54 protein-coding genes and 1 riboswitch (1 of these 55 running past the window's edge) are annotated in these 57,671 nt (G+C 55.3%); of the genes, 22 read left to right on the top strand and 32 right to left on the bottom strand.

The genetic code is table 11. The features are described from left to right. Together moeA and moeB are read left to right on the top strand one after the other, a co-directional pair. Positions 1–644, top strand: partial view of a molybdopterin molybdotransferase MoeA gene (moeA, locus tag AQ981_RS22025; RefSeq protein ID WP_058913916.1) — the 3' portion only. The gene continues 589 nt to the left of window position 1, outside the view; the window shows 644 of its 1,233 coding nt (coding positions 590–1,233); the start codon falls outside the window, past its left edge; its stop codon occupies positions 642–644. A gap of 1 nt (position 645) precedes the next feature. After that, a complete protein-coding gene (gene moeB / locus AQ981_RS22020) occupies positions 646–1,398 on the top strand; it encodes a molybdopterin-synthase adenylyltransferase MoeB (protein ID WP_058913915.1) in 753 nt (250 codons plus the stop codon). Between the two features lie 47 nt (positions 1,399–1,445). On the opposite strand, the gene AQ981_RS22015 is transcribed toward moeB, so the two are convergent. Further along, positions 1,446–3,038: an ABC-F family ATPase gene (locus AQ981_RS22015; RefSeq protein ID WP_058913914.1), complete on the bottom strand. Its 1,593-nt coding sequence runs from the start codon at positions 3,036–3,038 to the stop codon at positions 1,446–1,448. Positions 3,039–3,265: 227 nt separating this feature from the next. Between AQ981_RS22015 and ldtB the strand changes: the two genes are divergently transcribed. Beyond that, positions 3,266–4,186, top strand: coding sequence for a L,D-transpeptidase (ldtB, locus tag AQ981_RS22010; protein WP_058913913.1), 921 nt, complete (start codon positions 3,266–3,268; stop codon positions 4,184–4,186). Positions 4,187–4,263: 77 nt separating this feature from the next. Here the strand turns inward: ldtB and AQ981_RS22005 are convergent, their stop codons facing one another. The 10 genes from AQ981_RS22005 to mntR all read right to left on the bottom strand — a co-directional run bounded on the left by AQ981_RS22005 (position 4,264) and on the right by mntR (position 14,316). After that, complete coding sequence (locus AQ981_RS22005; protein WP_058913912.1) at positions 4,264–5,211, bottom strand: fimbrial protein; 948 nt, start codon at positions 5,209–5,211, stop codon at positions 4,264–4,266. A 14-nt stretch (positions 5,212–5,225) separates the two neighbouring features. Then, positions 5,226–5,729: a type 1 fimbrial minor subunit FimG gene (gene fimG / locus AQ981_RS22000; RefSeq protein ID WP_058913911.1), complete on the bottom strand. Its 504-nt coding sequence runs from the start codon at positions 5,727–5,729 to the stop codon at positions 5,226–5,228. 11 nt (positions 5,730–5,740) lie between these two features. Beyond that, positions 5,741–6,268: a type 1 fimbrial adaptor subunit FimF gene (gene fimF / locus AQ981_RS21995; protein ID WP_058913910.1), complete on the bottom strand. Its 528-nt coding sequence runs from the start codon at positions 6,266–6,268 to the stop codon at positions 5,741–5,743. 13 nt (positions 6,269–6,281) lie between these two features. After that, positions 6,282–8,906 carry a fimbrial biogenesis usher protein gene (locus AQ981_RS21990; protein ID WP_058913909.1) on the bottom strand — a complete coding sequence of 875 codons (2,625 nt, stop codon included), beginning with the start codon at positions 8,904–8,906 and terminating at the stop codon, positions 6,282–6,284. An 80-nt stretch (positions 8,907–8,986) separates the two neighbouring features. Further along, positions 8,987–9,685, bottom strand: a complete 699-nt coding sequence (locus tag AQ981_RS21985) for a fimbria/pilus periplasmic chaperone (RefSeq protein ID WP_058913908.1) — start codon at positions 9,683–9,685, stop codon at positions 8,987–8,989. Between the two features lie 55 nt (positions 9,686–9,740). Next, positions 9,741–10,280, bottom strand: coding sequence for a type 1 fimbrial minor subunit FimI (gene fimI, locus AQ981_RS21980; RefSeq protein WP_058913907.1), 540 nt, complete (start codon positions 10,278–10,280; stop codon positions 9,741–9,743). Between the two features lie 71 nt (positions 10,281–10,351). Next, a complete protein-coding gene (gene fimA, locus AQ981_RS21975) occupies positions 10,352–10,900 on the bottom strand; it encodes a type 1 fimbrial major subunit FimA (protein ID WP_058913906.1) in 549 nt (182 codons plus the stop codon). A 407-nt stretch (positions 10,901–11,307) separates the two neighbouring features. Then, positions 11,308–11,856: a hypothetical protein gene (locus AQ981_RS21970; protein WP_058913905.1), complete on the bottom strand. Its 549-nt coding sequence runs from the start codon at positions 11,854–11,856 to the stop codon at positions 11,308–11,310. Positions 11,857–12,744: 888 nt separating this feature from the next. Beyond that, a complete protein-coding gene (locus AQ981_RS21965; RefSeq protein ID WP_058913904.1) occupies positions 12,745–13,845 on the bottom strand; it encodes an SLC13 family permease in 1,101 nt (366 codons plus the stop codon). After that, positions 13,846–14,316, bottom strand: a complete 471-nt coding sequence (gene mntR, locus AQ981_RS21960) for a manganese-binding transcriptional regulator MntR (RefSeq protein ID WP_058913903.1) — start codon at positions 14,314–14,316, stop codon at positions 13,846–13,848. A 190-nt stretch (positions 14,317–14,506) separates the two neighbouring features. Here mntR and mntS point away from each other — a divergent pair, with 190 nt between their 5' ends. Further along, complete coding sequence (gene mntS / locus AQ981_RS26975) at positions 14,507–14,632, top strand: manganase accumulation protein MntS (RefSeq protein WP_082683248.1); 126 nt, start codon at positions 14,507–14,509, stop codon at positions 14,630–14,632. A gap of 273 nt (positions 14,633–14,905) precedes the next feature. Beyond that, a complete protein-coding gene (locus AQ981_RS21955; RefSeq protein ID WP_058913902.1) occupies positions 14,906–16,510 on the top strand; it encodes a phosphoethanolamine transferase in 1,605 nt (534 codons plus the stop codon). Positions 16,511–16,535: 25 nt separating this feature from the next. Here AQ981_RS21955 and ompX read toward each other — a convergent pair whose 3' ends face one another. Next, positions 16,536–17,045: an outer membrane protein OmpX gene (ompX, locus tag AQ981_RS21950; protein ID WP_058913901.1), complete on the bottom strand. Its 510-nt coding sequence runs from the start codon at positions 17,043–17,045 to the stop codon at positions 16,536–16,538. Positions 17,046–17,400: 355 nt separating this feature from the next. Here ompX and rhtA point away from each other — a divergent pair, with 355 nt between their 5' ends. The 6 genes from rhtA to ybiO all read left to right on the top strand — a co-directional run bounded on the left by rhtA (position 17,401) and on the right by ybiO (position 24,137). Continuing rightward, the gene (gene rhtA, locus AQ981_RS21945) at positions 17,401–18,288 is read left to right on the top strand and encodes a threonine/homoserine exporter RhtA (RefSeq protein ID WP_058913900.1); all 888 of its coding nucleotides are present in this window, start codon (positions 17,401–17,403) and stop codon (positions 18,286–18,288) included. A gap of 297 nt (positions 18,289–18,585) precedes the next feature. Beyond that, entirely contained in the window at positions 18,586–19,089 is a 504-nt protein-coding gene (gene dps / locus AQ981_RS21940; protein ID WP_058913899.1) for a DNA starvation/stationary phase protection protein Dps, read from the top strand. Between the two features lie 348 nt (positions 19,090–19,437). Further along, complete coding sequence (gene glnH, locus AQ981_RS21935) at positions 19,438–20,184, top strand: glutamine ABC transporter substrate-binding protein GlnH (RefSeq protein WP_058913898.1); 747 nt, start codon at positions 19,438–19,440, stop codon at positions 20,182–20,184. An 84-nt stretch (positions 20,185–20,268) separates the two neighbouring features. After that, entirely contained in the window at positions 20,269–20,928 is a 660-nt protein-coding gene (gene glnP / locus AQ981_RS21930; protein ID WP_058913897.1) for a glutamine ABC transporter permease GlnP, read from the top strand. Then, complete coding sequence (gene glnQ, locus AQ981_RS21925; RefSeq protein WP_058913896.1) at positions 20,925–21,647, top strand: glutamine ABC transporter ATP-binding protein GlnQ; 723 nt, start codon at positions 20,925–20,927, stop codon at positions 21,645–21,647. The genes glnP and glnQ overlap by 4 nt, the downstream gene beginning before the upstream one ends. A gap of 258 nt (positions 21,648–21,905) precedes the next feature. Further along, the gene (gene ybiO / locus AQ981_RS21920) at positions 21,906–24,137 is read left to right on the top strand and encodes a mechanosensitive channel protein (RefSeq protein WP_071608983.1); all 2,232 of its coding nucleotides are present in this window, start codon (positions 21,906–21,908) and stop codon (positions 24,135–24,137) included. On the opposite strand, the gene rlmF is transcribed toward ybiO, so the two are convergent. Continuing rightward, complete coding sequence (gene rlmF, locus AQ981_RS21915) at positions 24,130–25,071, bottom strand: 23S rRNA (adenine(1618)-N(6))-methyltransferase RlmF (protein WP_058913895.1); 942 nt, start codon at positions 25,069–25,071, stop codon at positions 24,130–24,132. The two genes, ybiO and rlmF, sit on opposite strands and share 8 nt — an antisense overlap. Before the next feature lie 103 nt (positions 25,072–25,174). Here rlmF and AQ981_RS21910 point away from each other — a divergent pair, with 103 nt between their 5' ends. Both AQ981_RS21910 and bhsA read left to right on the top strand, forming a co-directional pair. Beyond that, a complete protein-coding gene (locus AQ981_RS21910) occupies positions 25,175–25,804 on the top strand; it encodes a flavin reductase family protein (protein ID WP_058913894.1) in 630 nt (209 codons plus the stop codon). 484 nt (positions 25,805–26,288) lie between these two features. After that, a complete protein-coding gene (gene bhsA, locus AQ981_RS21905) occupies positions 26,289–26,549 on the top strand; it encodes a multiple stress resistance protein BhsA (RefSeq protein ID WP_058913893.1) in 261 nt (86 codons plus the stop codon). Positions 26,550–26,764: 215 nt separating this feature from the next. On the opposite strand, the gene ybiB is transcribed toward bhsA, so the two are convergent. The 3 genes from ybiB to rhlE all read right to left on the bottom strand — a co-directional run bounded on the left by ybiB (position 26,765) and on the right by rhlE (position 31,529). Then, positions 26,765–27,733 carry a DNA-binding protein YbiB gene (gene ybiB, locus AQ981_RS21900; protein WP_058913892.1) on the bottom strand — a complete coding sequence of 323 codons (969 nt, stop codon included), beginning with the start codon at positions 27,731–27,733 and terminating at the stop codon, positions 26,765–26,767. Positions 27,734–27,762: 29 nt separating this feature from the next. Beyond that, positions 27,763–29,907: an ATP-dependent DNA helicase DinG gene (dinG, locus tag AQ981_RS21895; RefSeq protein ID WP_058913891.1), complete on the bottom strand. Its 2,145-nt coding sequence runs from the start codon at positions 29,905–29,907 to the stop codon at positions 27,763–27,765. A 266-nt stretch (positions 29,908–30,173) separates the two neighbouring features. Further along, complete coding sequence (gene rhlE, locus AQ981_RS21890; protein ID WP_058913890.1) at positions 30,174–31,529, bottom strand: ATP-dependent RNA helicase RhlE; 1,356 nt, start codon at positions 31,527–31,529, stop codon at positions 30,174–30,176. 248 nt (positions 31,530–31,777) lie between these two features. Between rhlE and cecR the strand changes: the two genes are divergently transcribed. Genes cecR through AQ981_RS21865 form a run of 5 tightly spaced genes read left to right on the top strand, consistent with a single transcriptional unit; the run spans position 31,778 to position 37,446 of the window. Next, a complete protein-coding gene (gene cecR, locus AQ981_RS21885) occupies positions 31,778–32,473 on the top strand; it encodes a transcriptional regulator CecR (RefSeq protein ID WP_058913889.1) in 696 nt (231 codons plus the stop codon). Further along, the gene (gene hlyD, locus AQ981_RS21880; RefSeq protein ID WP_058913888.1) at positions 32,463–33,467 is read left to right on the top strand and encodes a secretion protein HlyD; all 1,005 of its coding nucleotides are present in this window, start codon (positions 32,463–32,465) and stop codon (positions 33,465–33,467) included. Before cecR ends, hlyD begins: the two co-directional genes overlap by 11 nt. Further along, the gene (locus AQ981_RS21875; protein ID WP_058913887.1) at positions 33,454–35,199 is read left to right on the top strand and encodes an ATP-binding cassette domain-containing protein; all 1,746 of its coding nucleotides are present in this window, start codon (positions 33,454–33,456) and stop codon (positions 35,197–35,199) included. Before hlyD ends, AQ981_RS21875 begins: the two co-directional genes overlap by 14 nt. Beyond that, positions 35,189–36,328, top strand: coding sequence for an ABC transporter permease (locus tag AQ981_RS21870; RefSeq protein WP_058913886.1), 1,140 nt, complete (start codon positions 35,189–35,191; stop codon positions 36,326–36,328). The genes AQ981_RS21875 and AQ981_RS21870 overlap by 11 nt, the downstream gene beginning before the upstream one ends. 11 nt (positions 36,329–36,339) lie before the next feature. Beyond that, positions 36,340–37,446: an ABC transporter permease gene (locus AQ981_RS21865; RefSeq protein ID WP_058913885.1), complete on the top strand. Its 1,107-nt coding sequence runs from the start codon at positions 36,340–36,342 to the stop codon at positions 37,444–37,446. On the opposite strand, the gene AQ981_RS21860 is transcribed toward AQ981_RS21865, so the two are convergent. Beyond that, on the bottom strand, positions 37,408–37,824 hold the full coding sequence (locus AQ981_RS21860) for a YbhQ family protein (protein ID WP_058913884.1): 417 nt from the start codon (positions 37,822–37,824) through the stop codon (positions 37,408–37,410). The genes AQ981_RS21865 and AQ981_RS21860 overlap by 39 nt on opposite strands. A gap of 130 nt (positions 37,825–37,954) precedes the next feature. Here AQ981_RS21860 and AQ981_RS21855 point away from each other — a divergent pair, with 130 nt between their 5' ends. Genes AQ981_RS21855 through AQ981_RS21845 form a run of 3 tightly spaced genes read left to right on the top strand, consistent with a single transcriptional unit; the run spans position 37,955 to position 40,988 of the window. Next, positions 37,955–38,716 carry an endonuclease/exonuclease/phosphatase family protein gene (locus AQ981_RS21855; RefSeq protein WP_058913931.1) on the top strand — a complete coding sequence of 254 codons (762 nt, stop codon included), beginning with the start codon at positions 37,955–37,957 and terminating at the stop codon, positions 38,714–38,716. Next, complete coding sequence (gene clsB, locus AQ981_RS21850) at positions 38,713–39,954, top strand: cardiolipin synthase ClsB (RefSeq protein ID WP_058913883.1); 1,242 nt, start codon at positions 38,713–38,715, stop codon at positions 39,952–39,954. Before AQ981_RS21855 ends, clsB begins: the two co-directional genes overlap by 4 nt. Beyond that, positions 39,951–40,988, top strand: coding sequence for a lysylphosphatidylglycerol synthase transmembrane domain-containing protein (locus tag AQ981_RS21845; protein ID WP_420809784.1), 1,038 nt, complete (start codon positions 39,951–39,953; stop codon positions 40,986–40,988). The genes clsB and AQ981_RS21845 overlap by 4 nt, the downstream gene beginning before the upstream one ends. On the opposite strand, the gene AQ981_RS21840 is transcribed toward AQ981_RS21845, so the two are convergent. The 6 genes from AQ981_RS21840 to moaA form a co-directional block, all read right to left on the bottom strand. Further along, on the bottom strand, positions 40,920–41,627 hold the full coding sequence (locus AQ981_RS21840; protein WP_058913881.1) for a Bax inhibitor-1/YccA family protein: 708 nt from the start codon (positions 41,625–41,627) through the stop codon (positions 40,920–40,922). The two genes, AQ981_RS21845 and AQ981_RS21840, sit on opposite strands and share 69 nt — an antisense overlap. Before the next feature lie 64 nt (positions 41,628–41,691). Continuing rightward, positions 41,692–42,147 (bottom strand): molybdopterin synthase catalytic subunit MoaE, encoded by a 456-nt coding sequence (moaE, locus tag AQ981_RS21835; RefSeq protein WP_058913880.1) that lies wholly within the window; start codon positions 42,145–42,147, stop codon positions 41,692–41,694. A gap of 2 nt (positions 42,148–42,149) precedes the next feature. Beyond that, the gene (gene moaD, locus AQ981_RS21830; RefSeq protein WP_058913879.1) at positions 42,150–42,395 is read right to left on the bottom strand and encodes a molybdopterin synthase sulfur carrier subunit; all 246 of its coding nucleotides are present in this window, start codon (positions 42,393–42,395) and stop codon (positions 42,150–42,152) included. Then, positions 42,388–42,873: a cyclic pyranopterin monophosphate synthase MoaC gene (gene moaC, locus AQ981_RS21825; RefSeq protein WP_058913878.1), complete on the bottom strand. Its 486-nt coding sequence runs from the start codon at positions 42,871–42,873 to the stop codon at positions 42,388–42,390. Before moaC ends, moaD begins: the two co-directional genes overlap by 8 nt. A gap of 3 nt (positions 42,874–42,876) precedes the next feature. Next, complete coding sequence (moaB, locus tag AQ981_RS21820) at positions 42,877–43,386, bottom strand: molybdenum cofactor biosynthesis protein B (RefSeq protein WP_058913877.1); 510 nt, start codon at positions 43,384–43,386, stop codon at positions 42,877–42,879. A gap of 26 nt (positions 43,387–43,412) precedes the next feature. Then, a complete protein-coding gene (gene moaA, locus AQ981_RS21815; protein ID WP_121500711.1) occupies positions 43,413–44,402 on the bottom strand; it encodes a GTP 3',8-cyclase MoaA in 990 nt (329 codons plus the stop codon). Then, a riboswitch (molybdenum cofactor riboswitch) is annotated at positions 44,390–44,525 on the bottom strand. It overlaps the preceding gene by 13 nt. 224 nt (positions 44,526–44,749) lie before the next feature. Here moaA and AQ981_RS21810 point away from each other — a divergent pair. After that, positions 44,750–45,658, top strand: a complete 909-nt coding sequence (locus tag AQ981_RS21810) for a gluconeogenesis factor YvcK family protein (protein ID WP_058913876.1) — start codon at positions 44,750–44,752, stop codon at positions 45,656–45,658. A 268-nt stretch (positions 45,659–45,926) separates the two neighbouring features. Here the strand turns inward: AQ981_RS21810 and AQ981_RS21805 are convergent, their stop codons facing one another. The 9 genes from AQ981_RS21805 to AQ981_RS21765 all read right to left on the bottom strand — a co-directional run bounded on the left by AQ981_RS21805 (position 45,927) and on the right by AQ981_RS21765 (position 57,656). Beyond that, complete coding sequence (locus tag AQ981_RS21805) at positions 45,927–46,232, bottom strand: DUF6506 family protein (protein ID WP_058913875.1); 306 nt, start codon at positions 46,230–46,232, stop codon at positions 45,927–45,929. Between the two features lie 72 nt (positions 46,233–46,304). After that, positions 46,305–46,613, bottom strand: coding sequence for a helix-turn-helix domain-containing protein (locus tag AQ981_RS21800; protein WP_058913874.1), 309 nt, complete (start codon positions 46,611–46,613; stop codon positions 46,305–46,307). Positions 46,614–46,798: 185 nt separating this feature from the next. Next, positions 46,799–47,500, bottom strand: coding sequence for a hypothetical protein (locus AQ981_RS21795; RefSeq protein ID WP_058913873.1), 702 nt, complete (start codon positions 47,498–47,500; stop codon positions 46,799–46,801). Positions 47,501–47,631: 131 nt separating this feature from the next. Further along, entirely contained in the window at positions 47,632–48,513 is an 882-nt protein-coding gene (locus AQ981_RS21790) for a DMT family transporter (RefSeq protein WP_058913872.1), read from the bottom strand. 169 nt (positions 48,514–48,682) lie between these two features. Further along, the gene (locus AQ981_RS21785) at positions 48,683–51,766 is read right to left on the bottom strand and encodes an efflux RND transporter permease subunit (RefSeq protein WP_058913871.1); all 3,084 of its coding nucleotides are present in this window, start codon (positions 51,764–51,766) and stop codon (positions 48,683–48,685) included. Next, a complete protein-coding gene (locus AQ981_RS21780) occupies positions 51,767–52,918 on the bottom strand; it encodes an efflux RND transporter periplasmic adaptor subunit (RefSeq protein ID WP_058913870.1) in 1,152 nt (383 codons plus the stop codon). 136 nt (positions 52,919–53,054) lie between these two features. Beyond that, complete coding sequence (locus AQ981_RS21775; RefSeq protein ID WP_154675972.1) at positions 53,055–53,654, bottom strand: hypothetical protein; 600 nt, start codon at positions 53,652–53,654, stop codon at positions 53,055–53,057. Between the two features lie 21 nt (positions 53,655–53,675). Then, the gene (locus tag AQ981_RS21770; protein ID WP_154675971.1) at positions 53,676–54,152 is read right to left on the bottom strand and encodes a hypothetical protein; all 477 of its coding nucleotides are present in this window, start codon (positions 54,150–54,152) and stop codon (positions 53,676–53,678) included. Between the two features lie 600 nt (positions 54,153–54,752). Further along, the gene (locus tag AQ981_RS21765) at positions 54,753–57,656 is read right to left on the bottom strand and encodes an invasin domain 3-containing protein (RefSeq protein WP_249226369.1); all 2,904 of its coding nucleotides are present in this window, start codon (positions 57,654–57,656) and stop codon (positions 54,753–54,755) included. Between the last annotated feature and the right edge of the window lie 15 nt (positions 57,657–57,671).

The raw sequence follows: 57,671 nt of genomic DNA, 5'->3' as shown, positions 1-57,671 counted from the left end.
CGGAGGGGCAGATTTACGACACCAACCGGCTAACGGTCCATCTGATGCTGGAACAACTGGGCTGCGAGGTGATAAATCTCGGCATTATTCGCGACAATCCCGACGCCCTGCGCGCCGCTTTTGCCCAGGCGGACAGCCAGGCGGACGTGGTTATCAGTTCTGGCGGCGTTTCCGTCGGAGAAGCTGACTATACCAAACAGATCCTCGACGAAGTGGGTGAAATCGCCTTCTGGAAGCTGGCTATCAAACCGGGGAAACCCTTCGCCTTTGGTCGGCTGAAAAATAGCTGGTTCTGCGGCCTGCCCGGCAACCCGGTTTCCGCCGCTCTGACCTTTTATCAACTGGTGCAGCCGCTGCTGGCGAAACTCAGCGGCCAGCGCGCGCCGGCGCTGCCGCTCCGCCAGAAAGCCCGGGCCGCGGTGACGTTTAAAAAAACCCCGGGGCGCCTCGATTTTCAGCGCGGCATTCTGCGCACCGGTCACGACGGCGTGCCGGAAGTGATCAGCACCGGGCACCAGGGTTCGCATATTTTCAGTTCCTTCAGCCAGGGCAACTGCTTTGTAGTACTGGAGCGCGAACGCGGCAAAGTGGAAGCCGGCGAATGGGTGGATGTCGAGCCGTTTAATCATCTGTTTGGAGGTTAAGATGGCGGAAGCGCTGAGCGATGAAGAGATGATGCGCTACAACCGGCAGATCATTCTGCGCGGTTTTGACTTCGACGGCCAGGAGACGCTGAAAGCGTCACGGGTGCTGATCGTCGGGCTTGGCGGGCTGGGCTGCGCCGCCTCTCAGTATCTGGCCTCCGCCGGCGTCGGTTCGCTCACCCTGCTGGATTTCGATACCGTATCGCTGTCGAATCTTCAGCGCCAGACCCTGCACCGGGACGCCACCATCGGCCAGCCGAAAGTGGCATCAGCGCGCAGCGCACTGGCGGATATCAACCCGCATGTGGCGCTGCGGCCTATTGATGCGCGGCTCGACGACGAACAACTCGCCGCGCTGGTGCGCGAACACCATCTGGTGCTGGACTGTACCGATAACGTGGAGATCCGCAACCGGATTAATCGCGCCTGCTACGGGGCGCGCGTGCCGTGGGTGTCCGGCGCCGCCATCCGCATGGAGGGGCAAATCAGCGTCTTCACCTGGCAGCAGGATGAACCCTGCTACCGCTGCCTGAGCCGGCTGTTTGGCGAAAACGCCCTGACCTGCGTTGAGGCCGGGGTAATGGCGCCGCTGATTGGGGTGATTGGCGCTTTGCAGGCCATGGAAGCGATTAAATTGCTGACCCACTACGGCACCAGTTGCGCCGGGAAAATCGTCCTGTATGACGCGATGACCTGTCAGTTCCGGGAGATGAAACTGGCGCGCAATCCGCACTGCGAGGTGTGCGGCCAGTAATCGTTCGGGCCCACGCTGCGGGGGACGCTGCGCCCCCCGTCAGTGGGTTATTCCACGCCTTTGCTGCGCAGATAGTCCTCATAGCCGCCGCCGAAGTCGACAATCCCCTGGGCGGTGATTTCCACCAGTCGGGTAGCCAGCGAACTGACAAACTCCCGATCGTGGGAAACGAAGATCAGCGTCCCCTGGTACAATTCAAGGGCGATATTCAGGGCTTCGATAGATTCCATATCCAGATGGTTGGTCGGTTCATCCATGACCAGAATATTCGGGCGCTGCATCATTAACTTGCCGAATAGCATCCGCCCCTTCTCGCCCCCGGACAGCACCTTCGCCGGTTTCTTAATATCATCCTGGCTGAACAGCAGACGCCCCAGAATACTGCGTACCGCCTGCTCATCGTCCCCTTCCTGCTTCCACTGGCTCATCCAGTCAAAAACCGTCAGATCATTGTCAAAATCCGCCGCATGGTCCTGGGCGTAATAGCCGATACGGGCATTCTCTGACCACTTTACGCTACCGCTGTCGGGCGGCAGTTCGCCGACCAGGGTTTTCAGCAGTGTCGTTTTACCCACGCCGTTGGTCCCCAGCACCGCCAGCTTCTCGCCCACCTCCAGCAACATACCAAACCCTTTAAACAGCGGGCCGTTATCAAACCCCTTGCTGAGTTCCTGCACTTCCAGCGCGTTGCGGAACAGCTTCTTCTCCTGCTCGAAGCGGATAAACGGGTTCTGGCGGCTGGAAACTTTCACCTCTTCCAGCTTGATCTTGTCAATCTGCCGGGCGCGGGAAGTGGCCTGGCGCGATTTAGAGGCGTTGGCGCTGAAGCGGCTGACGAATGACTGCAGCTCGGCAATCTGCGCTTTCTTCTTCGCGTTGTCCGACAGCAGGCGCTCCCGGGCCTGGGTGGCGGCGGTCATGTATTCATCATAGTTGCCCGGATACACCCGCAGCTCGCCGTAGTCGAGATCCGCCATATGGGTGCACACCATATTCAGGAAGTGGCGGTCATGGGAGATGATGATCATGGTGCTGTCACGCTCGTTCAGCACCTGCTCCAGCCAGCGGATAGTATCGATATCGAGGTTGTTGGTCGGTTCATCAAGCAACAGGATATCCGGATTGGAAAATAGCGCCTGCGCCAGTAGCACACGCAATTTCCAGCCGGGCGCCACCTCGCTCATCGGGCCGTAGTGCTGCTCCAGCGGAATGCCGACCCCAAGCAGCAGTTCACCGGCCCGGGATTCGGCAGAGTAACCGTCCATCTCGCCATATTTGACCTCCAGGTCGGCCACTTTATAGCCATCCTCTTCGCTCATTTCCGGCAGGCCGTAGATGCGATCGCGCTCCTGCTTCACTTCCCACAGCTCGGTGTGACCCATAATCACCGTGTCGAGCACACTGAACTGTTCAAAGGCGAACTGATCCTGACGCAGCTTACCGATACGCTCATTGGGATCGAGCGACACATTACCGGCGGTCGGCTGCAAATCGCCGCCGAGAATTTTCATGAAAGTCGATTTGCCGCTGCCGTTGGCGCCAATCAGGCCGTAGCGGTTGCCGCCGCCAAACTTGACGGAAATGTTTTCAAACAGCGGCTTACTGCCGAACTGCATAGTGACGTTACTGGAAACTAACACAGGCTTTTCCTGAAAATAATGTGATAAACGCCGCATTATGCCATACTTGCCGGAGCTATTCGCGCCCGTTATTTGTCGTCGGCTGCCGGGGGGAGATGAAAAACGTGCATTTCATCCACATCTGAATTCCCAGCGCCGCCGAATGCACCTATAATGCGCTCCCGGCACTATCACCTGTTCCATCAACTAAAACGGCCTGTGTGGCACAAATACACAACACATCAATCATGACTATGAAATTACGTACACTTTTTCTGGCAGCTTTTGCTGTGGTGAGTTTTTGCAAAACCGCCTCTGCCGTGACCTACCCTTTGCCCACCGATGGCAGCCGTCTGGTAGGGCAAAACCAGGTCGTTGTTGTCCCGGAAGGCAACAAAGAACCGCTGGAATATTTCGCCGCGCAATATCAATTAGGGCTTTCCAACCTGATGGAAGCCAACCCGGGGGTCGATCCCTATCTGCCCAAAGGCGGTACGGTGCTGAACATCCCGCAGCAGTTAATCCTGCCGGATACGCCCCATGAAGGTATCGTGATTAACAGCGCCGAAATGCGCCTCTATTACTACCCGAAAGACAGCGGCACCGTGATTGTGCTGCCTATCGGCATCGGCCAGTTGGGCAAAGACACGCCGATCAACTGGGTCACCAAAGTCGAGCGTAAAAAGGCCGGTCCGACCTGGACGCCAACCGCGAAAATGCACGCTGAATACCGCGCCGCCGGCGAACCGCTGCCCGCCGTGGTACCGGCTGGCCCGGATAACCCGATGGGGCTGTACGCGCTGTATATCGGTCGCCTGTATGCCATTCACGGTACCAACGCCAACTTTGGGATCGGCCTGCGCGTCAGCCACGGCTGTGTGCGCCTGCGTAACGACGATATCAAGTTCCTGTTTGACAATGTACCGGTCGGCACCCGGGTGCAGTTTATCGACGAGCCGGTCAAAGCCTCTACTGAGCCGGACGGCAGCCGCTACATTGAAGTCCACAACCCGCTTTCCACTTCAGAAGCGCAGATTGAAAACAACGAAGTGGTGCCGATTAGCCTGACCCAGTCGCTGCGTCAGGTGACCGACGAAGCCGGTGTAGACCAGAATATTCTCGGCCAGGCGATTGAGTCCCGTTCCGGTATGCCGGTACGTCTGAACTAACGCGCTGAGACAACCAACAGAAACGGAGGGCAAATGCCCTCCGTTTTTATATGTCACCATCCACGTAGTACCCTGCGCTAGAGATACACAAACGTCACCCCAATGATTGACTGAACATTCCCCGCCGTAACCTGACCGGTCGTGCGCCCATATCCGGCGGTTAACCCCAGATCCACCGGCGATGTGCCCACAGTACCCAGCGATACATTATTGTTGGTCGCCACCGCGCTCCCACTGCGTGATAACTGGACGCCAATCCCCTGCGCCGGCGAATTGGTTGCCAGGTTAGCAAATACTGAATTGGCTGAATCCACTGTTGTGCCGGTCAGGTAAAAACCCAACCGCTGATCCTTGGCGCAATGAACCGTCAGCGGGACTGCCGCCGTGCCAGGGTAATCAGGGAGAGTGATCGTGACATCACGTGCCGAGACATCACAGCCGCCTGTCGGTATGACAACATCATTACTCGCGAATATATTCCATGTAAACGTGGCGGTATTGACATTTACCCCTGGCTGGCCTTTATCCTGCCCTAACTGGAACATGACAAGTGTAGCGATCAAATCACCCGTTTTTACCACCACACCAGAGGCCGCAGATACCGGTGTCAGATAGAGTTTGGTGTCCCATGCAGAATAATCTCCGGATGAGAATAATTGTGCACTCGTCGAGGTCGTTAGCGGGAAATTATAGGTAACACCATAATATTTTACTGAACCGGTAAAATTAGCCAGCACACCGGCGTATGAAGAGCCTGAAACCAAGCTAACGTAATCATCCCTACCGTTTGGCACAGTATTTTTACACTCAATTGATGTGGACAGATCCACAACCAGGTTTTGCCCCGGTAAAAGAGAGGGTTGCAAATTAACATATACGTTAGCTGTTTCTGTCACATTGGTACTGGTAACTTCATTTCCGGTATAGTCTTTACATCGAAAAGCATGACTACTGTTTGAATAAATAATCAATGATAAAAAAATAAATAATATATTTCTGATAGTTGTAAAATTACTGGATTTCATATTTCCCTCCTGATTCAGGACCAGGTATAGGTGATATTAATCACCGCCTGAATAGTTCCCTGGGTCGCTCCACCATTGACCGTCAGTGCTCTCACTTGCAGCGGAAAACTTGCGGCCTGAGTGGTATTATTTACCTGTACTGTTTTCACTGCGCCATTATTTAGCGTAGTGCCGATATTATCCTGTAGCTCCAGTTGAATATTGCCCGCAGTTCCCTGATTACTGTAGTAACCGGTACTGTCTGCCGTACCGCTGAATGTCGCAGTAACTTTTGATGTCCCGACCGGGCAATTACTCAGGTCGAGCGTGACGTTTTTCCAGGCTGAGGCAGATCCTGCGGAAACCAGATCAAACGTGTACAGGTCGCCAAGATCGACCGTGGCATTCGGGATCGAAATAGTGCAAGGCTTAGCCACCACTTTGCCATAGACCGTAATCGTCACGTCAGCGGCCTGCAAGAGCGGGGAAACCATTACCAGCAATGCCGCCACCACTCCCCGTGGGTAAATCCGTTTCATATCCACCTCCGTTACTGGAATTCAAGAGTGAATGTTGCTGTGGCGTTCACCTGCCCAACGGTAACCGGAACCCGGGTAGCCATCAGACGCGCATAAAAATTCAGGGTATTGCTCTGGCTACCGGTCAGACGGGTCCAGGCGATCGCTGAAGACGCTGCGTTAAGCGGCAACGCAGTCTGGTTACTATCGAGGATCTGCACACCCATACCCGCGGCGGCCGAAGTCGCGGTATCGAGCTTTAACAAACTGGTATTGATAGTATCGGCAGTACCGGTAAAACCGACTTTTACCGCGGTTACCGCGCTACCGCACGGCGACAGGATAATGCTGAACGGTACCAGCGTTGAGGTCGAGCCAACCGCCATAAACTGTTTAGCTCCGTGATTGAGTAAATCGACAGTAAAATTTTTTGATGACGTGGCCACGGTACAGGCGTTATCACGCACATTTCCGGTGATGGTAATGCTGCTGTCAGCCGCCATGGAGCTGGCGGAACCCAGCGCCAGCGCCAGGCCCGGCAAATAATGTATTTTTTTCATTAGCATTCTTTCCTTAGCGACACTCTGCTGACAGCTGCGTCATTGCCTGATTCAGGCTCTCCTCCGGCAGGCTGTAACTTGCCACACAGTTGGCATCGTCACCCTCCCCCCATTTCACCTGTACCTTACCCGCCAGCGGCATACCGCTCAGGTAAACCTGACCGTTATCAGCTACAATGCTGCCGCTTTGCTGATTATCAGAACTGGCCAGCGCGCCGAACGGTACCGATTTACCGTTATGGGTCAGGGTCATTAATACTTTCACCCCAACGTTGGCCTTAAACTCAGCCCGTACGATGGCGCCATGGGTCGGTACTACGCGCACCACGGTTTCTTCGAGATCCACATTATCCGCCAGGGTGTTGGTATCTAACGCAATACGGTTTTCCCGGTACTCCGTGGCGTATGGCAGTACCGCATAACCACGCCAGTCGGTTGTGACGCCAGTATGGTTTTCCACTTTCACATTGTCTGCGCCGGGCGCTTTTACCAGTACCACGGTATCGTTCAGCGGTTGGCTTAACGTGACGCCGTTGGCGTGGGCCAGAATGCCGCCGCTCAGGCCATAGTACAGTTGTTTACTGCCATCGGTGCGGCTATAGCCAATGTTGGCGTTGCCATACCCGCCGCGATAGCTGAGCGCCGTATAGCCGCTGGCGCTGCTGGTGCCATTACCGCCGCCCGCATAACCGCTTTGCACGCTGTAACTCAGGTTATTACCGTCGAGCAATGTTCCGTATACGCCGGCCATATTAGTCATTCGACCATCAAGGTCGTGGGACATGTTGTAGCTGGCGTTGGCGGTACGCCATACGGATTTGCTGTCTGAACGCAGCCAGTGGCTGAACGGAATGTTGACGTTGATTGCCAGCATCTGATCGCGTTTATCCTGCCAGGCGTTTTTGCTCAGGCTATAGCTCAGCGTCCAGTTGATATCACTAATCGCCGTGTTTAACCCCGCCTGGAGTTGCTCATCGACAGCGCTTGTTCCCCAGTACGACTGGCGACTGCCGCTGATATAGAATGTCGCTCTTTGCCCCAGTTGCTGAGTGACGCTAACCTGCGCTTTGCCGCGTTTGCTATGGGCCAGATTGTAGTAATCCGTATAGGTCGGCGTGACATTGAGCTCCCCCTCGTGGGTATCGATGCTATAACCGCTCATCCGGTTATAGGTGGTATCAGAAAAACTAAAGAAGCCGCGGGTTGAATAGCGGTAACCCACCAGTTGAATGTTGGTCCCGGTGTCAAGCAGCGATTTGTTATACAGCAAGCGTAGCGACTGCCCCTGATGATCGCTGTCATCCGCCAGCGTGGCATTAGCCTGGGTCACATCCAGCGAGAAAGCGCCCAAATACCCCATATTCTTGCCCAACCCCAGACTGAAAGCGCGATAGCGATCCGCCAGTTGGGTCCCGCCATATACGGTCCAGCCGGCCGGCAGGCCATGTAATGCTGTGCCCTGGAAAAACTTAGGATCGTTTTGCTGGTTATTACCGCTGCGATATTCACCTGCCGTCAGGGAATAGCGCGTATGGCCCTCACGCTGCAGGAACGGCACCGAAGAGTAAGGCACGCTGAACACCTGAGTGCTGCCGTCAGCCTCCTTGATACTCACCTGCAGATCGCCGCCGTTACCGGCGGCATAGAGATCGTTAATGGTGAACGGCCCCGGCGGTACCGTACTCTGGTAGATCTCATAACCATTTTGTTTAACAGATACCTGCGCCGTGCTGCGGGCAATACCATGGATCGCTGGCGCAAAGCCTTTCTGGCTATCCGGCAGCATGTTGTCGTCAGTGGCTAGCTGCGCCCCGCGGAAGTTCACACCATCAAAAATTTCACCGTTGGTATAGCCATCCCCCAGGGTTAAGCGCGATCTCAGCGCGGTAATATCCCGCTCAAGCCACGTATTAACATGCTGCCATTTATTGGCGTTAGCAGAGGAACTGCCATCGCTATTGTAGCTCCAGGTGGTATTGTCGCGCAGACGCCAGGCCCCCAGATTCAGCCCGCTCTGCAAATTCAGATAGGCGTAACTGCTGCTGCCTGACGTGTCACTATCCAGACTATTGCCGGTGAAACTGTAATTCAGCAGCCCAGCATTAATGCCATGATCCCAGAGTTCTGGCGGGATATAGCCGCGGGCGCGATGTCCCATCAGCGCCTGCGGGACTGTCAGATACAGTCGCTGCTGGCCGACATCAAAACTGCTGGTGGCATCTTTAATCATTTCGTTCATGGGGACGCAGGCATCAGAAGCCAACGCCTCCATTCCCGCCACCGCCGCGATATTCACCCCCATACTGGCCAGTTGTCCGCGCGTCAGGCACGGCATTAGCCCATAACCGTCACTACCAGCATTAAAGCTGACATCCCGGGTAGTCATATAACCATCGTTAAGATAAATATCGACACGATAGGTGCCAGGCGGAACTTCCTGCCCCTTTTCAAAGCTGGATAAGTCAGCCACTGCCGCCGGATCGTCAGCCAGAAAGCGTGGGTTAAAATAGAGTTCTGCCTGGGTGGATGCCGGATATATTGCCAGCCAAAGCGCCAGCGTCACCGGCGTTAGGGTAAAAGAAAATGGCGTATTGCGCCGGGAACCTGAATGGTCCATTTCATATTTTAGATGTGACATAGTCCCTCCGGTCTGAATTCACCCGGCCGTCAGTTCTTTTTATGATCAGGGAGGAGTATTACTGGTGAATATTCCGTTAGTTATTTCAGCAGGCCCTTCATTGGCGGCGTCAGCGCACCAAAGTCATTGATGGTCCGATAAGTGATATTGTTACCAGCATCGGACGGTATCCTGAGCGAAGTTTTTCCCATTGGCGGCACCAGCGCATTATCCAGCACCCGGTTACCGGCGCTCAAATCCGTCACAGTCAAATAGTAAGGCGTCGGGTTATTGAGCGTTAGCAAGTTGCCGCTGCGGCTGAACGTCAGCTTTTCTGCCGCCTGTTCCGGTGCTAATGGCAAATTGTTCGGGCGATAATAGAGTTTAATGCGACTGATAATGGCCAACTGTAATGTATTGTTATCGGCACTGGCCTGCGATTTATCCATGGAAGGAATCGCTTTCACGTTTACCCAGAACAGACTTTCCCGATCCTGCGGTAACTGGTTATTAGTTGCGTCAATAATGCGTAATGAATTTTCTTTTTTCCCCTGCATAGCAAATAGCGGCGGGGTAATAACAAAGCGACTATCTTTGGCGCCATCATTATTTTCTATCCATGACTGAATAAGATAAGCGCTTTTTTGATCATTATTGGTTACCTGCAACTGGACTTGTTTTTGCCCGGCCGGGTAAATAACCCGCGTGGTGCCCAGCGCCACGCTGGCTTGCGCGCCGGCGGCAGATATCATCAAGAGTCCAGCCAGTAAGCAGCGGGTAATATCCTGTATTTTTCTCATGTGTGCTCCTTTATTACACAATGGTTGCTGATTTCCGTTATGCCTGCTGACTAATTTATTGATAGGTTAAAGCAAACCAGGCATGGGCATTCGCCGCGCCTCCGGTAACCTGCTTTTCGGTTGCGCGATATTTCGCCACAAAGTGGAGAGTGGTCGGCCCCTGATACAAACGTGACCCGTTGCGGGGCGGGGTATTGACGGGGATCAGGCGATCCTGCGCATCGAACAGCGCAACGCTGACGCCGCTCGCAATTCCCGGCCCTTCCCCCACCGAAAGCACCTCGGGATTTTTGTCATCGGCAATGCCATAAAATGTTACGCCAACACGCTGGCTGACCGCTGTACTACAATCCTGGAGATGAACATCGAAAGGAACAGGATTCGCATCCTCCCCTGCAAAATGAAATCGATTACTACTGATTTGCCCCATATCCACCCTCATCTGCCGATCGCCAGCCTCAACGCGGCACGCTTCGGCGATAATGACCCCCTGGAAACGCATGTTACCTCCGGGTGCCGTCACGCTCAGGCTGGCTTCAGCCATAGCAATTGACGGTAGCAGTATGGTCAACAGAGCAGATTTCATTCCTTGCATAATGGTCCCCCGGTCCCGTTGTCGAAATGGGCCATCCCGGCCCAATATCGCATCCCTGCTTTCGCAGTCGATTACTGGTACTGAATTTTGAAGGTGGCGTCGGCATTCGCGGTACCCGCTGTCGCCGCGGCGATCGCGTAGTAACGCGCCTGGAACGGCAGAATGTTGGTACCATTAATCAGCGTGGTCTGTGCGCTGTAGGACGCGCCATCCAGGCCCAACGGAGTGCCGGTGTTGTCGAGGATCTGTACGCCAACATTGGTTGCGCCGCCGGCTGCAGAGCTCTGCAGCGCCAGTACGTTGCTGTTGGTACTGTTAACCGCAGTACCTGAGAACGCTACGGCGGCTTTAGACGCCACGCTGGTGTCGCAATCGTCCAGTTGGATGTTGAAGCCCACAGCCGTGCTGACATCGCCAGCCGCAGCAAGGTTCACAGTACGAACCTGACCCATCTGCACTGTCTGGTTGACAGAATTGGTATTTACCGCACAGGCTGCGTTAACAACGGTACCGACGAAATGCACATCCCCGCCCTGCACGGAAACGGTCGCTGCGTGAGCCGCAACGGAGCTTAAGGACAGCGCTGCTAAGGTCATGATTGCCAGATTTTTGATTTTCATTTACTACTCCCTTTGATAAATAGAGCAGTGGAAGTCATATCCACTGTGGTGTTGATTGAGTTGTGTAAATCCAGGCGATAAACAGCATCCTGTTTTCACGGTTACTACATTTCCACGCCAGGCGTAGAGGGTCTTATGCTTGATTCCCGGCGTGATAACCAGTGACTGATGGCTAATTCCATCGAGAAACAAACAAAATACTTTCCTGTGGTGTTAAATTCCTCTTCTTGTGATAAGTAACCTGATTGTCACATCAATAAAAAAGAAGTCCGCTCGAGAGAATGGCTATTTCGGTAATTCCTTGCACGTGCAAACCTGCAATAAAATATCTCACAGGGAAAATTTGTTAATATATCGCAAAACGAGCTCTACTATTTCTGTAATAACAATACCTGCGACATGAATAATTATACCGGCATTTTCATTCTCAACATATCGCGACACAATAGAATCCCCACGGAGTTACAGCCGGTTAGCCCGTATTCCTGAAAAACATTACGTTTAACCCGGTAAATATATTTCAGCGACAGTCGGGAATAAGCGGACAAACCATGTACCGTATCACCATGGCTGAGCTGATTAAAAATGGTCATCACCTGGCGGGAAACCGTACCCTGACTAACCGGGATATTCGCCGCCCGCTCAAGCAACCTCAAGAATCCTTTGACTGTAACCCCTTTTGACATCAGGCAGGGAAAAACCTGACGTTCAGTCCTTATCCCTGGAATATCCGCCATAATCACCAGTCGGGCAGCCATAATACCCGGGGTTTTCAACAGATGAGTGCGCAACGAGTTATCGTTGACCGCCAGCACAACCAGATCGCCTGGCTGCGGGTAGAAAATAGTGTTATCGTCGCCGGGATGAATAAAGGAGCAGGTGATATCGCGCGATTTTATGACGTCCTGTATTCCATAAAGAAAAAAGGTATCGTCAGAGATAAAATAGTAATTCATACAATAACGCTCCTGATCCGCGAAAGTCTAAAAATAACTAACAGCTACTTTCATTCGGTAAAATAAATTCCGTTTTGATGCCGGGAATTTTAATCAGGGTTATCGTTGAAGATATAATCGTTTAAACCGATCAACAATACAAAAATCAATAGTCAATAGCTATTGATTAGATCATATTGATCGGAATGTCCTATTTCAAATGCGCTTCATAATTTTTGAATATTGCACTCCCGTGATTATCCGTAAATGGCCATTGAGAGGAGAACGGATGCCATAACCAATAACGCGCTTACAAAATCTGACATTATATAAAACAGGATAAAAATCGAGCATCGGTTATTTTCCCTGCCCGGACAAACCATTGCCGGTCTGAAAACACACAACTTTGACTATGAAAATTCCTGGAGACTGCTGTATGTAAAGAAATCATCGAATTATATCAAGAATAATAAACTTAATGTGAATAATGAATATTCCTGGAGAAAAAAATCCTGGGGAAGAGAAAATATTCCTGGAAAGAAAGCAGATACAGGTCAGAGAAAGAGAGAAATAGAGGTATTAAAATCTCTATAAAATGTGACTCATGTCACATAAATTCAATAAGTCACACTCTCTGGTTATCGAATAATTAACTCTCCCAGGGAAAAATCCTGCTTTATGCTTCAGAAAAATCAGTCCGTGATAGCGCAGTTTTCTGATTTGAGTGGTAAATAGCCAGGAAATCACAACAGCCAACAGGGAGGACTTTGCTAACGCGATGAGAGCGAGGAAGGCAAACGTGTAAAGAGAAAACAAAGCGAGGCTACAGGGGATTCAACGCTGGAGCATTGCCGTGCAGCGACAGACCCGCCAGTGGCCTGGCGGGCAGAAACAACATCGGGATTTACCTCACAACAGCACATACCCTGCCAGCGCCGCCCACAGCAGCATCGGTATCGACCATAAATGGAAACGCCACCAGATGCGCCGATCGCCAGCCAGGCGTAGCGCAATCAGGTTTGCCAGCGATCCGGGCAATAAGCCGAAGCCGCCAATATTCACTGCCCATGCCAGCAACTTGTCCGGCGGCAGATAATTCACCAGCAAAATCGTCGCCGGAACATTACTGATAAACTGCGAGAGTCCTATCCCCAGCCCATACACGCCGATTCCGGAAAGCGAACCGATGCCGTGCAGGGCACTCTGCAATACCGGCAGTTGCGTCAGCAGATAGACATCAATAAACATCACGATGAATACCAGCAACAGGCACCAGTCAATGGTCACAATCACCCGCCGCGCCAGTAGCATAAACCCACAGGCAATGATCGCCAGCCCGGCCAGCGCATAGCCGGTTTCCAGAGCCGCCAGAAAAATCCCGTACATGACCAGGCTGGCAATCAGCAGACGCGGCTGCCACTCCCGTAGCCGATCCCCGCTCTGGTAAGTCAGGCGCTTAGCCGGAAAAGCAAACCAGCCGATAACAATCAGGCTCGCCACCAGCAACGCCGCCAGCGGCGCCATCTGAACAATAAAGGCGCCAAACGAGAGGCCTGACTTCCCCCACAGCAAAATGTTCTGCGGATTACCTATCGGCGTCAGCAGCGAACCGGCATTCACCGCCAGCGCCTCGAAAATAATGATCCGGCTGACCGGTATCGCGCACAATTTGCGCAGCGTTATCGTCAACGGCACCACGATAAACAGCGCCACATCATTGGTCAGAAAGGTCGCCAGCAGCGCCGCGGCGCAGATCAGAAACAGCGCCAGCGCGCGTTCGCTGGCAAAGCGCTTCACCATACGGCGGCCCAGCACCTCAAAATAGCCGCTCAGTTCCACGCCTTTGGTTAACATCAGCAAACCGCTGAGCGTCACAATGGTGTGCCAGTCCACCGCCCCCGGCCATTCAGCCGGACGCAGGGGAACCAGAAAACTCAGGATGATGGCGATAATTAACAGTAAATGAAGAAAACGATCGTGCAGAAAGGCATGGGCCAGCTGTTTGAGCATTTAGCGGTTCTGCTCCTGCTGCTCAGTAAAGCGCCGGAAAACCTCCAGCGTCTCTTCACTGACATGATGTTCGATCCCTTCCGCATCGCGGCGGGCAATGTCGGTACTGACCCCAAGAGCCAGTAAAAACTGTTCGACAATCTGGTGGCGCTCCCGGCTTTGACGCGCCAGCTCTTCGCCTTCGGCGGTGAGCGTCACGCCGCGCCACGGGATCTGGGCAATCAAACCCATTGAGGCCAGGCGTTTAAGCATTTTCGCCACTGTCGGCTGAGACACTCCCAGGCGTGCCGCCATATCCACCTGCCGCGCCTCCCCCAGTTCCTGAAGCAGATCGGCAATCAGTTCCACATAGTCGTCGATCAACTCGCGACGATGCGCCTCGCGGACCTGGCGGAACCCTTCGACATGCTCTTCAACATTGATCAACTGGGTCTTCTTTTTGGCGGATGGCATACCTGCCCGACGGGTCATTCTTCTTCTCCTGGCGCGGCGCGCATGGTTTTCAGTGCAAACTGGCCGCTCATTGTAAACCACGACACGCCAACAACAAAAAAATAACGAAATAGCCATAGCTATATTTTATAGCCCGTGCTATATCTGTATGTAATCCAGACACCATTCAGGGATCGATTGCCAGGCAATCATCGCGAGGAGGTGTGGTATGACTGAGCTGAAGAGGTGCTTACGCGTGTTTACTCAATCTCCCTTTAAGGTCAGGCTGCAATTGCTGAACATGCTGTGCGATATGTTCAACAAGCCACAGTCCGAACCCAAAAAACCATCCTGATCCCGGCCCGATGCCTTCGGGCCGTCATTAATTTGTAAAAATTAGTGTCTATACTGTGGCGTAAGCCATTTCACATCCCCTATTTCCTGCTTATTTTCGTGGTTTTGTAGTCCGCCTCGCAAAACAGTGCGTTATCTCCTGTTGATATTCTTTACGCCGCGCTCTATCTTCTTGCAGCCTCGTCGGTAAAGCACTGGTAATCGCTTTTTTCCCCCAGACAGGTCAGGCCCTTAACGCCAGGGTAAGCGCATGGCGTGCATCAGACAGTAATCTATGAATTCGACCGTAAAAGAAGCCCAGGCAATTCGCGGTAATCTCCTCGATCCGTGGCTGGGGTTCTATTTCCTGCAATCGTTACTGATTAATTACGCGCTGGGTTATCCATTCAGCCTGCTTTACGCTATTGCATTCACCTGCGTACTGCTTCTGCTGTGGCGCGTCGCCCCGCGGTTACAGAAAACGGTGCAGGCTTTCAGCAGCCTGGCGGCAGGCGGTTATTTCCCGTTCGGCCAGGCTTACGGCGCGCCGAATTTCAATACCCTGCTGGCCCTGCACTCCACCAATATGGAGGAATCCGCCGAGATCCTGACCATCTTCCCGTGGTACAGCTACCTGATCGGGCTATTTATTATTGGCCTGGGCGTGGTGGCGCTGCGCCGCCGCCCATCGCCTGAACGCGGTTGGGGGTATGCGCAAAGCCTGTGTCTGGTGGTTGCCACGGTGGCGCTATTGTACGCGCCAGTCCACAACTACCTTACCGGCTGGGGTTTCCGGCTACAGGAAACCGGCTATCCGGTGGCGCGCTTTGTTAAAGACATCATCGTGAATAACAATGACGTTCTGGAAGAGCAGGCGCGTATGCAGGCTCTCGCCAGTAAGAAAGATACCTGGCATGTGCTTTCCGTGGCGCCGCGCTACCAGATCTATATGGTGGTGATTGGCGAAAGCGCGCGCCGCGATGCGCTCGGCGCTTTCGGCGGCCACTGGGATAACACCCCTTTCGCCAGCCAGGTCAAAGGCACGCTGTTTATGGACTATATCTCCGCCAGCGCCTCCACCCAGAAATCGCTGGGGCTAACCCTTAATCGGGTGATAAGCGGCAAACCGCAATATCAGGATAACTTTGTTACCCTCGCCAACCGGGCCGGTTTTCAGAGCTGGTGGTTTTCCAATCAGGGGCAAATCGGCGAATATGACACGGCGATCGCCAGTATCGCCCGGCGCGCCGATGAGGTGCAGTTTCTGAAGAGCGGCGATTTTGAAGCTGACAAAAACACTCAGGATGACGAACTACTGAAGATGACCGCCCAGGTCTTCGCCGCGCCGCGCAGCCAGCCGCAACTGATTGTGTTGCATCTGATGGGTTCGCATCCGCAGGCCTGTGATCGCACCCGGGGGAAATACCAGGTTTTCGTTCAGTCCCGGGAGACCTCCTGCTACCTGCATACTATGACACAAACCGACACGCTGTTGAGCAAGCTATATCAGCAGTTACAGGGCACCGGCCAGCGCTTTTCGCTGGTCTATTTCTCCGACCACGGCCTGGCATTTAAGGAACGCGGTAAAGAGGTGCAATACCTGGCCCATGATGACACCGTCCAGCAAAGCTTCCAGGTGCCGTTTATGGTGCTCTCCAGCGATGACACTGCCCACAGGAAGATCAAAGCGCGCCGTTCGGCCAATGATTTCCTGAACTTTTTCAGTCAGTGGACAGGGATTAAAGCCCGGGAGTTGCAACCAACCTACCCGTTTATGTCTAAGCAATCAGCGGGGCCGATTTACGTTACCAACTTTAAACTGCAGCGGGTGGACTATACTCATCTGGGCAGCGATCCTTTTGTTACCAGCGCCAGTCAGGCAAAAAAAATCCGCCCGTAGGCGGATTTTTTGCTTCCCGAAGGAATCAGAAACGGTAACCAACACCGGCGATCCAGGTGCCAACGTCTACGTTGCGAATGCGGCTCTGCTCATAAGAGAAGTCCAGCGCGACGTTTTCGATCGGGTTGAACTGCAGACCAGCACCGTAGGAGAAGCCAACATCGCTGGTGTCCTGGTGGCGCGGGAAGCTGTTCTGCTGGAATTTACCGTAGCCGATACCTACCACACCATAGATGCTGGCCCAGTCATTCAGACGATATGCCGGGCCGGCGGTGATACCGTAGTACTGGCCTTTTTTATACACGCCGTTCTCGCTACGATCTTTTTCAGTGTAGGTAAAGGAGCCGATCACGCCGAGGGGGTCGTTATCAAATTCATAACGGTATTTCAGGTTAAAGCCGTTTGCTTTGTTCGCCACGCCGGCCATATCGCTCTGCGCATAGCCGCCGGAAACAGTGCTGGTACCCGCCATTGCGGAACCTGCGGAAACGGCCAGAACACAGGCCAGTGCTGAAAGACATGCAATTTTTTTCATAACCACCTCAAATGTGCTTCAAATAAGTCCTAAGTTTTAAATATATCAAAATACGGTAAGAAACTCTGCGACGATTATGTTGTCTAAGCGCTCCTTCATGTAACATTTCATTTCAATGACTGAAGAAAACTTTCATAAGTAGCGAATTTTAAACCATATTGCGGAATTATCTGCGGTAAAAACGCTTCTGAACATCCAGATTAGTCCGAAACATAAACGCACAAAATGCTATCCGTTCTTCTTATTATACCCGCTCTGGCGAGAGTTTTTTTTCAACCAACCCTCAACCATGACGCAGACATCCATTACACTGGTCGGCCCTGACATTTACCTATAACCATTAACAGGATGCCGGATGTCCACGTTACCCCGTAAAACCCCCGCCTGGCTGCCGATAGTCGTACTACTGATCGCCATGGCGTCTATTCAGGGCGGTGCGTCTCTCGCCAAATCACTGTTCCCGCTGATAGGCGCCCCCGGGGTCACCGCTCTGCGCCTGGCACTCGGCACATTAATTCTGGTGCTGTTCTTTAAACCCTGGCGCCTGCGTTTTGCTCCTGAACAACGGATGCCGCTGTTGCTGTACGGCCTGTCGCTCGGCGGCATGAACTATCTTTTCTACTTGTCTATCCAGACGGTGCCGCTGGGCATCGCCGTCGCGCTGGAGTTCACCGGGCCGCTGGCGGTCGCGCTATTTTCCTCGCGCCGTGCGGTGGATTTCGTCTGGGTGATTCTGGCGGTACTGGGGCTGTGGCTGTTGCTGCCGATCGGTCAGGATGTCTCGCAGGTGGATTTGGTCGGCGCCGGATTAGCGCTGGGGGCCGGCGCCTGCTGGGCGCTATACATTATCACCGGGCAGCGCGCCGGCGCGGATCACGGCCCGGCGACGGTAGCGATAGGTTCGCTGATCGCCGCCATCATCTTTGTCCCGATCGGAACCTGGCAGGCCATTGCGCCGGTATGGACCTGGTCGCTACTGCCGCTCGGTCTCGGGGTCGCGATTCTGTCTACCGCGCTCCCCTACTCGCTGGAAATGATTGCCCTGACCCGCCTGCCGACCCGAACCTTCGGGACGCTGATGAGTATGGAGCCAGCCATGGCGGCGGTCTCCGGCATGATATTTCTCAGCGAACGTCTGAGCCTGGTACAGTGCGCCGGTCTGCTGGCGATCATTGCCGCCTCTATGGGCTCAACGCTCACATTGAAACGCGAAACGAAAATAGAGCGCGTCGATATCAATTAACCCCCCATAACCATATTTCGCACGCTTAACCGAAGCCGTGCGAAATATTATCCGCAATCAATCAGTTATATATCCACCACTGGCAGTGGTGTTGCCAGCGTGCCGCGTATATTTGTTGCGAGGTCGGCGATTCGCCACCCGCTGTCATTAATAAACTGATATTCAACAAGTTTTATATTTACAGCAGCTCTGCGCTATTTGTCTGATAGGTATTAACCTCCCCGGCAAAATGCAAATCCGGTGCTATACTTAATTCCGCAAATTAATGGGACATTCACTTCAAGAGGATATGAGTTTATGAGTACCGCTAAACTGGTAAAAACAAAATCTTCGAGCCTGCTTTATACCCGCAATGATGTTGCGGACAGCGAGAAAAAAGCCACCGTAGAATTACTCAATCGCCAGGTTATCCAGTTTATCGACCTGTCTCTGATTACCAAACAGGCGCACTGGAACATGCGCGGCGCGAACTTTATCGCCGTTCACGAAATGCTTGACGGTTTCCGTACCGCCCTGACCGACCACCTCGATACCATGGCGGAACGTGCCGTACAGCTCGGTGGCGTAGCGCTGGGAACCACTCAGGTAGTGAACAGCAAAACCACGCTGAAAAGCTATCCGCTGGATATCCACACCGTGCAGGAACACCTGAAAGAGCTGGCTGACCGTTACGCGATTGTCGCTAACGATGTTCGTAAAGCCATCTCCGAAGCCAAAGATGAAGATACCGCCGATATCTTTACCGCTGCTTCCCGCGATCTGGATAAATTCCTGTGGTTTATCGAAGCTAACCTCGAATAAATCCGTTCTCCCCTCCCACAGGAGGAGCCCTGCACCATAACAGGGCATCCTCCTGTGTATATTCCCGTCAAAAATTATTCAAATGTAATAATCACGTCGCATAATCGTTAATGAACGATTGTTTTCACGGCGATTTTCGCGGTAAAAGAGTCTCTGCTTCTCAGGTCGCGTCCTGCGCACTCTTTTGGTGATCCATAATGGTGCAACAGACGTGCGCTGCACTATCGACCGTGCAAAGTATCTGAAACACACCTAAAGAAATCAGTGTGTTGTAAAACTGGCATGATTTTTTCATGTCGGCAGATGATTACGCAGGGGATCGCCCCGTGGATATTAAAAGGAAAAGCTATGAAGTCGATTTTCAAAGTTTCACTGGCTGCACTGACCCTGGCATTTGCGGTTTCGTCCCAGGCGGCGGATAAGAAACTGGTCGTGGCGACCGATACCGCCTTCGTGCCCTTCGAGTTTAAGCAAGGCGATAAATATGTGGGATTCGATGTCGATCTGTGGGACGCCATCGCCAAAGAGCTGAAGCTGGATTACACCCTGAAACCGATGGATTTCAGCGGCATCATCCCGGCGCTACAGACTAAAAACATCGATCTGGCGCTGGCCGGCATCACCATCACTGAAGAGCGTAAAAAAGCCATTGATTTCTCTGACGGCTACTACAAAAGCGGTCTGCTGGTGATGGTTAAAGCCAACAACGACGCTATCAAGAGCGTTGACGATCTGAACGGTAAGATTCTGGCGGTGAAAAGCGGCACCGGTTCGGTGGATTACGCGAAAGCGCACATCAAAACCAAAGACCTGCGCCAGTTCCCGAATATCGACAATGCCTATATGGAACTCGGTACCAACCGCGCCGACGCGGTACTTCACGACACGCCCAATATCCTCTACTTTATCAAGACAGCCGGCAACGGTCAGTTCAAAGCGGTAGGCGAGTCTCTGGAAGCCCAGCAGTATGGCGTCGCGTTCCCGAAAGGCAGCGATGAGCTGCGTGAAAAAGTGAACGGCGCCCTGAAAACGCTGCGCGAAAACGGTACTTACAACGAAATCTATAAAAAATGGTTCGGCACTGAACCGAAATAATCCTTTCTGGTTGTTTTAACCAGAAACCTCAGGGGCGGCATTTCGCCCCTGCTATTTTTGAACCACGGTTTACAGGAAATCATCATGCAGTTTGACTGGAGCGCCATCTGGCCCGCCATCCCCCTGTTACTTGAAGGCGCCAAAATGACTCTGTGGATTTCGGTCCTCGGTCTGCTTGGCGGTCTGATTATCGGCCTGGTGGCCGGCTTTGCCCGCACCTACGGCGGCTGGATTGCCAACCATGTCGCGCTGGTATTTATCGAAGTGATTCGCGGCACGCCGATTGTCGTACAGGTGATGTTCATCTACTTCGCCTTGCCGATGGCATTCAACGATCTGCGCATCGACCCGTTCAGCGCGGCGGTGGTCACTATCATGATTAACTCCGGCGCCTACATTGCGGAAATCACTCGCGGCGCGGTGTTATCGATTCACAAAGGTTTTCGCGAAGCGGGGCTGGCGCTGGGGCTGTCGCGCCGGGAAACGATTCGCTATGTGATTATGCCGCTGGCGCTGCGCCGTATGCTGCCGCCGCTGGGCAACCAGTGGATTATCAGCATTAAAGATACCTCGCTGTTTATTGTTATCGGCGTGGCGGAACTGACCCGCCAGGGTCAGGAAATCATCGCCGGCAACTTCCGCGCTCTGGAGATCTGGAGCGCCGTGGCGGTTATCTACCTGATAATCACCCTGGTGTTGAGCTTTATTCTGCGTCGTCTTGAAAGAAGGATGAAAATCCTGTGATTGAATTTAAAAACGTATCCAAGCACTTTGGCCAGACCCAGGTGCTGCACAATATCGATTTGCATATCCGCCAGGGTGAAGTGGTGGTGATTATCGGTCCTTCCGGTTCGGGGAAATCGACCCTGCTGCGCTGCATTAACAAGCTGGAAGAGATAACCTCCGGCGATCTGGTTGTCGATGGTCTGAAGGTTAACGACCCGAAGGTTGACGAACGGTTGATTCGCCAGGAAGCGGGAATGGTATTCCAGCAATTCTATCTGTTCCCCCACCTGACCGCGCTGGAAAACGTGATGTTCGGCCCGCAGCGGGTGCGCGGGGCGAAGAAAGAAGAGGCGGAGAAACTGGCGAAATCGCTGCTCGCCAAAGTAGGCCTTGCCGAGCGCGGCCACCACTACCCGTCCGAACTTTCCGGCGGCCAGCAGCAGCGGGTGGCGATTGCCCGGGCGCTGGCGGTAAAACCGAAAATGATGCTGTTCGACGAGCCGACCTCAGCCCTCGACCCGGAACTGCGCCATGAAGTCCTGAAAGTGATGCAGGATCTGGCGGAAGAAGGCATGACAATGGTGATCGTCACTCACGAAATCGGTTTTGCCGAAAAAGTGGCTTCACGGTTGATCTTCATCGACAAAGGGCGAATTGCCGAAGATGGCTGTCCGCAGCAGTTGATCGAAAATCCGCCCAGCCAGCGCCTGCAGGAGTTCCTGCAGCACGTTTCCTGAATCTCCACAGCCCCTTACGAGGGGCCTGGACTGTTGGCCGTGCGCCTTTGCGGTGATCCGCCAAAAATCAATAAATTGATTTTCCTGATTTTTTTCTGCTGATACCTACGGGTTCAGTAATCAAATAAGGTGTATCATCTCTCCCAGCCCCTTGCCAGGGGCTTTTCTTTAATAGTCTCAGACCTTTCCCGCTTTTCCGGCCCCTGACGACAACCATCTATACTTATCTCCGGGTATCTGAATCAACCGGAGGAAACCGTGCCGTGGATCGTCCTGCTGTTTTGCAGTCTGTTTAGCCTGTCGTTACCGATCTACGCCGCCGATGCGGCAAGCGCCAGCGGCCAGCCGGCCAGCGCCGCGCAACCGTCGCCCACTCTGGAGGAGAAAAAAGCCGCCTGGGGCGCGCTGGCCGATGTGCTGGATAATGAGCAATCGCGTAACGAGCTGATTGGGCAATTGCGCAAAGCCGCCGCGACGCCGCCCCCGGAACAGCGCCTGACCCTCACCCCGCCGCAGCCGGAAGACGAAGAGAAAACGGTGCTGGAAAACGTCAGCGATGTGAGCCGCCAGTACGGCGGCGCCCTGGCGCAGCGTTTTGCCCAGTTACACCGCAATATCACCAGCGCGCCGCACAAGGCCTTTAATGAAAAGACCTTTTTCAACGCGCTGAGCCACTTCGCGATGCTGGCGGTTGCGGTATTCGCCTGTTATCTGGCGCTGCGGGCCGCTGCCGGCCCGCTATACAAACGGATGGGGGAATGGGGGCGGCGCAAGAACCGCGATCGTTCCAGTTGGCTACATTTGCCGGCAATGATTGTCGGCGCTTTTATCATTGATATCTTGCTGTTGGCGCTGACGCTGTTTATCGGCCAGATCCTCAGCGACTCGCTTAACGCCGGTAGCCGCACTATTGCCCGCCAGCAGGGGCTGTTCCTGAATGCCTTCGCGCTGATTGAATTCTTTAAAGCTATCCTGCGCCTGATTTTCTGCCCCCGTTACCCGTCGCTGCGCCCTTTTAACATCTCCGATACCCGCGCCCGCTACTGGAACCGGCGACTCAATGGGCTGAGCAGCCTCACCGGCTACGGCCTGCTGGTCGCCGTACCGATTATCTCTAATCAGGTGAATGTCCAGGTCGGCGCCCTGAGTAATGTGCTGATCATGTCCTGCATCACCGTCTGGGCGCTATACCTGATTTTTCATAATAAGCGCGAAATCCAGCATAACCTGATCCAGCTCGCCGAACGGTCAATGGCGTTTTTCAGCCTGTTTATCCGCGCGTTTGCGCTGATCTGGCACTGGGTCGCCAGCCTCTATTTCATTGTTCTGTTTTTCCTGTCGCTGTTCGATCCCGGCAACAGTCTGAAGTTTATGATGGGCGCCTCTCTGCACAGCCTGGCGATCGTCGGCATTGCCGCGTTTATCTCCGGACTGCTGTCGCGCTGGATAGATAAAAAAATCACCCTTTCAGCGCAGGTGCAGCATAACTACCCGGAACTACAGAAGCGGCTGAACGGCTGGATTTCCGCCGGCCTGAAGCTGGCGCGTATTCTGACGGTGTGCGTCGCCGTCATGCTGCTGCTCAACGCCTGGCATTTGTTCGACTTCTGGCAATGGCTGACCAATGATACCGGCAAAAAAACGATCGATATTATTATCCGCATTGTTCTGATTCTGCTGTTCTCCGCCGTCGGCTGGACGCTACTCGCCAGCCTGATCGAAAACCGTCTGTCCTCCGATATTCACGGCCGACCGCTGCCCAGCGCCCGCACCCGTACGCTGCTGACCCTGTTTCGCAACGCGCTGGCGGTGGTTATCAGCACCATTACCGTGATGATCCTGTTATCGGAAATCGGCGTAAATATCGCCCCGCTGCTGGCCGGGGCGGGGGCGCTGGGTCTGGCGGTGTCGTTCGGCTCCCAGACCCTGGTGAAGGATATTATTACCGGGGTGTTTATCCAGTTCGAAAATGGCATGAATACCGGCGACCTGGTGACTATCGGCCCGATTACCGGCACCGTGGAGCGGATGTCGATTCGCTCAGTCGGGGTGCGCCAGGATACCGGCGCTTACCACATTATCCCCTGGTCATCGATCACCACGTTCGCCAACTTTGTGCGCGGTATCGGCTCGTTTGTCGCCAATTATGATGTTGACCGCGGCGAGGATGTTGAAAGAGCCAATCAGGCGCTGAAAGAGGCGGTCGACGCCCTGATGCGGCAAGAAGAGACCCGGATGCTGGTCATTGGCGAGCCCGCTTTCTCAGGGCTGGTAGGACTGACCAATACTGCCTTTACGTTACGGGTATCGTTCACTACCCAGCCCCTGAAACAGTGGGCGGTACGCTTCGCCCTCGACGCGATGGTGAAGAAATATTTCGATCTGGCGGGGATACGCGCGCCGGTACAAACGGTGCAGGTTATCGACAGCGGCGGCGGTCACGCCGCCAGCACCGTCGCTACCCTGCCCTCCAGCGATCCAACTATTTAGCGTTGCGCGACGCGGCCTGGTGCTGGCGCCGGGCTGCATTCATAAACGTCCAGCCAATGATACGGCTCTGCTTCTGCCCCTGGGACATATCCATACGCACCACCTTTTCCACCCCAGCCTGCTGGAGGGCGCGATAGATAACCGGCAGGTTTTCCCCCCGTGAAACCAGGGTAGTAAACCACTGAACCTGGCGGGCAAACTGGCGGCTTTCATCGATCATGCGCGTAATGAATGCCACTTCTCCGCCCTCGCACCACAACTCCTGCTGCTGGCCGCCAAAGTTGAGCGGCGCAGCGCGCTCCTGACCCAGGTTGCGCCGTTTGCGTTCGCTGTGGCTACGCGCGGCGGCGGCGGAATCATGAAACGGCGGGTTGCACAGCGTGGCATCGTAATGCTCGGTGGCGTGAATAATACCGCTGAAGATAGCCTGCGGATCCTTCTGGCGACGCAGACGAATCGCCTTCCCCAGTCCGTTAGCCTCCACAATCTGGCCGGCATTTTTTAGCGCCAGGTCATTAATGTCGCTACCGGTAAAACGCCAGCCGTATTCGCTGTGGCCGATCAGCGGGTAAATGCAGTTCGCCCCCACGCCGACATCCAGGATGTTTGCCTGGCGGGGGATCTGCCCGCCATGACTTTCCGCCAGTAGATCCGCCAGATAGTGGAGATAATCCGCCCGTCCCGGCACCGGCGGACACAGGAAGTCCTGCGGTAGCATCCAGTGCTTCACCCCATAATGATGGGCGAGCAGCGCCTGATTGAGCGCCCTGACCGCCTGCGGATCGGCAAAATCGATGGTCTGGTCGCCGGCGGGAGAAGCGCGCAAATAGCTCTCCAGCGCCGGGCTGGCAGAGCAAAGCGCCTTAAAATCATAACGCTGCTGATGACGGTTTCTCGGGTGCAGACCGGACTTGCGGGGCGTGGCTGTTTTCATCGTCTTTCTCCTGTCAGGGCGCGTAAGATACCCTCTGCAGATAGCGTGGTAAATATTTCCTGCTAAATTAATCGCTGAATACCGACATCATCACAGGCGCTCTATGACAGAAAAACGTTATTACTATGAACCGGTACTGGGCCACGGCCTGCCGCACGACCCGCTGAATGCAATTGTCGGCCCGCGCCCTATCGGCTGGATATCGTCGCTGGACACACACGGGAGGCGCAATCTGGCGCCCTACAGTTTTTTTAACTGCTTCAACTACCGGCCGCCGATTATTGGTTTTGCCAGCAGCGGCTGGAAAGACAGCGTCCGGAACATTGTCGCCACCCGGGAGTTTGTCTGGAATCTCACCACCCGCGCGCTGGCTGAACGCATGAATGAAACCTCCGCCAGTCTGGCCCACGGCGAAGATGAATTTGTCCGCGCCGGACTGACGCCGCTACCAGGCCGCCAGGTTCGCGCCTGCCGGGTACTGGAAAGCCCGGTTAACTTTGAGTGTCGACTGACCCAGTGTATTCAGCTTGAGGCCGCCGACGGCACGCCGATCGAAAGCTGGTTAGTGCTGGGGGAAGTTGTCGGCGTACATATCGATGAAACGCTGCTGGAAGATGGTATTTACCAGACCGCGCGGGCGCAGCCGGTGCTGCGCGCTGGCGGCCCTTCCGCCTATTACACTATTGACGAAGCCCAGCGCTTTGACTTAGTGCGGCCAGATGCGCGTCGCTGATACTGAGTGCCGCCAGGATAGCGTTTATAACCGCGCTAGCCTGGCGGATGAACGAATAACCACCGTTTTCCCACCCTCGCCGCAACATTACATCTCCCGCTGGCGCGCGCCGGCCCGGGGCATTGACAATACTCTGGCCCGCGCCGTCATGGACTCCGGCCAGCACCGGCGAAGGCAGCACAACCACTCTGCCGTCAGGCAGCTTCGGATACTCAACCACCTGCAATCGCTTGCCTCAGGGAAGCCGGTTTATGATGAAAAGTGTGGCATAACGTGCCATTTACCCACTATGACGAAACTATCACTCACGAAATCATCAGCGCGATTTATATTTACCATATAAATCATACCATTAAAGAACGTTCAAATTTTTAGAACAAGGCCATCAATTCTCTTCAGTTTAATTATCCACTCGAAAGCGTGATACTTATCACATCAACGGTGCAGACCGCTATTTTACAGAATAACCTGCGAGAATTTAGCCATGAAAACCATTAAATATGCTGTTGCCGCTATTGTGCTTTCCACTCTGTCATTTGGTGCTTTCGCAGCACAGGAAGTAACCGCGACTAACCCGCAACACGGCGAAAAAATCGGTGTTGTGTCCGCTTCCGGCGCTTACACACTGAGCGAACTGGAAAGCGAACTGGCCAGCAAAGCCGACGCTGCCGGCGCTAAATCATTCAAAATCACTTCTGCATCTGGCTATAACATGCTGAGTGGTACCGCGGTGATTTATAACTGATCGCCGTGAAGATTTAATCTCTGATCATTGTTGTGTACTTTCCGTTGTAAATGCCTGTTTAACCCTGAAATATCCCTTTTGCCCGCGGCCACTCACGCGGGCTTTTTTTGGTGCATCGCGGATTAGCGTGAACCAATAGAAAACGGCGGTAAAAAAGCAGCGTTCCCCCGGTAAAGCGCGATGAACCTTTTTTTGCCCGCGCGATGATCGGCATCTCAAAACGCAGCATCCACTTTTTGCCGGGCCGCAGACATCTCCTGCGCTTCGCCGGTCGCCACCAGACAGCAGGCCAGCTGATTCTTAATCGATTCCGGCACTGGCTCCACCCCGGCGACACAGCGCTCCGTCCAGCGAGCGGTAATTTCCGCGTTTTTATCCGCCGGTAGCGCTATCTCTTCCACTACCACGCTGTTCTGACGCTCATACAGCACCGTAGTACCCTGAGCGTCGATCAGACTTATCTGCGGGCAGCGCTGCGGATTGGCGTAGACCTCTCCTTCAGTACCGTGCATCAGCAGAGCGCGCCCGCCGATATCGGTGAAAAATTTGCCGACTTTGGGCACATATTCCGGGTGGGAAACGCTGGACAAGCGCAGCGCCGCATTCTCGGCAAACGGAGTCATCAGCTTAGCCAGCGTATGCGCGCTGTTGCGCACCCCCATGCGCCAGCGCAGAGCCAATTGTTTTTCCAGCGGCGCACACAGCGCGCCAACCGGGATCCATACCGGATGATGCGCCTCCAGTTGCGCCTGCGCCTGTCCGGCGTGCAGCGCCGGCGCTATGCCCAGCAGTTCAAAAACGCTGGCGGAGATCACCCGGGTAGGGTCCTCGCTGACGCCGTGAACCACCACCGGAAATCCCAGTTTGCTGAGCAACAGCGCCAGCAGCGGCGTCAGGTTAGCCTGGCGGCGGGCGCCATTATAGGTGGGGATGACTACCGGCATCGGCCTGCCGACCGGCGGGGTAAGCTGTAAGCTGTGCTGGCGCACCGCTTCATAGAACCCTCTCAGCTCAGCTTCCCCCTCGCCTTTGATACGCAGCGCAATCAGTACGCCGCCCAGTTCAAGCTCCGGCACATCGCCGCTCAGCATATGATGATACAGGCCGCGCGCGGTGTCGAAATCCAGATCCCGGGCATGATTTTTACCCCGACCAATTTCTTTGATAATACTGCGGTAATCCATGATCACTCCTTGTTGCGTGATGCTCACCATCAACGCCGTTTACGGCGGCGCGGCGAAGGCGTTTTTTTCATTTTTACCTCCGGTATTTCCGGCTGGATCACCGGAAATACCGGCAGGGCCTCCAGCAGTCGCCGGCCATAGCTTTTCGTCAGCAAACGACGATCGTAGATAACAATCTCCCCCCAGCAGCCGTGGCTGCGAATCAATCTCCCTACCTGCTGGATCAGATTGAACGACGCGCTGGGCAGGCTTTGCACTTCAAACGGGTAACGATTCAGGCTTTTCAACCATTCGCCCTCCGTGACCACCACCGGGCTGTCCACTGGCGGGAAGGCGATTTTATGAATATGTACCTGGCTGAGTAATTCCCCTTTTAAATCTAGTCCTTCGGCAAAAGATTGCAGGCCCACCAGCACACTGGTTCCCCCTTTCTCTACCCGCTGGCGATGTAACTCCACCAGCCGGTAGCGCGGCTGATCGCCCTGCACCAGCAGCGCCAGGCGCAGATCGGTCACATAGCCGAGGAAACACTGCATAGCGCGTTGGCTGGCGAACAATATCAGCATCCCTTTATGCTCGCCCTTCGCCAGTTCGCTACGGAAAAAGGCCGCCATTTCCGCCAGGTGTTCGGTCTCATGCTCGATCCGCGGTTCATAGCGCATTTGCGGAATCAGTAACCTGCCCTGATCGACATGGTGGAACGGTGAATCCAGGGTAACAAAGCGATCCCCGGCTTTCTCGCGCAGGCCGGTCAGCTCCTGGAGTCTGTCGAAGCGATTCAGGGAGCGCAGCGTGGCGGAGGTGACGACAACGTGGGGAACCGTGCGCCAGAGCAGCTTTTCCAGTTGATCGCTGACCCGAATCCCGACGCAGTGCATCCACAGGTGCGGCTGGCCATCGCGCAGCTCGCGGGTAACCCATTTGGAAACCGGCGCGCCGGAAGCCTGGGCCAGCGACGCCAGCTTCCACAGTTTGCTCTGGGCCTCAAACTGGCCGAGCGCCCGGTTCATTGACAGCAGCGCCCGATGGAGGCGCACAATATCCTGCTGAGCGGTCTTCTCGCTCAAATCATTAAGCAGCGCTTCGCTTAAACCACGCAGCGATTCGGTCAGTTTGGCCAACCGTTGTACCTGAACAAGAAGTTCTTCGGGCAACTCGCCCATCGGAAAGCGGTACTCGCCTTCCCCGTCGCCGGGAATAAACAGATTCACGATGCCGGTGAATACGGCATACAGCTCCAGCGTCTCTTCGCAGTGGGCGTCGAGCCGCTCCGCAATAGCCAGCGGCGGCAGGGTTTTCGGGCGGAACTGTTCGCGGCAGGTCGCCACCAGTTTAATAAACAGATCGAGCTGCAGGCGCATCCAGCTGAGGGTGATTTCGGCGCTCATTTCCAGCGCATCGCGGGCGACATCAGGCAGATGGTGGCCCTCATCCAGCACCAGCAACAGGTTCTTCGGCTCCGGCAGCACCGATTCGTTTTCCATCGCCGCCATCACCAGCGCATGGTTCGCCACCACCACTTCCGCTTCATTGATTTCGCGCCGCGCCACAAAGAATGGACACTCTCGATACCAGAAGCAGTTACGCCCGAGGCAGCTGGCTTTGTCGGTACTGAGCCGCGACCAGAGACGATCGTCAATGGCTTTGTCCGTATGGTCGCGCAACCCGTCCCAGCGATAGCTGTCCAGATCGGCCTTCAGACTGGCGCAGAACTGCTGCTCCGCCCCACTGGAGGGCGTGAGTTCATCTTCCAGCAGCGCCAGCAAATCCCCCTGGGCGGCGTTGTCCGTCGCCAGCGCCGACAGATTTCGCGGGCATACATAGCGCCCACGGCCAAATGCCGCAGTAAATTTCAGTTCCGGAATGATTTTACGCAGCAGCGGCAGATCTTTACTGTAGATTTGGTCCTGCAAAGCGACGTTAGCAGTGCTGACCACCAGCGTTTTTTGTTCATCCCGGGCAAGTGCGATACCGGGTATCAGATAGGAGAGGGTTTTCCCCACGCCGGTCGGTGCTTCAATGGCCAGATGGCGCCCCTCATCACCGGCCAGGGTTTTCGCCACTTCAGCAATCATCTGCCGCTGCGGCGCGCGCGGGATAAAATCAGGGATCTGCTGCTGTAATGCCTTATACCAGGCAGCAATTTGCGCTTTTTGCGCCGCGGACAATGCCATGAAGAGACCACATATACTGTACAGATAACCACTATTGTCCCACGTTTCCCGATGTGGCTGTACCTTTTTCTGATCATCCCGGCTACTGCCGCGAGCGAGGACACAACGTACGGCAATTCGACAAGTCAATTCAGGTTAATATGCGACAGCGCTCGCAGCGTGGATTTTTCCGCTGAGGAGTAAAAGGAAGGGTAAAGAACGAAAGAAACGGGCGCTACAGCGCCCGTAAATATTCAACACATTTGAGCTCACACCAAAGGAGCCAATTAGCGCGGTGACTGGGCCGGTTTACGTGGCGGACGGCGACGACGCGCCCTGTCGCCTGACGGCGCCCCGGCATTGGCTGACGCGCGGTTTTCCCCGGAACGCGGCGCAGACTGACGGCGCTCTCCCTGACCCTGTCCCTGAGGCGTGCTGCGTCCGCGACCACTGCCGCTGCCGCGCTGCTGGCGACCATTCTGAATCGGCTCTGCTTTAATCGACGGATCCGGCTCATAGCCGGGAACCGCGATACGCGGAATTTCCCGCTTCAACAAACGTTCAATATCGCGCAGCAGCTTGTGCTCATCGACACAGACCAGCGACAGCGCCTGGCCGGTCGCCGCCGCACGTCCGGTACGCCCGATGCGGTGAACATAATCTTCCGGCACATTGGGCAGTTCGTAGTTCACCACATAGGGTAACTCTTCGATATCAAGGCCGCGGGCGGCGATATCGGTCGCCACCAGCACGCGGATAGCGCCAGCTTTGAAATCCGCCAGCGCCCGGGTGCGTGCCCCCTGGCTTTTATTACCGTGGATCGCCGCCGCGGTGATACCGTCTTTATTCAGTTGTTCCGCCAGGTGATTGGCGCCGTGCTTGGTGCGGGTAAATACCAGCACCTGTTGCCAGTTATCTTTGCCGATCAGATAAGAGAGCAGTTCGCGCTTGCGCTTTTTATCCACGAAATGCACATGCTGGGTCACCTGTTCAGACGGCGCATTACGTCGCGCCACTTCCACTTCCTGCGGGTTATGCAGCAATTTTTCCGCCAGCGCTTTAATCTCGTCAGAGAAGGTAGCCGAAAACAGCAGATTCTGGCGGCGCGCCGGTAATTTCGCCAGCACCCGACGGATATCATGAATGAAGCCCATATCCAGCATCCGGTCCGCTTCATCAAGCACCAGAATCTCTACGTGATCGAGCTTCACGGCATTCTGATGTTCCAGATCCAGCAGACGCCCCGGCGTCGCCACCAGCACATCCACGCCGCCGCGCAGTTTCATCATTTGCGGGTTAATACTGACGCCGCCGAACACCACCAGCGAGCGAATATTCAGATACTTGCTGTAATCACGCACGTTTTCCCCGACCTGGGCCGCCAGTTCGCGGGTGGGGGTAAGGATCAGAGCGCGCACCGGGCGACGCCCCTTGAGGTGCGGCGCATCCTGCGACAGTCGCTGCAATAGCGGCAGCGTAAAACCGGCGGTCTTACCGGTACCGGTCTGGGCGCTGGCCATCAGATCGCGCCCGGCGAGCACCACAGGAATAGCCTGACGCTGAACCGGCGTCGGCTCGCGATATCCCTGCTCCGCTACCGCGCGCAGAATATCGTCACTTAACCCAAGAGAATCAAAAGACATAACAACTCCAGACCCGCCCTGACCGCCAGTGTGCGGTGTAGTTTCCAGGGGGATATCGACGGCCGTCAGAAAGGCCGTAATGCGGGGCACAAACCACGGTGCCGTGAAGCCACGGAGTGTAGCAGCTTTTGCGGGTAGCGCCTAATATTGTGTTTCTGGTCACACTTCTGACGGTATGACCTTGCTGGACAGATTGTATTTTTCCATCTAGAGTTAATCAATCGATTGATTAATTTTTCAGAGGCGCGATGAACAGCGGTTCAACCCCCACTACCTCCCGCGGCGAACAGGCGAAAAACCAACTGATTCGCGCTGCGCTGGCGCAATTTGGCGAATACGGACTCCATGCCACCACCCGCGATATCGCCGCCGAAGCCGGCCAGAATATTGCCGCCATCACCTACTATTTTGGCTCTAAAGAGGAGCTGTATATGGCCTGCGCCGACTGGATCGGCGACTTTATCGACGGCAATCTGAAGCCGCACCTTGAGGGCGCCGTGGCGCTGCTCGCCGCTGCACAACCCGATAAAGCGGCGATCCGCGAACGCATTCTCGCCGCCTGTTGCGATATGATCCACCTGTTGACCGCCGATGAAACCCTGAACCTGAGCAAATTTATCTCCCGGGAGCAGCTCTCTCCGACCTCAGCCTACCAGCAGTTACATCAGCGGGTGATCGCCCCGATGCACAGCCACCTGACATCGCTGGTCGCCTGCTATACCGGGCGCGACGCGCAGGATACCGAAACCATTCTGCACACCCACGCCATGATGGGTGAAATCCTCACTTTCCGTCTGCTGCGGGAAACCCTGTTGCTGCGCACCGGCTGGAGCCAGTTTGATGAATCCAGCACCCGGCAGATCTGCGCGGTGGTAACCCAACATATTGATTTCGTCCTGCAGGGGCTTTGCATACACAGAGGTGGCGCAAGCGATGAAAAGTAAAAAATGGCCGATCGTGGTGATTATTGCGCTGCTGGCGCTGGTCGCTGTCGGCGGAGGGTTATGGTATGAAAATGGTCGTGATAAAGCGTTAACTCTGTACGGTAATGTCGATATCCGTACTGTCGATATGAGCTTCCGGGTCGGCGGCAGGCTGGCCGCGCTCCAGGTGGATGAAGGGGATCGCATCCGCAAGGGGGATATCCTCGGCGAGCTCGATAAAGCGCCTTACGAAAACGCGCTGCGCCAGGCGCAGGCGAATGTCGCCGCCGCTCGCGCTAAATATTCGCTGATCGCCGCCGGTTACCGGGATGAAGAGATAGCCCAGGCGACCGCCGCCGTAAATCAGGCCCGGGCGGCTTATGACTATGCGCGAAACTTTTACCAGCGCCAGCAGGGACTGTGGTCCAGCCGGACTATTTCAGCCAACGATCTGGAAAATGCCCGCTCCTCCCGGGACCAGGCGCAAGCTAACCTGAAAGCGGCGGAAGATAAACTCAGTCAGTATCGTGCCGGTAACCGGCCGCAGGAAATCGCTCAGGCTCAGGCCAGTCTGCAACAAGCCGAGGCTCAACTGGCCCAGTCGCAGCTCGACCTTTCCGACGCCACGCTGGCGGCGCCCGCCGATGGCACTCTGATGACCCGCGCCGTGGAGCCGGGCAGTATGCTGAACGCCGGCAGTACGGTACTGACCCTGTCGCTGACCCGCCCGGTATGGGTGCGGGCGTACGTCGATGAAGTAAACCTCAGCGCCGCTCAGCCGGGCCGCGAACTACTGATATACACCGATGGCCGGCCCGACAGGCCATATCACGGTAAAATCGGCTTTGTCTCGCCAACCGCCGAGTTTACCCCGAAAACCGTCGAAACCCCGGACCTGCGCACCGACCTGGTCTACCGCCTGCGCATTATCGTCACCGATCCCGACGACGCCCTGCGCCAGGGGATGCCGGTCACCATCACTTTCGCCAGCGGAGCCGGGCATGACCAGCAGTGAACAGGCGATTCACCTGCGCGGGCTGGTGAAAAGCTTTCCTGATATGGCGAAACCGGCGGTGGCCAGTCTTGACGCTGATATCCGCGCCGGCGCGGTTACCGGCCTGGTGGGGCCGGACGGCGCCGGCAAGACCACCCTGATGCGTATGCTGGCCGGATTGATAAAGCCTACCAGCGGCGAGCTGCAGGTCGCCGGGCTCGATCCAGTGCGCGAGGATCGGGTGCTACATGCGATCCTTGGCTATATGCCGCAAAAATTCGGGCTGTACGAAGATCTCACGGTTCAGGAAAACCTCAATCTTTATGCTGACCTGCGCAGCGTCACTGGCGAGCAGCGTCGCCAGACCTTTGCCCGGCTGCTGGAGTTTACCGCCCTCGGCCCGTTTACCGGGCGGCTGGCCGGCAAACTTTCCGGCGGCATGAAGCAAAAGCTGGGCCTCGCCTGTACGCTGGTCGGCCAGCCGAAGGTGCTACTACTCGACGAACCCGGCGTCGGCGTGGATCCGATTTCGCGTCGCGAGTTGTGGCAGATGGTGCATGAACTGGCGGGCGAAGGGATGCTGATCCTGTGGAGCACCTCGTATCTCGACGAAGCCGAACAGTGCCGCGATGTGCTGCTGATGAACGAAGGCGAACTGCTCTACCACGGCGCCCCCACCGATCTGACCCGGCAGATGGCCGGCCGTAGCTGGCTGATGACCAGCGCGCAGGAAAATAACCGCCAGCTGTTACAACGGGTGCTGAAACTGCCCCAGATCAGCGACGGGATGATTCAGGGCAAGTCGGTGCGTATCATCGCCAGCCGGGATGCCAGCCATGACGATTTAGCCCAAGCGACATCGCTGCCCGCAGAGAGTATCGTCGCCACGGCGCCGCGCTTCGAGGACGCGTTTATCGATCTGCTGGGCGGCGCCGGCACTGCGGAATCGCCGCTGGGCGAGATCCTGCATCATGTGGCAGGCAATAGCGAAGAAACGGTGATTGAAGCCCGTGAACTGACGAAAAAATTCGGTGACTTCGCCGCCACCGACCGCGTTAACTTTGCGGTGAAACGCGGGGAGATCTTTGGTCTGCTCGGCCCCAACGGCGCCGGCAAATCCACTACCTTTAAAATGATGTGCGGCCTGCTGGTGCCGACTTCCGGCCAGGCGCTGGTGCTGGGGATGGACCTCAAAGTCAGCTCAGGCAAAGCGCGCCAGCATCTCGGCTATATGGCCCAGAAATTTTCGCTGTACGGTAACCTCACCGTGGCGCAGAACCTGCGCTTCTTCTCCGGGGTCTACGGACTGCGCGGCAAAGCGCAGGATGAGAAGATAGCCAGGATGAGTGAGGCGTTCAGTCTGCAGCCCATTTTCAACCACGCTACCGATTCCCTGCCGCTGGGTTTTAAACAACGGCTGGCGCTGGCCTGCTCGCTGATGCACGAGCCGGATATTCTGTTTCTCGACGAACCGACCTCCGGTGTGGATCCCCTGACCCGCCGCGAATTCTGGCTCCACATCAATAGTATGGTCGAGAGAGGGGTTACGGTGATGGTCACCACCCATTTTATGGATGAGGCGGAATACTGCGACCGTATTGGACTGGTGTACCACGGTCAGCTTATCGCCAGCGGTACGCCGGACGACCTGAAACAGATGGCGGCGGACGCACAACACCCTGACCCGACCATGGAACAGGCGTTCATCTCGCTGATCCACGCATGGGATAAGGAGCACGCGCATGAGTCATGACGCTACGCGCTTTTCCTGGCGCCGGGTACGGGCGCTGTGCGTTAAAGAGACGCGCCAGATTGTCCGCGACCCCAGCAGTTGGCTGATTGCGGTAGTCATTCCGCTGTTGCTGCTGTTTATCTTTGGCTACGGAATTAACCTCGACTCCAGCCGCCTGCGGGTCGGGGTGCTACTGGAGCAACAGAGCAGCGAGGCGCTGGATTTCGCGCACGCCGTCAGCGCTTCGCCGTTTATGGCGCCGACGATCAGCGATAACCGCCAGCAACTGGTGCAACTGATGCAGGCCGGAAAAATTCGCGGCATCCTGGTGGTGCCGGTGGATTTCGCAGACCGTATGGCGACCCCCGGAGATCGCGCGCCGATTCAGGTGATCACCGACGGCAGTGAGCCGAATACCGCCAATTTCGTTCAGGGATACGCTCAGGGGGTCTGGCAGGTGTGGCAGGCCCAGCGGGCGCAGGATCGTGGGGAAAGCTTCGAACCGCTGATTGACATACAAACCCGCTACTGGTTCAACCCGGCGGCCATCAGCCAGCATTTTATTATTCCCGGGGCGATCACCATCATCATGACGGTGATTGGTGCGATTCTCACCTCGCTGGTAGTGGCCAGAGAGTGGGAGCGCGGCACCATGGAAGCGCTGCTGTCCACCGAAGTCACCCGCGCCGAACTGTTGCTGTGTAAGCTGATCCCTTACTACTTCCTCGGTATGCTGGCGATGCTGCTGTGTATGGTGGTGTCGGTATTTATCCTCGGCGTGCCTTACCGCGGCTCGCTGGCGATTTTATTTCTGATAACCAGCCTGTTTCTGCTCAGCACCCTCGGCATGGGGCTGCTGATCTCCACCATTACCCGCAATCAGTTTAATGCCGCCCAGGTGGCCCTGAACGCCGCCTTTTTGCCGTCAATCATGCTGTCCGGCTTTATCTTCCAGATCGACAGTATGCCGGCGGCCATTCGCATCGTGACCTATATTATTCCGGCGCGTTATTTCGTCAGCACCCTACAAAGCCTGTTCCTCGCCGGGAATATCGCCAGCGTCCTGGTGGTCAACGTACTGTTTTTGATCGCCTCGGCTCTCCTGTTTATTGGACTGACGGCGTTGAAAACCAAACGCCGCCTTGACTGAGGACGCCCGCCATGTTGCATCGTCTGTGGACCCTGATTCGCAAAGAGCTGCAGTCCCTGCTGCGGGAACCGCAAACCCGCGCGATTTTGATTCTGCCGGTAGTGATTCAGGTGGTGCTGTTTCCGTTCGCCGCCACCCTGGAAGTGACTAACGCCACCATCGCCATCTATAACGAAGACAACGGTAAGCATTCCGTGGAGCTGACCCAGCGCTTTGCCCGGGCGCAGGCCTTTACCCATATTCTGCTGCTGAACAGTCCTCAACAGATTCAGCCCACCCTTGATGCCCAGAAGGCGCTGCTGCTGGTGCGCTTTCCGGCCAATTTTTCCCGGGATCTGGCGCAGTTTCACCCTACGTCGCTACAGTTGATTCTCGACGGGCGCAACTCCAACAGCGCCCAGATTGCCGCCCGCTATCTACAACAAATCGTCAATGACTACCAGCAGGAGCTGCTGGCCGGGAAACCCAAACCGAATAACAGCGAGCTGGTGATCCGCAACTGGTACAACCCCAACCTCGACTACAAATGGTTCGTGGTGCCGTCGCTGATTGCCATGATCACCACGATTGGCGTGATGATTGTTACCTCGCTATCCGTGGCCCGGGAACGGGAGCAGGGAACCCTCGATCAACTGCTGGTCTCCCCGCTGGCCACCTGGCAGATTTTTGTTGGCAAGGCGGTACCGGCGCTGATTGTCGCTACCTTTCAGGCATCGATCGTGCTGGGGGTCGGTATCTGGGGTTATGACATTCCCTTCTCCGGCTCGCTAGCGCTGTTCTACTTCACCATGTTGATTTACGGGCTGTCGCTGGTGGGGTTCGGCCTGCTGATCTCGTCGCTGTGCTCCACGCAACAGCAGGCCTTTATCGGGGTATTTGTCTTTATGATGCCGGCGATTCTGCTGTCCGGATATGTCTCCCCGGTGGAGAATATGCCGGTCTGGTTACAAAACCTGACCTGGGTAAACCCGATCCGCCACTTTACGGATATCACCAAGCAGATCTATTTGAAGGATGCGAGTCTGACGATTGTCTGGCAAAGCCTGTGGCCGCTGTTGTTTATCGCGGCCACGACCGGCTCAGCGGCGTATGCCATGTTTCGACGCAAAATTGCCTGATCTGGCGCGACGGTCTTTCGCCAGCAGAGAGACCAGCGCCGGACCGGCCAGCAGCCCCAGCCCCGCCAGAGCCAGCAGGAACGGATTGTGCACAAAACGGGAGATCAACCATAACGCAATCATCGCAGTACCGAAGTACCAGGTGGTGGTTAATTCTTCCAGAAAATCACCGATATCGCGCATCCTTTGTTCCTGATGGCGCTGAAACAGCAGCATCAGCACGACGGTGACGGCGTAAAGTACGCATAAACCAAGCCCGACCCGCACCAGCGTGCCGGTCTGCCAGCCCACGACCAGAATAGCCACCACCAGCAAATGCAGCATAATCTGCCAACAGCTGAGGCCGGTTGCCACCCGGATACGTTGTTGCCACTTCATGGTTTTTCTCCTGAAGCATTTTTACCTGTATTACAGACTACCGATATTTCAGGATAATTCCGTAACCCACCCTCTTTCTGTGACAGAGACTACACTTTATTTTCATGTTTATGTCAAAAAAGAGGGCGATATGGCGCAAACGGCGGCCGTCCGAGCCCTGAAATTGCTCACCATTAATACACATAAAGGGTTCACGACCTTCAACCGACGCTTTATTTTGCCGGAGTTGCGCAATGCGGTTCGCCAGGTCGGGGCCGACATTGTCTGCCTGCAGGAGGTGATGGGCGCACACCAGGTGCATGCGTTGCGCATCAGCGGCTGGCCGCAGACATCGCACTATGAGTACCTGGCCGATACGGTGTGGCGCAGTTATGTCTACGGCCGCAACGCCGTCTATCCGGAAGGCCATCACGGTAACGCCGTACTGTCCCGCTACCCGATACGCCAGTTTAAAAATATCGATGTGTCGATTAACGGTCACGAACAGCGCGGACTGCTGTGGTGCCAGATCCCGCTGCCGGAGACCGACAAATGTCTGCACGTGGTCTGTGTGCATCTCGGTCTGCAGGAGAAACATCGCCAGCGTCAGCTCCACCAGTTGGCGCATCTGATCAATCACCTGCCGCAGCGGGATCCGGTGGTAGTGGCCGGGGATTTCAATGACTGGCGCGGCCGCGCCAACCACGTTCTGCGCGACGCCTGTGGTCTGGATGAAGTGTTTACCCGGGCGCGCGGGCGACCGGCGCGCACCTTCCCGGCGGCATTCCCCCTGCTGCGCCTGGACCGGATTTATATCAAAAACGCCAGCGCCAGCACTCCGTCAGTGATCCCGCTGCGCCGCTGGCGCCATCTTTCCGATCATGCCCCTTTAGCCGTGGAGATATTACTGTGAAGACCAGCTGGCGCGATGGAAATCAGATTCAGCTTCTTGAAAATGGCGATGGCTATTACCCGGCGCTGTTTGACGCCATTGACCGGGCCGCCAGCAAGATATTGCTGGAAACCTTTATCTGGTTCGAAGATAACGTCGGCCTGCAGTTACATGAAAGGTTGCTCAGCGCTGCTCAACGCGGCGTCAGCGTGGAAGTGTTACTGGATGGCTACGGCTCGCCGGACCTCAGCGATGATTTTGTCCATTCCCTGACCAGCGCCGGCGTGCTGTTTCGTTACTACGATCCCCGTCCGCGGCTGCTGGGCATGCGCACCAACCTGTTCCGGCGTATGCACCGCAAAATTGTCGTGGTGGATGGCGAAATCGCCTTTGTCGGCGGAATTAACTACTCCGCCGAGCATATGACCGATTACGGCCCGGAGGCGAAACAGGATTATGCTATTCGCATCACCGGACCGGTGGTGCAGGATATCTACCAGTTCGTACTGTCGAACATTCCTGAATATACCCGCCGCCACCACTGGTGGCAGCGCCGGCGTCATCAGGCCCAGGACGCGCCTGGTACCGGCGATGCTCAGGCGCTGTTTGTCTGGCGCGATAACGATGAACACCGCGATGATATTGAGCGTTACTATCTGAGAATGCTCACCCAGGCGCGCCGCGAAGTGATTATCGCCAATGCTTACTTTTTCCCCGGATACCGCTTCCTGCACGCTATGCGTAGCGCGGCGCGCCGGGGCGTGAAGGTAAAGCTGATAGTCCAGGGGGAACCGGACATTCCGCTGGTGAAATTCGGCGCCCGGTTGCTGTACAACTATCTTAGTCGCGGCGGCGTCGAGCTTTACGAGTATCAGCGCCGCCCGCTGCACGCCAAAGTCGCGGTAATGGATGACGACTGGGCTACAGTAGGCTCCAGTAATCTCGATCCCCTGAGCCTGTCCCTGAATCTGGAAGCCAACCTGATCATTTACGACAGGCAGTTCAATCAAACATTATCGACCAATCTTAATACCCTGATTGCCGAAGACTGCCGGCAGGTGGATAAATCGATGCTGCCGCGCCGCACCTGGTGGAACCTGGCTATCAGCGTGGTAGCCTTCCACTTTCTGCGTCACTTCCCGGCCATCGCCGGCTGGCTGCCGGCCCATACCCCGCACCTGGCGCTGGTGGAGCCGCCGGTCCAGCCGGAAATGGAGACCGGCGATCGTCATGAAGAGCACCCGGAGGTGAAATCCTGATGTCGTCACGCTCCCGCTGGCGCCGCCTGCGCAAAATCCTCAGCGGCCTGTTTTTACTGGCCGTTGCCGTACTGCTGGTGGTTTACGCCCAAAAAATCGACTGGCCGGAGGTATGGAAAGTAATGCGCGACGGCGATCCGTACCGCCTGCTCGCCGCGGCCGGCCTGGTGGTGGTCAGCTATCTGATTTACGGTGGCTATGAGCTGCTGGCCCGCCAGTGGTGCCATCACAGACTGGCGGCCGGTCGGGTGATGCTAATCGCCTTTGTCTGTTACGCCTTTAATCTGACCCTGAGCACCTGGGTTGGCGGTATCGGCATGCGCTACCGGCTCTATTCGCGCCCTGGTCTGCGCGGCGCTACCATCGCCCATATTTTTACCATGAGCATCGCCACCAACTGGCTGGGGTATATCCTGCTGGGAGGCGCGCTGTTCACCTCCGGTCTGCTGCGTCTGCCGGCCCACTGGTATATTGGTCCCGGCACTCTGCGGCTGTTCGGCGTTATCCTGCTGGCCATTGTGGCGCTGTATCTGTGGGCCTGCGCCCGTGCCAAAAAACGCCATATTCGCATCCGCGGCAACACCTTTTCCCTGCCCTCCTGGCGTTTTGCGCTGGCGCAACTGGCGCTGTCGAGCGTTAACTGGATGGCGATGGCGGCGACAGTCTGGCTGCTGATGGGCAGTAATATCGATTATGTGCTGGTGTTGGGGATTTTGCTGGTCAGCAGTATTGCCGGGGTCATTGTCCATATTCCGGCAGGGATCGGAGTAACTGAGGCGGTCTTTGTCGCGCTGCTGGCTGGCGAACCGGTAAGCCGCAACGCGATTATCGCCGCGCTGCTGGTGTGGCGGGTACTGTATTTCTTTATTCCATTGCTACTGGCGACCTTCGCCTGGCTGGGGCTGGAAAGCCAGGCGAAGCGATTGCAGGCCTCCTCCCCCGGCAGCGGGGAGGAAAAACCGTCGTCAGCGGCGGTTGCCAAAAATGCGCAGCAGCATCAGGAACAGGTTGATAAAGTCCAGATACAGGGTTAGCGCGCCAAGAATGGAGTACTTACGCAGATTATCGCGATCGTTGACATCAATCTGCTCGCCAATGTTTTTCAGTTTCTGGGTGTCATAGGCGGTGAGGCCGACAAACACCAGCACGCCAATATAGGTCACCGCCCACATCAGCGCCGTGCTCTTCAGCCACAGGTTAACCAGCGACGCCAGAATCAGGCCAATCAGGGCCATGAACAGCATCGATCCCAGCCCGCTGAGATCGCGCTTCGTAGTGTAACCGTACAGACTCATGGCGCCGAACATACCGCCGGTCACCACAAAAGTACTGGCAATCGAAGAGTACGTGTAGACCACGAAGATACTGGCGAAGGTCAAGCCGGTCAGCGCCGAATAGAGCATAAACAGCGAAGTGGCGACCCCGGCGCTCAGCTTATGCACCATGCCGGAAATCACAAATACCAGCGCCAGCTGGGCGATAATCAACCCGAAGAAGGTAATTTTGCTGGAAAACACAAACATCATCACCGCCGGCGTATTGGCCGCAAACCACGCAATAAACGCCGTCAACAACAGTCCGCAAGTCATCCAGCCATAGACCTGAGCCATATACGTTTGCAGGCCGCTGGCCTGCTGCACTATCGTGCCATTAGATCGTGGAAATCGATCCATGATGCTTCCTCATAAATGATAGATATCGGGCGCCTGACGGCCCACCTCTTCATTCTGGCACATTTTACCAACGCTGCGCAGCCTGCTTGTCGCTGTCGCGCGCTTCCACCCAGCGGTCGCCCTGCTCTGTCGCTTCCCGTTTCCAGAATGGCGCCCGGGTTTTGAGATAATCCATAATGAACTGGGCCGCCTCAAAGGCGGAACTCCGGTGAGCGCCGGTCACGCCGACAAATACAATCTCATCACCCGGCCACAGTTCGCCTATGCGGTGAATCACCGATACGCGCTGCAAAGGCCAGCGCTGACGCGCGTCATCGACGATCTCCGCCAGCGCTTTTTCCGTCATACCCGGGTAATGCTCCAGCGTCAGGGCGCTGACGCTGTCGCCGAGATTATGGTTGCGCACTTTGCCAGTGAAGGTCACAACGGCGCCGTCTTCATCGCACTGCGCCAGCCACTGATACTCATCACCGACGCTAAAAGTCTCGTGTCCGACGCGAATGCGGGTCTCTGTTTCCATGATTAACCTCCGGTCACCGGCGGGAAGAACGCCACTTCATCGCCGGCGCTCAGCGGATGATCGAAAGCCACCAGCGTCTGATTCACCGCCGCCAGCAGTTTCCCCGGTTCCAGCGCCAGCGCCCAGCGATCGCCGCGCTGCTCCAGCAACTGGCGCAGCGCCTCAACATCGGCCACCGGCTGTTCTATCTGTAACTCATCGCAGCCCACCAGTTCGCGTACCTGCGCAAAAAACAGTACCTTAATCATCGTCGTTCACCCTGAAGTCACCGGATTTGCCGCCGCTTTTCGCCAGTAGCCGCACCGGGCCGATAACCATATCCTTCTGCACGGCTTTACACATATCGTAAATCGTCAGCGCCGCCACCGAAGCCGCGGTCAACGCCTCCATCTCCACGCCGGTTTTCCCGGTCAGGCGGCACACAGATTCAATCCGCACCCGACTCTGCTCCACCTCGGCCTCCAGCAGTACCTCGACTTTGCTGAGCAGCAGCGGATGGCACAGCGGAATCAGTTCCCAGGTGCGTTTGGCCGCCTGGATACCGGCAATACGCGCGGTGGCGAATACGTCGCCTTTGTGGTGACTCCCCTGCACAATCATCGCCAGGGTTTCCGGCTGCATGGTAACAAAGGCTTCGGCGCGGGCTTCGCGGACAGTCTCCGCCTTGGCGGAAACGTCCACCATATGCGCTTCGCCTGCGGCGTTAATATGGGTCAACTGCGACATAACTTATTTCTTCAGATGGGGATGAAAATTACACGGATGAGTGCGCGCATCGAGCTGCGGCGCAATGATATTTTCCCAGGCGGTACGGCAGGCTTTCGTCGAACCGGGCATTGCGAAAATCAGAGTACGATTGGCGATACCGGCCAGCGCCCGGGACTGCAGCGTGGACGTGCCGATCTCCTCGAAAGAGAGCATGCGGAATACCTCACCGAACCCTTCGATTTCCCGATCGAACAGCGGCAGCAGCGCTTCCGGCGCCTGATCGCTGTCGGTCATGCCGGTCCCGCCGTTAATCAGCACCACCTGCACGTCATCGCTGGCGATCCACGCCGACACCCGGGCGCGAATGGCATAGCGATCCTCTTTCACTATGGCTTTCTCTATCACCTGATGCCCTGCCTCCTGAGCGGCATCGCGCAGGAAGTGGCCGGAAGTGTCGTCCTCTTCGCCACGGCGACTGGAAATGGTAAGAATGGCGATTCGCGCCGGAATAAATTCTGCACTCACCTTCATAGTCTTCTCCTTGTTACCGACGCGCGTTAGCCGCCGATATAAGACAGATTTTGTGTGATACCGGTATTTCCCTGATGCAGGAAGTGGGTCTGCTTTTTGTGCGCCAGCGCAGAGGCGATTCGCGCCTGCAGCGCTTCTTGTTGAGAGTCCCCGGCCAGCAAATCGCGCAGGGAGACGCCGCCATCGCCGAACAGACACAGATGCAGATTGCCCACCGAAGAGACGCGCAGCCGGTTACAGCTGGCGCAAAAATCTTTCTCGTAAGGCATGATAAGCCCAATCTGCCCGGCATAATCGGGGTGACAGAAAACCTGGGCCGGGCCGTCGCTGCGGCTGCGGATTTGGTGGATCCAGCCCCGGGCCAGCAGTTGCTCGCGAATCGAATCGCCGGAAATATGGTGGCGGCGGAACAGGTCGCTTCCTTCGCCGGTTTCCATCAATTCAATGAAACGCAACTGGATGGGCCGCGGTTTGATCCACGCGAGGAAAGTATCAAGCTGATGGTGGTTAACATCGCGCATCAGCACGGTGTTGACCTTGACCTTGTCAAAGCCGGCCTCGAAGGCGGCGTCAATGCCCTCCATCACCTGGCGGAACTTATCCTGACCGGTGATAGCGTGGAACTGACGCGGATCGAGGCTGTCGACGCTGACGTTAATCGCCGTTAACCCGGCATCGCGCCACTGCTGTACATCGCGGGCCAGCCGGTAACCGTTGGTGGTGACCGCAATCTGGCGAATGGCAGCATTTTCGCGTATCCCGGCGATAATGTCGGTAAAATCACGGCGCAGGGAGGGCTCGCCGCCCGTCAGGCGCACTTTTTCGGTCCCCAGAGTGGCAAATGCCCGGGTGACGCGACGGATCTCGTCGACGCTGAGGAAGCTTTTACTGGTGACGCCATTAGGCTTGTAGCCGTCAGGCAGGCAGTAGGTGCAACGGAAGTTGCATACGTCGGTAACAGAGAGGCGCAGGTAATAAAACTTGCGCGCATAAGCATCAGTAAGTTGTGAGACCATGTACACCTTTCCATAATCGGGAGATGCAGTTATTTCTTCCTGCACCCTGGCGGACCTGAGGACCGCGGCCAGGGCACCTTATCTTGCGACTTAGGCACCGTGGCTTGAGTGTTGTCTGCGCATTTTACGCAAACCTGGTTGACCAAATAGTAACGTGTTCAGTCGGTTTACGCCATTAACTCTTTCGTTGTATAAAGCTATATATAGCGTCATAATCGTGGATTTTAGTACAGACTACGTATAAATAGCGTTTTTGCTTTGATATACATCATAATCTTCCGGGAGAAGATCGTCTTTTTCCCCGGTTTGCGTTAACGTATCCGCAGTGCCCGTTATAAGGAATCTTTATGCGTAATCGCACGCTCTCAGACCTCGACAGAGTGGTCGCACTCGGCGGGGGGCACGGCCTGGGCCGGGTACTCTCCTCCCTCTCTTTTCTGGGATCGCGATTGACTGGCATCGTGACCACTACCGATAACGGCGGCTCCACCGGGCGCATCCGCCGCTCCGAAGGCGGCATTGCCTGGGGTGATTTGCGCAACTGTTTAAATCAGTTAATTACCGAACCCAGCGTCGCTTCGGCAATGTTTGAGTACCGTTTTGGCGGTAATGGTGAACTTTCCGGCCATAACCTCGGAAATCTGATGTTAAAGGCGCTGGATCACCTGAGCGTACGGCCTCTGGAGGCGATAAATTTAATTCGTAACCTGTTAAAGGTTGAAGCGCAGTTAATTCCAATGTCGGAACAGCCGTTGGATCTGATGGCGATTGATGCCGAAGGGCACACGATTTACGGCGAAGTGAATGTCGATCAACTGAAAACGCCCCCTAAAGAGCTAATGCTCTACCCACGGGCCCACGCGACCCGGGAAGCCGCGTTGGCGATCGCCGAAGCGGATTTAATTGTTATCGGCCCGGGCAGTTTTTACACCAGCCTGATGCCGATACTGCTGCTTGAGGAGTTGACCCAGGCCCTGCGCCGCACTCCGGCATCCATGGTCTATATCGACAACCTGGGGCGCGAACTGAGCGGCGCCGCCGCCAGCCTGAGCCTGCGGGAAAAGATCGCGACAATGGAGCACTATATCGGCAAACCGGTGCTTGATGCGCTGATCGTCGGGCCCAGGACCGAGGTTAAGGATATTGATGATAAGCGGGTCATTCAGACCGCGCTGGAAGCCCAGGATATTCCTTATCGTCACGATCGTCAGTTACTGCGCCAGGCGCTGGAACAGGTTATCCGCCCCCCAGGCTAGCGTTCCGGGTCAGCGCGCCTTTCTCAAATACCGGTTTATCCCCCGCTTTCGCGGGGAATACGAAACACCTCCACGTACGTGGAAAAGACGCTTTTCTACACTGTGCAAGCGGTCACTCCCACCCCGCAAATGGGTACTGGCGAAGTTCCGAAGTAGACTGGATATGTTGTACCAGGACGTATATGCCATTGATTTTATACGCCCCTTCACCTGCAAGTATAAACCCATTGCTGCCCAGACTTCAGGAGGGGAAAAAAGCCGCCCAAAATTACCCAAACAGCACATCACCACTGCGGTACTGCAGCCCGGGATGACAGTCAAAACGTACCACGCCCACCACGGCCTTATCGCTGACCGCACGTTTTACTGCGGCCACACCTTCAGTACCAAACCCCCCGCACAATTCAATGGCTGTGATGCCCTGTTCAGTCAGAGATGCCGCCAGCCGACAGGCGGCCTCATAGTTGTTCACCGCGCAGGTAACCACGCTCACACTCTCCGTCACCACTTCACTGCGGTGAATCTCTGCATTCCCTTCCGGGGTTAAAAATATAAATGCAGCCTTCAGTGTCATAAAAGTACTCCTTTTTCAGTTTTTCCGGGCAGGACAGGTAAGCCCTGCCGCCATGTTTTCCCTGAGCGTATGTCATCCCTGAGAGGGATAATTGTAAAAATGCGCACTGAAGTTAGTTTCCTGGAGAAAATGCGACGGTGTGGCACCGGTAAAATGCCGGAAATCGTGAATAAAGTGCGACTGGTCGTAATAGCCGTATGCCAGCGCACTGTCCAGATAGTCACGCTGCCGGGTCAACAGCAAATGGCGGGTCAGTTGTTCAAGGCGGATAATGCGCCGGAAATGGCGTGGCGTCACACCGAAGTGCTGACGAAATACCTGCTGAAAATAGCGGGTGCTGAACCCTGATTGCGCCACCAGTTCATGCTGAGTGAGGGTCAATCGTCCGCTTACACCTGAAAACCGCCAGCGCCAGCAACGAGGTGATAACCGGAAGCCGCACAATAATCACGCTGCGGTGGTCGGTTTCACTGACCGGGCGCCGGTTCCGGAGGCCAGAAAACAGAATACAACTCGCAGAGCACATATTACGGGTAAATCGACCACCCGCACACTGAACAGATTCGTCAGCAGGACTGAGAAATCCGTTTTCCCTTTTTAATAATTTCAAGGCAATCATTGAGATGTAAAATCTGGTGTTTAGTTAATGGCATCATCAGTAACCCGCCGATATTTTTTTTCTGCCAGTAGTCAAGCAGCCAGATGGAATCCCGGTGCTCCAGAACACTTTTCTCACTGAGTACACGTGCTATTTGCTGTCTGTCCGGTCGGGTCTTAAGTTGTGAAGCAGTAATTCGTTGTATTATTTTCTGCGTCTTCCTCCCCACAGAGCGCCGGTAAGCCAGCAGAGCTTCCCTGTTAATTGATGCTGAAAACAGCTTCATTTCATTCTCCGTCATGGCATTACCGGTATCCTGGAAGGGGATATTCATTTGCTGAAGCCAGGCGGATTCGAAAATGACCTGCTTATCATTTGCTATGAGCACATTTGCACAAATATCTTCTATCCGTGTCATGTGAAACACAAAAAAAGCAAGCGTCCGGTATCCCTGATACTTTGGGCTGCATAGATGACGAAAAGCCCGCTCACTGACATCGCCTAAGATTTCATCCTGAAATGTTTTTTCACGTCGATTACTGACCGATGCGGTATGTACCAGTCCGTGCAACTGACAGGCAATGGCTTTTGCCTGTTCAGCATCACCGCAGGCTAATGCATTTTTGAGCTCCCGCTGGAGAGGATTCCAGTTTTCTTTTATCGTTAACATTCATCATTACTCTGTAGTTATAAAATCTGACGTTTTATATCCAGATAACAACGCTTATCTGTCAGTGTATGACTGTGAATACCATGTGTCTCCGTTTCCTCTGATTTCACGTTATATACCGCCTCTCCGGTTTATTTTTCTCCGGCTCCGGGAATAGACCAGAAAAAACACACCAGGGCACTGATAATGATTCCACCACCGACGAACGTAGCGACGCCCGGGAACTGACCGGTCACCCCGTACTCCAGCAGCAGCGCCATAAAGGGCGTCACAAACATCCAGTTCGTCACCTGGCTGGTCTGCTCTGCAATGGCCAGAGCCCGGCTCCAGGTCACATACGCCAGCGCCCCCGGGAACACCCCCAGAAAGACAACCAGCAGAAGGTGTAAGGGTGGCGCATCCCGTATCCCGAGCAATGCCTCCGGTAGCGAGCCTGACAGCAACAGGGTACCGAAAAGGAAGCTCCAGGCTGTTATCTGCAGGGGACTGAACCGCGATGCCAGCCCACGCTGCAGCAGGTTGTAAATACTCAGCAGAACTGCTGCACCGAGCATCCAGATAACCCCCCGGGACATCTGCAGGCTGCCCTCCCACAGCAACATCACCAGCACCCCGCTGAAAGCCACAGCAGTAGCCAGCCATTTACGAACCGTCAGTTTTTCCCTGAAAACCCGCTGTGCCAGCAGCGAGGTGAACACCGGGCACAGCGCAATAATCACACTGCCGGTGGTCGGGTTTACCGACAGGGAACCGGTATTGAAGGCCAGGAAGTAGAGCGCAAACCCACAGGCGCCGGAGAGCACAAAAACGGGGATATCCCGCAGGCTCACCGTCAGCTGCCGGCGCCAGATCAGCAGTGTCATCAGGCAGATCGCCGCCAGACCACAGCGCAGCAATCCCAGCGGTCCGGCGGTAAAATGCTGCAGCGAGATTTTCGTCACCACATAGGCCCCTGACCACATGGCTACCGTCACAAAAGCATACAGCTGGCTGAAAAGCCGGTCTCTGTTCATTCTCGCTCCATGATAAATACTCTCAGTACTCCCCTGTGCTGCCTGTACGTCTTAATCAGCACCCTGAGAGCATAAACGGCAGCTGGCCCGTTTTATCAGCCGTCAGGCATTAACAGCTATACCCGTTCATTAAGAAACGTTACTGCCGGATATAATTGACGCCCCAGCGTCATCCAGACGTCTGTCGTTTATAACGAAGCCGCCCGCAGATACGTATCCCCCACTGCCGTATGTCATCCACACAGGTAAAAATAACCGGCACCACAAGAAGACTCAGGAATGTGGACGTGATTAATCCACCGATAACCACAATGGCCATCGGCGAACGGAAACCGGGGTCAGTGCCCAGCCCCGCCGCCACAGGCAGCATACCCCCGACCATCGCGACGGTGGTCATCACCACCGGACGGGTACGTTTCTTCCCCGCCTCAACCAGAGCCCTTTTCCGCGACAGCCCGTAAATTTTTTGTGCCCTGACCGCGTACTCAACCAGCAGAATGGCGTTTTTGGTTGCCACCCCCGCCAGCATAATCAGGCCGAGAATGGCGGGCATGGAAAATGGCGCCCGGGCCAGATACAGGGATAACACGGCTCCCGGAACCGACAGCACCAGTGCAACAAGTATGGTCACCGGCTGCATGAAGTCCCTGAACAGCAGGACCAGCACCGCAAAGATACACAATATCCCTGCGCCCATAGTCACAGTAAACCCGCTCATCAGTTCCCCCATCAGCTCGGCATCCCCGGTCTGACCGGCATCGATGCCTGCGGAGCGCTGCTGCAGGATGGCTAACCGGGATACCTGCTGCTCCACCTCCCCCAGAGACAGGCCATTAAGCTCAACATCAATGGTGACGGCACGCCGCCGGTCATAACGACTTATCCTGTCCGCACTGCCGCTCATACTGATGTCTGCAACATTGCCCAGCATGACCGGTCCGGAAGCCCCGGGCACCGTCAGTCTGGATAACAGCGCTGGACTGTGCCGGGCACGGTCTTCCAGCTTTACCACGATGGGTATCTGGCGTTGTTCAAGGTTTAATTTTGCCAGTGCATGGCCATAGTCACCCAGCGTGGCCACGCGCAGCGCATCGGCCATTCCTTCGGTCGTGACGCCCATATCAGTTGCCCGGGCAAAATCCGGCTGAATAATCACTTCCGGACGCACCAGGTCGGCTTCTGACGTGACTCGCCCGATACCGGGCAGGCGACGCATCTCATGCATCACCCGCCGGGCATAGTCATTCAGGATCTGTCCGTCATCACCGGTCAGCACCAGCGAGTACTTTTCAGTGGCGCCGGTCAGCGCCACTGACACACGGACGCCGGGCAGTACGTCCAGACGCTCCCGCAGTTGCGCCTCAATCACCTGCTTGCTGAGGCCCTCACGTTGCTGGCGCGGAGACAATTCCAGCGTCAGCGTCGCCTGTCGGGGATCAGCGGCAGCCAGCGCCCCTCCGGCATGGCCACCGGCATTTCCCCCTCCGAGGGTGGTATAGACAGAACGCACGTGGGGATGTGTACTGACGAGGGCCTGCGCCTCCCTGACCCGCCGCAATGTCTGCCCGAAAGTAGTTCCCGGCGGCAGCGTCAGATGCACCTGCGTCTGAGACCTGTCGTCGGACGGCATGAATCCGGTTGACAGTCCGGGCCCCAGGCCGACCAGAATACCGGAAAATAGCAGCACGGTGACCGCCAGCGTGAGGGTACGGTGCTTCATACACCGGACCGCAGCCAGTGAAAACCCGCGCTCCCAGCGCGCCTGCGGGGAGGTTTTTTCCAGAGGGTTAAGCAGATACGCCGCCATCACCGGTGTCAGCATCCGGGCCACGACCAGAGAGAAAAAGACGGCAATCGCCGCTGTCCAGCCAAACTGGACAAAGAAACGACCGACAATACCTGGCATAAAGGCCGTGGGCAGAAAGACTGCTATCAGCGTAAAGGTGGTGGCTATCACCGCCAGACCAATTTCATCAGCGGCCTCCCGGGCCGCTACTACGGACGTCTTCCCCATAGCAAGATGACGCATGATATTTTCAATCTCAACAATCGCATCATCAACCAGTACGCCGACGACCAGCGATAACGCCAGCAGCGTCACCATATTGAGCGTAAAACCCATGGCGTACATCACAGCAAAAGCAGGAATAACAGACAGCGGCAGTGCCACTGCCGCCACTAGCGTGGCCCGTCCGTTACGCAGAAAAAGCCAGACAACGATAATGGCCAGCAGAGCCCCCTCATACAGAAGCTGCATGGAGCCTTCATAGTTTTCCACCACCGGGTCAACAAAGTTGAATACCTCCGTGATCGCCATACCAGGGTGTTGTTGCTGTAAGCTGGTAAGCCGGCTGCGCACGGCCTGCATGATATCGACTTCACTGCCCCCCCGGGTACGGACCACTTCAAAGGCCACCACCGGCTCTCCGTTCCGGAAGGCGGCGCTGCGCCGCTCTGCCGTGGTATCGCTGACAGTAGCTATCTGGTCCAGACGGACCTGACGCCCGTCCGTCAGCCCGATATACATACCTGCCAGTTCACCGGCTGTGCTTACCGTTCCCGGTACCCGCATCCGCTGCTCCGGACCGCCGGCATCCATCCGCCCCGCAGAAGCCTCCTGCTGCGTGAGCTGCAACTGCCGGGAAATATCGGCGGCAGAAACCTGTAACGCCAGCAGCCGTTCAGGGGACAGCGCCACACGGATTTGCCGCGTCACACCGCCGGTCCGGTTAACGGCACCCACCCCCTTAACCCCGAGCAATGTTTTCGTCACGGTATTGTCGATAAACCAGGAAAGCGCCTGCTCATCCATCCCGTCAGCCTGAACGGTATAAGCCAGGACAGGTACAGCAGCAAGGTCAAACCGGGCAACCACGGGGTCGTCCATCCCACCAGGTAAATCCGCACGTACCCGGGATACAGCATCCCGGACATCATCCACCGCCTCCTGCAGCGATTTCTCTATCCGGAATTCAATAACGACAGAGGCAGAACCATCCTGTATGTCTGCCGTGATATGCCGGACATCCTGCAGGGACGCCAGGGCATTCTCCAGTTTACGGACAATGTCGTTTTCCATCTGCTGAGCCGCCGCCCCCTGAAAGGCGGTTGTCACCGTCACGATGGGCAGTTCCACATCCGGCATGTTCTGGATTTTCATGCCATGGAATGCCACCAGACCTGCCACGGTCAGCAGCATAAACAACAGGATGACCGGAACCGCGTTTCTGATGGACCACGAGGAGATATTCATTTATCTCCCCTCAACCACGGACAGTAGATCACCGCCGTCCGGAACGGATGGAGGGGGCACAACGCGCACCCGGTCGCCATCTGACAGAAAACCGACCCCCTCAGCAACGAGGACATCGCCCGCGTTCACGCCCTGTCTGATCGCATATCCGCCATCATGGTACGTCCCGGTGATGACGGGGACCTGCCGGACCCGCGACTGCGCATCCACCCGGAAAACGTACGCAAAGCCATCGCGCAGTAACAGGGCGGACGATGGAATGACCGGCAGAGTCGTCCGGCCAGTAATAATATGTCCGGTAGCAAACGAGCCTGCCCGAACCCTGGCGTTGTCCCCGAGCGCAACGTAAACGTAGCCGTTACGTGAACGCCGGTCAGTCACCGGGGCAACCTGACGTACCAGTCCCTTCACCGGAGCCTGTCCCGGCATATTCAGTCTCACCGCCTGCCCGGGCTGAATCTGTTCCAGCTCACCGACCGGCAGTTCTGCCAGCCATTCAAGCCGGCTCTGGCGGTTAAGCCGGAACAGGATATCGCCGGGAGAGACCACCTGTCCTGCCATTGCCAGCCGTGCAGTAATGAGGCCGGCGTCCGGTGCAGTGATACGGGTCTGTGCCACACGAAGCCGGGCAGTTTTTACCCGGGCAGACAGCACCGCGACCTGCGCCCGGGCCACTTTTTCAGCCACCAGATACTGCGTCACCTGCTGCGCACTGAGTGCGGAAGAACCCCTGAGCTTACGCGCCCGTCCGGCATCTGCCCGGGCTTCTTCCAGCCGGGCTTCAGCCTGAGCCATTTCAGCCAGAGTCTGTTCAAGCTCTGCAGTAACCATGTCCTGCTGCAGTTCAGCCAGCAATTGCCCCTTCTGTACTTCATCACCAATATCAGCATGAAGATGTCGGATGCTGAGGCCACTGGCCTCGGTGCTGACCACCGCTTCCTGCCAGGGAATGATATTACCGGTGGCAAACAGACTATCGTCCCGGGGCACTATTTCAGGTGAGAAAGTAGTCACGGTCAGAGCTGGCTGCTCAGCCGCAGCGGAAACCGTTGTTGGTTTTTCCGGAGTCAGAACTGTGATACCGCCGACAGCAAAAATCAGCAGGCCAGGGCCGGCCAGAAAATAAAAAAGACGTTTCTGTCGTTTCACCATGAATATCCGAATTCCTTTTCCGAAAAAATAAACGCCGGAGAACACCCTGATCATCCGAAATATTTTTTATACGGGAAAAACAAAAATACAGACCATTGTGCACAACTGAAAAGTATCCGGCCCCATCACGGCATGGTCAGCGAAATAATTTCCTGAGCATCCACAGAGCCGGGAAAATCAATGCAGAAACGACCACCGGAACCCCCAGAAAAAAGCAGAATTCATCCACCGACATATGCCGGAAAAATTCCGTACCCTCGTGCTTTATCATTAAGGCCACGAACATCACCAGAATAATGGCATATACCCGGAGAAAACGGACCAGAGGCCGGCCGTTACTGCCCGCTTTCGCGAGCAACGGTTCGTTGTACACCGGTGAACCGGCAGAGGTACCCGTGGTCCCGGTCATTACCAGGTCCCGGTCACCGCTGATATATTCATCATCAATACGTAACTGCAGACCCTGTTTTATTCCCTGCGACTTCGGTGCAGATATAGCCGTAATCCGACGCCTCACACCACTGAGTACACAGTCTGCCGCGAGTATGGTCTGAGCCCGGTAAAGTGCATAATCAGATACCGCCACCACCCGGTTATCCACCGTAAGCACCTCACGACGGGCAAGTTTCAGCGGGTTAAACTCTATGTAAAATTCAATACAATGCTCTCCGGACATACACCGGATTGATTTTGATTTCATCATTATATCCTTATTATACCCGACTGCTTTATGCAACCTTTACACTTCCATGACGGGCTAATTGTCCAGACGTATGGTGATAAATTTCCCGCTTATTTTTTCAGTCAGTAACAGCTCATCTTCCGATAACCAGTAAACAGAGTAAGGAATGATTTCCATTGCCCCCCTGAAAGGCGGAAGTGCCACAGGCGTCATAAAAATCCACCGCCGGAGGTACAGTGCCGGCCGACTGGCATGGTCAAACTCCAGCACCACCGAACGTGTCCCCTGCGGGGAGGTGTACTGCCGGTGTCCTTCCCGGGGCGCCAGTATCGCCAGCAGTACAAATACCACTATGCCGCCCGCCACTGCCAGACAGGTCTCCGCCGCGTAGGGAATCAGCCGTCGATGGCGTCCTGCCGCCGCCACGCCGGTCACGATAAACATAATCGCAGCCACCTCGTGGAACCGCGGAAAAACCACAACCCGCAGCGCCGCCATCAGCAAAGCAACACTGGTCAGTACAATCAATATCGCGATGATAATACGCCACACCTGAACCTCAACATCGGCTCTAAACGGACACGCCATGACACGCGTAATCGCCCAGAGAATACCTGAACATTGTGTCTTCCATATCTACCGGGACGTCTCCACATCTTGGCTGCAATAAACCGAATATGCATTTGGTCACAAACCATAAAGATCTGAACATATGGAAGATTATCAGCCTCCAGGAAATGGTAATTATTTAAAAATATTAAAGCCCACAGCCGATTACTTAAACATGAAAAAACACTCCCTCATTTTTCCGGATAGGCATTTATCTGCCCAAAATCACCAATAAATTCCAAATAAAACATCAGTGAAGACATTCAAAATAACAGCACGGAGAAATCCCGTGCTGTTATTATTAGAAAAATATCACTAAAGAATTCCAATCCTCGTTGTCTGTCCGTAGCCAAATGAATATGTCACATTATTCACAGTACAGGAAACAGTGGCAGCGTCAGGGAAGTTGCCATAACCAATACCGGAGGTACCCCCTATCGCTGAGGCATACGGGACGCTAACCGTCGAGGACCCCGCGTCTGTAGAAATTTTCTGAATAAATGCATAGACTCCTATTATAAGGGGCTTTTCAGCCCCTTTACATTAAAGACCCAAGGTATTGTCTACTGCAGTCTTACCATCTCCTGATTTAAATATGTAAGCCGTACCTCCAACTGTACAGGTAAAAGTGAGCATTCCATCAAAGCCCAAAGACCCGTGCCCTATAACTGGAGATGTCGTTTCTCCTGATGCTGCCAGCACGACACTATAAACATACCCCGCTCCACCGTTTTTGCCTATGGATACATCCTTTGTAAAAGAATAAACCTTTGTACCAGCATTAAAAGTAGAAGAATTGTTACTCCAGTTATAACCTTCAAAGGTATGGCGATTTGCCATAGTAGTATTCGCATTAGCGGCATATCCTGTCCCAGAGGCCCCTACAACAGTAACGGTATCACATTGAATGGCATTGTTACTGGAGTCCAGAAAACGAACTGCTGAACTGAATGTCCTGTAATTACTGCCATTACTTCCTCCGTTGTAAGACCACCATGCGTTCATTTTTGCCGAAACCGGCGGTGGAGAGGTTAAAGTAATGGTCACACTGTTATTGATGACAATCCCCTGCTCAAGTCCCCCTGATACCCAGAACGTCTCGGTGCCAGCCGTCGTACCGGCAACCACCTTCAGGTAATACACCCCCGCCGTGGTGCTCGCCTCAAAACCACTATAATCCGTATTTCTCGCTATCGCTGTACCCGTTCCCGTTTTCATCAGGGCGCCCGCGCCCGCTCTCACCTTCAGGACACTTTCCAGCCCCGTGACACCGTTTCCTTTCACATCCTTCACTGTAACCACAATCATCGTACTGTTGCTGCCATTCGCAACTAACGATTTACTATTCGCCAGTGATTCCCCATTTGTCTTCTCTGAGAGAGATATCCACGCACTGGACGCGGGGCCCGCCGTCAGTGTTAAATTAACTCCCTGACCAACAGGCATCGGTCTGAGAGCGCCAAACGACGCTAATTGCTCCACCCATATACGCTCATTACCTGCTACTGTTCCCGATAATGTTGCCGTGTAGGTCCCGAGTGATGTTCTGTTGAGCGCGGTGTAACCTGGCGAAGCAGCTACTCTGGTCCGTCCGTTAGAAGATTGCACATAAACCGTTCCCTCATTATCGGTAAGGTTGCCATTAATATCCTTCAACTTCACCGTCAGTTGCGTCGTCTCTGTTCCGTTAGCTGTTATCGATGACGATGACAACTCTATCGAACCGCTGTGCAGCTCGCCCGGCGTCAGTGTTAAATCAACTCCCTGATTAGTAGGCATCGGTCTGAGAGCGCCAAACGACGCTAGCTGCTCCACCCATATACGCTCATTACCTGCTACTGTTCCCGATAATGTTGCCGTGTAGGTCCCGAGTGATGTTCTGTTGAGCGCGGTGTAACCTGGCGAAGCAGCTACTCTGGTCCGTCCGTTAGAAGATTGCACATAAACCGTTCCCTCATTATCGGTAAGGTTGCCATTAATATCCTTCAACTTCACCGTCAGTTGCGTCGTCTCTGTTCCGTTAGCTGTTATCGATGACGATGACAACTCTATCGTCCCGCTGTGCAGCTCGCCTGGTGTCAATGTTAAAGTTACCAGGTTATCACCTGTCATCGGGCCAGGAATGTGATCGGGAAAGGACGATGCCTGCACCACCCAAAAATCATCGTCACCCGCTGTTGTCCCTGCCTGAATCTGAGTCGTATAAACCCCTTCCGACACTTCTGTCAGTATCAGATAATTTCCTGATCCCATGGGCACATTCGTCAACCCTCTTCTGGACCCGACATATACGTCACCATTGTTCGATACCAGGTTGCCATAAACATCCCTCAGTTTTACGGTCAGCGTCACTACACTACTGCCGTCTGCCGGTACCGAAGATGACGACAGCTCTATCGTCCCGCTGTGCAACTCACCCGCCGTTTGTTTCAGAGAGATCCCCTTCTGCTGCCCATTCTCAGCTTCCATTGGACGAAGGTTACCAAAGCTTACCTGCTGTTCGACCCAGATACTCTCCGTTCCGGCTGTTGTCCCAACGATGACTTTCCCCTGGTAAGTTCCTGGTGTCCCTGCCAGTTCAGACAAAGTCATCTCTCCGCCAGCTGAGATGCTACGTGTTAAGCCCAGTTTTGAGGTGATAGAGACAGGATTCCACCCCCTGACCGGTCTGCCCTCACTATCTTTCAGTTTCACTGTCACCGTCAGTTCAGTTGTGCCGTCTGCTGTCCTTTCAACACTTCGCACTATCCCGTCAGAAGACCATGATATTGTCCCTGTCGCTGGAGTCAGAGGAGTCAATGTCAGTTCTGCTGAGTTGTTGACAATCGTGCCATTAGGCAATCCTGACACAATCCTAAAAGTATCCGTACCAGGAACCAGGCCAGCAATAACCGTTATTTTGTAAATCCCACCTCCGACTTCAGTTAACTGATTCTGATCACTGTCAAGACTGGTTAGTTCTTCACTTGACAGTACGCGTATCGGACGTTGTGCACTCCAGCCCTCAACAGCCTGGTCATTCTCATCTTTCAGATCTACGGTGATTATTACCTGACTTACCCCATCGGCCACAACTGACCCGGGGCTTAACGTTAACGTACCTGTCACTGTTACAAAGTGAATATTGGTAGTCTCACTAATATCATTGCCTACCACAGCACGAACGCTAAATGTTCCAGGCTCATAACTTGTAAAAGTCGCAGTAACAGAACCATTTTCATCTGTCGTACCTGGCACAGTGATTGTCACGCCTTCAGCAGACGTAAAGTTTACCTGTGCACCCTGTACAAACTCATCAGACGCATTTTTTACAGTGGCTTTTACTTTGTTAACATGGCTACCATCAGGCAATGCATCATCTTCAATAACCTCCAGTTCAAGCTGGAACTCAGCAACGAATGTCACGTTCACACTACTGCTGCTGTCGTTGCTCAGGCTGGCAGTCACCGCCGTCACACCTGC

The sequence above is a fragment of the Entomohabitans teleogrylli genome, assembly GCF_001484765.1.
Classification (GTDB): Bacteria; Pseudomonadota; Gammaproteobacteria; order Enterobacterales; family Enterobacteriaceae; genus Entomohabitans; species Entomohabitans teleogrylli.
Note: the sequence above shows the minus strand (reverse complement) of the source record. Positions and strands in the feature narration are given on the sequence as shown.

Coding starts and splice junctions, on each gene's coding strand:
- fimA (WP_058913906.1), bottom strand. CDS start 10,900: ATGAAAATCAAAAATCTGGCAATCATGACCTTAGCAGCGCTGTCCTTA.
- moaE (WP_058913880.1), bottom strand. CDS start 42,147: ATGGAAACAGAGACCCGCATTCGCGTCGGACACGAGACTTTTAGCGTC.
- moaC (WP_058913878.1), bottom strand. CDS start 42,873: ATGTCGCAGTTGACCCATATTAACGCCGCAGGCGAAGCGCATATGGTG.
- AQ981_RS21785 (WP_058913871.1), bottom strand. CDS start 51,766: ATGAATATCTCCTCGTGGTCCATCAGAAACGCGGTTCCGGTCATCCTG.
- AQ981_RS21840 (WP_058913881.1), bottom strand. CDS start 41,627: ATGGATCGATTTCCACGATCTAATGGCACGATAGTGCAGCAGGCCAGC.
- moaD (WP_058913879.1), bottom strand. CDS start 42,395: ATGATTAAGGTACTGTTTTTTGCGCAGGTACGCGAACTGGTGGGCTGC.
- mntS (WP_082683248.1), top strand. CDS start 14,507: ATGACTGAGCTGAAGAGGTGCTTACGCGTGTTTACTCAATCTCCCTTT.
- AQ981_RS21870 (WP_058913886.1), top strand. CDS start 35,189: ATGAGTCATGACGCTACGCGCTTTTCCTGGCGCCGGGTACGGGCGCTG.
- cecR (WP_058913889.1), top strand. CDS start 31,778: ATGAACAGCGGTTCAACCCCCACTACCTCCCGCGGCGAACAGGCGAAA.
- dps (WP_058913899.1), top strand. CDS start 18,586: ATGAGTACCGCTAAACTGGTAAAAACAAAATCTTCGAGCCTGCTTTAT.
- rhlE (WP_058913890.1), bottom strand. CDS start 31,529: ATGTCTTTTGATTCTCTTGGGTTAAGTGACGATATTCTGCGCGCGGTA.
- AQ981_RS21805 (WP_058913875.1), bottom strand. CDS start 46,232: ATGACACTGAAGGCTGCATTTATATTTTTAACCCCGGAAGGGAATGCA.
- moeB (WP_058913915.1), top strand. CDS start 646: ATGGCGGAAGCGCTGAGCGATGAAGAGATGATGCGCTACAACCGGCAG.
- ybiB (WP_058913892.1), bottom strand. CDS start 27,733: ATGGATTACCGCAGTATTATCAAAGAAATTGGTCGGGGTAAAAATCAT.
- moaA (WP_121500711.1), bottom strand. CDS start 44,402: ATGGTCTCACAACTTACTGATGCTTATGCGCGCAAGTTTTATTACCTG.
- bhsA (WP_058913893.1), top strand. CDS start 26,289: ATGAAAACCATTAAATATGCTGTTGCCGCTATTGTGCTTTCCACTCTG.
- AQ981_RS21875 (WP_058913887.1), top strand. CDS start 33,454: ATGACCAGCAGTGAACAGGCGATTCACCTGCGCGGGCTGGTGAAAAGC.
- fimI (WP_058913907.1), bottom strand. CDS start 10,280: ATGCAAGGAATGAAATCTGCTCTGTTGACCATACTGCTACCGTCAATT.
- rhtA (WP_058913900.1), top strand. CDS start 17,401: ATGTCCACGTTACCCCGTAAAACCCCCGCCTGGCTGCCGATAGTCGTA.
- AQ981_RS21810 (WP_058913876.1), top strand. CDS start 44,750: ATGCGTAATCGCACGCTCTCAGACCTCGACAGAGTGGTCGCACTCGGC.
- AQ981_RS22005 (WP_058913912.1), bottom strand. CDS start 5,211: ATGAAATCCAGTAATTTTACAACTATCAGAAATATATTATTTATTTTT.
- hlyD (WP_058913888.1), top strand. CDS start 32,463: ATGAAAAGTAAAAAATGGCCGATCGTGGTGATTATTGCGCTGCTGGCG.
- glnH (WP_058913898.1), top strand. CDS start 19,438: ATGAAGTCGATTTTCAAAGTTTCACTGGCTGCACTGACCCTGGCATTT.
- AQ981_RS21795 (WP_058913873.1), bottom strand. CDS start 47,500: ATGTTAACGATAAAAGAAAACTGGAATCCTCTCCAGCGGGAGCTCAAA.
- moaB (WP_058913877.1), bottom strand. CDS start 43,386: ATGAAGGTGAGTGCAGAATTTATTCCGGCGCGAATCGCCATTCTTACC.
- AQ981_RS21855 (WP_058913931.1), top strand. CDS start 37,955: ATGGCGCAAACGGCGGCCGTCCGAGCCCTGAAATTGCTCACCATTAAT.
- AQ981_RS21990 (WP_058913909.1), bottom strand. CDS start 8,906: ATGTCACATCTAAAATATGAAATGGACCATTCAGGTTCCCGGCGCAAT.
- AQ981_RS21970 (WP_058913905.1), bottom strand. CDS start 11,856: ATGAATTACTATTTTATCTCTGACGATACCTTTTTTCTTTATGGAATA.
- AQ981_RS21780 (WP_058913870.1), bottom strand. CDS start 52,918: ATGGTGAAACGACAGAAACGTCTTTTTTATTTTCTGGCCGGCCCTGGC.
- AQ981_RS21860 (WP_058913884.1), bottom strand. CDS start 37,824: ATGAAGTGGCAACAACGTATCCGGGTGGCAACCGGCCTCAGCTGTTGG.
- AQ981_RS21985 (WP_058913908.1), bottom strand. CDS start 9,685: ATGAGAAAAATACAGGATATTACCCGCTGCTTACTGGCTGGACTCTTG.
- fimG (WP_058913911.1), bottom strand. CDS start 5,729: ATGAAACGGATTTACCCACGGGGAGTGGTGGCGGCATTGCTGGTAATG.
- AQ981_RS21955 (WP_058913902.1), top strand. CDS start 14,906: ATGAATTCGACCGTAAAAGAAGCCCAGGCAATTCGCGGTAATCTCCTC.
- AQ981_RS21965 (WP_058913904.1), bottom strand. CDS start 13,845: ATGCTCAAACAGCTGGCCCATGCCTTTCTGCACGATCGTTTTCTTCAT.
- AQ981_RS21865 (WP_058913885.1), top strand. CDS start 36,340: ATGTTGCATCGTCTGTGGACCCTGATTCGCAAAGAGCTGCAGTCCCTG.
- ompX (WP_058913901.1), bottom strand. CDS start 17,045: ATGAAAAAAATTGCATGTCTTTCAGCACTGGCCTGTGTTCTGGCCGTT.
- AQ981_RS21910 (WP_058913894.1), top strand. CDS start 25,175: ATGACAGAAAAACGTTATTACTATGAACCGGTACTGGGCCACGGCCTG.
- mntR (WP_058913903.1), bottom strand. CDS start 14,316: ATGACCCGTCGGGCAGGTATGCCATCCGCCAAAAAGAAGACCCAGTTG.
- rlmF (WP_058913895.1), bottom strand. CDS start 25,071: ATGAAAACAGCCACGCCCCGCAAGTCCGGTCTGCACCCGAGAAACCGT.
- dinG (WP_058913891.1), bottom strand. CDS start 29,907: ATGGCATTGTCCGCGGCGCAAAAAGCGCAAATTGCTGCCTGGTATAAG.
- fimF (WP_058913910.1), bottom strand. CDS start 6,268: ATGAAAAAAATACATTATTTGCCGGGCCTGGCGCTGGCGCTGGGTTCC.
- ldtB (WP_058913913.1), top strand. CDS start 3,266: ATGACTATGAAATTACGTACACTTTTTCTGGCAGCTTTTGCTGTGGTG.
- glnP (WP_058913897.1), top strand. CDS start 20,269: ATGCAGTTTGACTGGAGCGCCATCTGGCCCGCCATCCCCCTGTTACTT.
- AQ981_RS21790 (WP_058913872.1), bottom strand. CDS start 48,513: ATGAACAGAGACCGGCTTTTCAGCCAGCTGTATGCTTTTGTGACGGTA.